The sequence below is a fragment of the Streptococcus sp. 27098_8_12 genome (genome assembly GCF_041432115.1).
In the GTDB taxonomy this organism is placed as follows: Bacteria; Bacillota; Bacilli; order Lactobacillales; family Streptococcaceae; genus Streptococcus; species Streptococcus parasanguinis_V.
The window spans coordinates 1-57,671 of sequence record NZ_JAPVZA010000016.1; the positions used below are offsets into that span (position 1 = coordinate 1).

55 protein-coding genes, 8 tRNA genes and 3 pseudogenes (1 of these 66 running past the window's edge) are annotated in these 57,671 nt (G+C 44.2%); 63 read left to right on the plus strand and 3 right to left on the minus strand.

Going from position 1 to position 57,671, the window contains the following annotated elements:
- Positions 1-3: 3 nt before the first annotated feature.
- The 26 genes from O3629_RS07510 (at position 4) to purH (ending at position 19,993) form a co-directional block, all read left to right on the plus strand.
- Positions 4-77, plus strand: a tRNA-Met gene (locus O3629_RS07510).
- A gap of 16 nt (positions 78-93) precedes the next feature.
- Positions 94-167: transfer RNA gene (locus O3629_RS07515), tRNA-Ile, on the plus strand.
- Positions 168-177: 10 nt separating this feature from the next.
- Positions 178-267, plus strand: a tRNA-Ser gene (locus tag O3629_RS07520).
- 9 nt (positions 268-276) lie between these two features.
- Positions 277-350 (plus strand) — tRNA-Met (locus O3629_RS07525).
- A 3-nt stretch (positions 351-353) separates the two neighbouring features.
- Positions 354-426, plus strand: a tRNA-Phe gene (locus tag O3629_RS07530).
- Positions 427-442: 16 nt separating this feature from the next.
- Positions 443-513, plus strand: a tRNA-Gly gene (locus O3629_RS07535).
- Between the two features lie 33 nt (positions 514-546).
- Positions 547-620 (plus strand) — tRNA-Ile (locus tag O3629_RS07540).
- A gap of 4 nt (positions 621-624) precedes the next feature.
- Positions 625-712, plus strand: a tRNA-Ser gene (locus O3629_RS07545).
- 62 nt (positions 713-774) lie between these two features.
- On the plus strand, positions 775-1,593 hold the full coding sequence (mreC, locus tag O3629_RS07550) for a rod shape-determining protein MreC (RefSeq protein ID WP_371469241.1): 819 nt from the start codon (positions 775-777) through the stop codon (positions 1,591-1,593).
- Position 1,594: 1 nt separating this feature from the next.
- Positions 1,595-2,095: a rod shape-determining protein MreD gene (gene mreD / locus O3629_RS07555; protein WP_371469239.1), complete on the plus strand. Its 501-nt coding sequence runs from the start codon at positions 1,595-1,597 to the stop codon at positions 2,093-2,095.
- A 93-nt stretch (positions 2,096-2,188) separates the two neighbouring features.
- The gene (gene pcsB, locus O3629_RS07560) at positions 2,189-3,439 is read left to right on the plus strand and encodes a peptidoglycan hydrolase PcsB (RefSeq protein WP_155200042.1); all 1,251 of its coding nucleotides are present in this window, start codon (positions 2,189-2,191) and stop codon (positions 3,437-3,439) included.
- A 178-nt stretch (positions 3,440-3,617) separates the two neighbouring features.
- Entirely contained in the window at positions 3,618-4,592 is a 975-nt protein-coding gene (locus tag O3629_RS07565; RefSeq protein ID WP_021154183.1) for a ribose-phosphate diphosphokinase, read from the plus strand.
- 49 nt (positions 4,593-4,641) lie between these two features.
- Entirely contained in the window at positions 4,642-4,782 is a 141-nt protein-coding gene (locus O3629_RS07570; RefSeq protein WP_173018797.1) for a hypothetical protein, read from the plus strand.
- A 222-nt stretch (positions 4,783-5,004) separates the two neighbouring features.
- A complete protein-coding gene (gene abpA, locus O3629_RS07575) occupies positions 5,005-5,625 on the plus strand; it encodes an amylase-binding adhesin AbpA (protein ID WP_371608977.1) in 621 nt (206 codons plus the stop codon).
- An 88-nt stretch (positions 5,626-5,713) separates the two neighbouring features.
- Positions 5,714-6,562 (plus strand): class B sortase, LPKTxAVK-specific, encoded by an 849-nt coding sequence (gene srtB, locus O3629_RS07580; RefSeq protein ID WP_155168302.1) that lies wholly within the window; start codon positions 5,714-5,716, stop codon positions 6,560-6,562.
- 154 nt (positions 6,563-6,716) lie between these two features.
- Positions 6,717-7,898 (plus strand): pyridoxal phosphate-dependent aminotransferase, encoded by a 1,182-nt coding sequence (locus O3629_RS07585; protein WP_371608978.1) that lies wholly within the window; start codon positions 6,717-6,719, stop codon positions 7,896-7,898.
- Positions 7,882-8,661, plus strand: a complete 780-nt coding sequence (gene recO / locus O3629_RS07590; RefSeq protein ID WP_371608979.1) for a DNA repair protein RecO — start codon at positions 7,882-7,884, stop codon at positions 8,659-8,661. Before O3629_RS07585 ends, recO begins: the two co-directional genes overlap by 17 nt.
- Positions 8,658-9,653, plus strand: a complete 996-nt coding sequence (gene plsX / locus O3629_RS07595) for a phosphate acyltransferase PlsX (RefSeq protein ID WP_371608980.1) — start codon at positions 8,658-8,660, stop codon at positions 9,651-9,653. Before recO ends, plsX begins: the two co-directional genes overlap by 4 nt.
- A 3-nt stretch (positions 9,654-9,656) precedes the next feature.
- Positions 9,657-9,905: an acyl carrier protein gene (locus O3629_RS07600; protein WP_024054589.1), complete on the plus strand. Its 249-nt coding sequence runs from the start codon at positions 9,657-9,659 to the stop codon at positions 9,903-9,905.
- 150 nt (positions 9,906-10,055) lie between these two features.
- The gene (gene purC, locus O3629_RS07605; RefSeq protein WP_003009285.1) at positions 10,056-10,763 is read left to right on the plus strand and encodes a phosphoribosylaminoimidazolesuccinocarboxamide synthase; all 708 of its coding nucleotides are present in this window, start codon (positions 10,056-10,058) and stop codon (positions 10,761-10,763) included.
- Between the two features lie 211 nt (positions 10,764-10,974).
- Entirely contained in the window at positions 10,975-14,700 is a 3,726-nt protein-coding gene (locus O3629_RS07610; protein WP_272145278.1) for a phosphoribosylformylglycinamidine synthase, read from the plus strand.
- A gap of 12 nt (positions 14,701-14,712) precedes the next feature.
- Positions 14,713-16,152: an amidophosphoribosyltransferase gene (gene purF, locus O3629_RS07615; protein ID WP_371608981.1), complete on the plus strand. Its 1,440-nt coding sequence runs from the start codon at positions 14,713-14,715 to the stop codon at positions 16,150-16,152.
- Between the two features lie 28 nt (positions 16,153-16,180).
- Complete coding sequence (purM, locus tag O3629_RS07620; RefSeq protein WP_371608982.1) at positions 16,181-17,203, plus strand: phosphoribosylformylglycinamidine cyclo-ligase; 1,023 nt, start codon at positions 16,181-16,183, stop codon at positions 17,201-17,203.
- Between the two features lie 184 nt (positions 17,204-17,387).
- A complete protein-coding gene (gene purN / locus O3629_RS07625) occupies positions 17,388-17,936 on the plus strand; it encodes a phosphoribosylglycinamide formyltransferase (protein ID WP_371608983.1) in 549 nt (182 codons plus the stop codon).
- 43 nt (positions 17,937-17,979) lie between these two features.
- Entirely contained in the window at positions 17,980-18,444 is a 465-nt protein-coding gene (locus O3629_RS07630) for a GNAT family N-acetyltransferase (RefSeq protein WP_070590619.1), read from the plus strand.
- A gap of 1 nt (position 18,445) precedes the next feature.
- Entirely contained in the window at positions 18,446-19,993 is a 1,548-nt protein-coding gene (gene purH / locus O3629_RS07635; protein WP_371608984.1) for a bifunctional phosphoribosylaminoimidazolecarboxamide formyltransferase/IMP cyclohydrolase, read from the plus strand.
- Positions 19,994-20,046: 53 nt separating this feature from the next.
- On the opposite strand, the gene O3629_RS07640 is transcribed toward purH, so the two are convergent.
- Positions 20,047-21,066 (minus strand): GBS Bsp-like repeat-containing protein, encoded by a 1,020-nt coding sequence (locus O3629_RS07640; protein WP_371608985.1) that lies wholly within the window; start codon positions 21,064-21,066, stop codon positions 20,047-20,049.
- Between the two features lie 182 nt (positions 21,067-21,248).
- On the opposite strand from O3629_RS07640, the gene purD reads away from it, so the two are divergent.
- The 7 genes from purD to purB all read left to right on the plus strand — a co-directional run bounded on the left by purD (position 21,249) and on the right by purB (position 27,061).
- Positions 21,249-22,514, plus strand: coding sequence for a phosphoribosylamine--glycine ligase (gene purD, locus O3629_RS07645; protein ID WP_254728427.1), 1,266 nt, complete (start codon positions 21,249-21,251; stop codon positions 22,512-22,514).
- A 76-nt stretch (positions 22,515-22,590) separates the two neighbouring features.
- Positions 22,591-23,079: a 5-(carboxyamino)imidazole ribonucleotide mutase gene (gene purE, locus O3629_RS07650; protein ID WP_003015335.1), complete on the plus strand. Its 489-nt coding sequence runs from the start codon at positions 22,591-22,593 to the stop codon at positions 23,077-23,079.
- Positions 23,066-24,157: a 5-(carboxyamino)imidazole ribonucleotide synthase gene (gene purK, locus O3629_RS07655; RefSeq protein WP_371608986.1), complete on the plus strand. Its 1,092-nt coding sequence runs from the start codon at positions 23,066-23,068 to the stop codon at positions 24,155-24,157. Before purE ends, purK begins: the two co-directional genes overlap by 14 nt.
- Before the next feature lies 1 nt (position 24,158).
- Positions 24,159-24,422: a hypothetical protein gene (locus tag O3629_RS07660; protein ID WP_070675972.1), complete on the plus strand. Its 264-nt coding sequence runs from the start codon at positions 24,159-24,161 to the stop codon at positions 24,420-24,422.
- A 98-nt stretch (positions 24,423-24,520) separates the two neighbouring features.
- Positions 24,521-25,471 (plus strand): ketopantoate reductase family protein, encoded by a 951-nt coding sequence (locus O3629_RS07665; RefSeq protein ID WP_272108639.1) that lies wholly within the window; start codon positions 24,521-24,523, stop codon positions 25,469-25,471.
- Positions 25,472-25,479: 8 nt separating this feature from the next.
- Entirely contained in the window at positions 25,480-25,707 is a 228-nt protein-coding gene (locus O3629_RS07670) for a hypothetical protein (RefSeq protein WP_009731968.1), read from the plus strand.
- A 55-nt stretch (positions 25,708-25,762) separates the two neighbouring features.
- Positions 25,763-27,061 carry an adenylosuccinate lyase gene (purB, locus tag O3629_RS07675; protein WP_371608987.1) on the plus strand — a complete coding sequence of 433 codons (1,299 nt, stop codon included), beginning with the start codon at positions 25,763-25,765 and terminating at the stop codon, positions 27,059-27,061.
- 338 nt (positions 27,062-27,399) lie between these two features.
- Here purB and O3629_RS07680 read toward each other — a convergent pair whose 3' ends face one another.
- Positions 27,400-28,116: a GntR family transcriptional regulator gene (locus O3629_RS07680; RefSeq protein WP_031572835.1), complete on the minus strand. Its 717-nt coding sequence runs from the start codon at positions 28,114-28,116 to the stop codon at positions 27,400-27,402.
- A 132-nt stretch (positions 28,117-28,248) separates the two neighbouring features.
- Between O3629_RS07680 and O3629_RS07685 the strand changes: the two genes are divergently transcribed.
- The 19 genes and pseudogenes from O3629_RS07685 (at position 28,249) to O3629_RS07775 (ending at position 46,270) form a co-directional block, all read left to right on the plus strand.
- Positions 28,249-30,036: a beta-galactosidase family protein gene (locus O3629_RS07685; RefSeq protein ID WP_371608988.1), complete on the plus strand. Its 1,788-nt coding sequence runs from the start codon at positions 28,249-28,251 to the stop codon at positions 30,034-30,036.
- Positions 30,033-30,509 (plus strand): PTS system mannose/fructose/N-acetylgalactosamine-transporter subunit IIB, encoded by a 477-nt coding sequence (locus O3629_RS07690; protein WP_003009322.1) that lies wholly within the window; start codon positions 30,033-30,035, stop codon positions 30,507-30,509. Before O3629_RS07685 ends, O3629_RS07690 begins: the two co-directional genes overlap by 4 nt.
- 26 nt (positions 30,510-30,535) lie before the next feature.
- Positions 30,536-31,450 carry a PTS mannose/fructose/sorbose/N-acetylgalactosamine transporter subunit IIC gene (locus O3629_RS07695; protein ID WP_049483971.1) on the plus strand — a complete coding sequence of 305 codons (915 nt, stop codon included), beginning with the start codon at positions 30,536-30,538 and terminating at the stop codon, positions 31,448-31,450.
- Positions 31,437-32,255 carry a PTS system mannose/fructose/sorbose family transporter subunit IID gene (locus O3629_RS07700; RefSeq protein WP_045760097.1) on the plus strand — a complete coding sequence of 273 codons (819 nt, stop codon included), beginning with the start codon at positions 31,437-31,439 and terminating at the stop codon, positions 32,253-32,255. Before O3629_RS07695 ends, O3629_RS07700 begins: the two co-directional genes overlap by 14 nt.
- Positions 32,256-32,266: 11 nt before the next feature.
- On the plus strand, positions 32,267-32,671 hold the full coding sequence (locus O3629_RS07705) for a PTS sugar transporter subunit IIA (protein WP_150905004.1): 405 nt from the start codon (positions 32,267-32,269) through the stop codon (positions 32,669-32,671).
- An 83-nt stretch (positions 32,672-32,754) separates the two neighbouring features.
- Positions 32,755-33,346, plus strand: a pseudogene (locus O3629_RS07710) (SIS domain-containing protein); the annotation flags it as partial.
- A gap of 65 nt (positions 33,347-33,411) precedes the next feature.
- Positions 33,412-33,924, plus strand: a pseudogene (locus tag O3629_RS07715) (SIS domain-containing protein); the annotation flags it as partial.
- Positions 33,925-34,005: 81 nt separating this feature from the next.
- Positions 34,006-35,046, plus strand: coding sequence for an aldose epimerase family protein (locus tag O3629_RS07720; RefSeq protein ID WP_371608989.1), 1,041 nt, complete (start codon positions 34,006-34,008; stop codon positions 35,044-35,046).
- A 565-nt stretch (positions 35,047-35,611) separates the two neighbouring features.
- Positions 35,612-36,610: a Holliday junction branch migration DNA helicase RuvB gene (ruvB, locus tag O3629_RS07725; protein WP_021154208.1), complete on the plus strand. Its 999-nt coding sequence runs from the start codon at positions 35,612-35,614 to the stop codon at positions 36,608-36,610.
- 6 nt (positions 36,611-36,616) lie between these two features.
- Positions 36,617-37,183 carry a nucleotidyltransferase family protein gene (locus tag O3629_RS07730; protein WP_371608990.1) on the plus strand — a complete coding sequence of 189 codons (567 nt, stop codon included), beginning with the start codon at positions 36,617-36,619 and terminating at the stop codon, positions 37,181-37,183.
- 173 nt (positions 37,184-37,356) lie between these two features.
- Complete coding sequence (locus tag O3629_RS07735; protein WP_070594674.1) at positions 37,357-37,782, plus strand: low molecular weight protein-tyrosine-phosphatase; 426 nt, start codon at positions 37,357-37,359, stop codon at positions 37,780-37,782.
- A 28-nt stretch (positions 37,783-37,810) separates the two neighbouring features.
- Positions 37,811-38,215 (plus strand): membrane protein, encoded by a 405-nt coding sequence (locus O3629_RS07740; protein WP_049483966.1) that lies wholly within the window; start codon positions 37,811-37,813, stop codon positions 38,213-38,215.
- Positions 38,205-40,007, plus strand: a complete 1,803-nt coding sequence (locus O3629_RS07745) for an acyltransferase family protein (protein WP_049472667.1) — start codon at positions 38,205-38,207, stop codon at positions 40,005-40,007. The genes O3629_RS07740 and O3629_RS07745 overlap by 11 nt, the downstream gene beginning before the upstream one ends.
- Before the next feature lie 402 nt (positions 40,008-40,409).
- Positions 40,410-43,061, plus strand: coding sequence for a bifunctional acetaldehyde-CoA/alcohol dehydrogenase (gene adhE, locus O3629_RS07750; protein ID WP_021154214.1), 2,652 nt, complete (start codon positions 40,410-40,412; stop codon positions 43,059-43,061).
- 251 nt (positions 43,062-43,312) lie between these two features.
- Positions 43,313-43,870, plus strand: a complete 558-nt coding sequence (locus O3629_RS07755) for a hypothetical protein (protein WP_298621131.1) — start codon at positions 43,313-43,315, stop codon at positions 43,868-43,870.
- Positions 43,871-43,883: 13 nt separating this feature from the next.
- Complete coding sequence (locus tag O3629_RS07760; protein WP_003002376.1) at positions 43,884-44,189, plus strand: hypothetical protein; 306 nt, start codon at positions 43,884-43,886, stop codon at positions 44,187-44,189.
- A complete protein-coding gene (locus tag O3629_RS07765; protein ID WP_298621128.1) occupies positions 44,189-44,512 on the plus strand; it encodes a hypothetical protein in 324 nt (107 codons plus the stop codon). The genes O3629_RS07760 and O3629_RS07765 overlap by 1 nt, the downstream gene beginning before the upstream one ends.
- Before the next feature lie 160 nt (positions 44,513-44,672).
- Positions 44,673-45,725 (plus strand): zinc-dependent alcohol dehydrogenase family protein, encoded by a 1,053-nt coding sequence (locus O3629_RS07770; protein ID WP_021154216.1) that lies wholly within the window; start codon positions 44,673-44,675, stop codon positions 45,723-45,725.
- Between the two features lie 158 nt (positions 45,726-45,883).
- A complete protein-coding gene (locus tag O3629_RS07775; RefSeq protein WP_042766440.1) occupies positions 45,884-46,270 on the plus strand; it encodes a hypothetical protein in 387 nt (128 codons plus the stop codon).
- Positions 46,271-46,385: 115 nt separating this feature from the next.
- Here the strand turns inward: O3629_RS07775 and O3629_RS07780 are convergent, their stop codons facing one another.
- Positions 46,386-47,225, minus strand: a complete 840-nt coding sequence (locus O3629_RS07780) for a MurR/RpiR family transcriptional regulator (RefSeq protein ID WP_227223471.1) — start codon at positions 47,223-47,225, stop codon at positions 46,386-46,388.
- A gap of 293 nt (positions 47,226-47,518) precedes the next feature.
- Between O3629_RS07780 and O3629_RS07785 the strand changes: the two genes are divergently transcribed.
- From O3629_RS07785 to O3629_RS07835, 11 genes and pseudogenes are all read left to right on the plus strand, one after another.
- The gene (locus tag O3629_RS07785; RefSeq protein ID WP_003009429.1) at positions 47,519-47,842 is read left to right on the plus strand and encodes a hypothetical protein; all 324 of its coding nucleotides are present in this window, start codon (positions 47,519-47,521) and stop codon (positions 47,840-47,842) included.
- On the plus strand, positions 47,832-49,793 hold the full coding sequence (locus O3629_RS07790; protein WP_371608991.1) for a V-type ATP synthase subunit I: 1,962 nt from the start codon (positions 47,832-47,834) through the stop codon (positions 49,791-49,793). The genes O3629_RS07785 and O3629_RS07790 overlap by 11 nt, the downstream gene beginning before the upstream one ends.
- Positions 49,794-49,823: 30 nt before the next feature.
- Entirely contained in the window at positions 49,824-50,303 is a 480-nt protein-coding gene (locus O3629_RS07795) for a V-type ATP synthase subunit K (RefSeq protein ID WP_003009435.1), read from the plus strand.
- 70 nt (positions 50,304-50,373) lie between these two features.
- Positions 50,374-50,964 (plus strand): ATP synthase subunit E, encoded by a 591-nt coding sequence (locus tag O3629_RS07800; protein WP_045760119.1) that lies wholly within the window; start codon positions 50,374-50,376, stop codon positions 50,962-50,964.
- A gap of 9 nt (positions 50,965-50,973) precedes the next feature.
- Positions 50,974-51,993 carry a V-type ATPase subunit gene (locus tag O3629_RS07805; RefSeq protein ID WP_371608992.1) on the plus strand — a complete coding sequence of 340 codons (1,020 nt, stop codon included), beginning with the start codon at positions 50,974-50,976 and terminating at the stop codon, positions 51,991-51,993.
- A complete protein-coding gene (locus O3629_RS07810; protein WP_003009443.1) occupies positions 51,974-52,294 on the plus strand; it encodes a V-type ATP synthase subunit F in 321 nt (106 codons plus the stop codon). The genes O3629_RS07805 and O3629_RS07810 overlap by 20 nt, the downstream gene beginning before the upstream one ends.
- Complete coding sequence (locus tag O3629_RS07815) at positions 52,291-52,995, plus strand: GNAT family N-acetyltransferase (RefSeq protein WP_156671608.1); 705 nt, start codon at positions 52,291-52,293, stop codon at positions 52,993-52,995. The genes O3629_RS07810 and O3629_RS07815 overlap by 4 nt, the downstream gene beginning before the upstream one ends.
- Positions 52,996-53,028: 33 nt before the next feature.
- Positions 53,029-54,819 carry a V-type ATP synthase subunit A gene (locus O3629_RS07820; RefSeq protein WP_371608993.1) on the plus strand — a complete coding sequence of 597 codons (1,791 nt, stop codon included), beginning with the start codon at positions 53,029-53,031 and terminating at the stop codon, positions 54,817-54,819.
- Positions 54,806-56,191, plus strand: a complete 1,386-nt coding sequence (locus O3629_RS07825) for a V-type ATP synthase subunit B (protein ID WP_061455899.1) — start codon at positions 54,806-54,808, stop codon at positions 56,189-56,191. Before O3629_RS07820 ends, O3629_RS07825 begins: the two co-directional genes overlap by 14 nt.
- A 3-nt stretch (positions 56,192-56,194) precedes the next feature.
- Entirely contained in the window at positions 56,195-56,818 is a 624-nt protein-coding gene (locus O3629_RS07830) for a V-type ATP synthase subunit D (RefSeq protein ID WP_371608994.1), read from the plus strand.
- Positions 56,819-57,292: 474 nt separating this feature from the next.
- Positions 57,293-57,671: pseudogene (locus O3629_RS07835) on the plus strand (LysM peptidoglycan-binding domain-containing protein); it runs 755 nt beyond the window's last position.

Genomic DNA, 57,671 nt, shown 5'->3' on the forward strand with positions numbered 1-57,671 from the left:
TATGGCGGTGTAGCTCAGCTGGCTAGAGCGTCCGGTTCATACCCGGGAGGTCGGGGGTTCGATCCCCTTCGCCGCTATATTGTTGATCTTGTTGGACCTTTAGCTCAGCTGGTTAGAGCTCTCGGCTCATAACCGAGTGGTCGTAGGTTCAAGTCCTACAAGGTCCATTATTATCTTGGAGGATTACCCAAGTCCGGCTGAAGGGAACGGTCTTGAAAACCGTCAGGCGTGTAAAAGCGTGCGTGGGTTCGAATCCCACATCCTCCTTAATATTAACGCGGGATGGAGCAGCTCGGTAGCTCGTCGGGCTCATAACCCGAAGGTCGTAGGTTCAAATCCTGCTCCCGCAATTTGGCTCGGTAGCTCAGTTGGTAGAGCAATGGATTGAAGCTCCATGTGTCGGCGGTTCGATTCCGTCTCGCGCCATTTCTTTTAATAATAAGCGGGTGTAGTTTAGTGGTAAAACTACAGCCTTCCAAGCTGTTGTCGCGAGTTCGATTCTCGTCACCCGCTTTGAACATAGGTTCATTACCAAGTTTTTAACTTGGGCGCGTAGCTCAGGTGGTTAGAGCGCACGCCTGATAAGCGTGAGGTCGGTGGTTCGAGTCCACTCGTGCCCATTTTGGAGAATTACTCAAGAGGCTGAAGAGGACGGTTTGCTAAATCGTTAGGTCGGGTAACTGGCGCGGGGGTTCGAATCCCCCATTCTCCGTATAATTTCGAAGTTTGAGATATCATCTCAAACTATTTTTTATATTTTTGAAGGTTTTGTCTATGTTCTTGAATCGATTCTTTAAAATTTTTAGTTTTGTGTTTGTTTTAACTGTTTCAGGAATTTTATTTCTTTTTCCATCTGTTAGAACTTCGATTGTTTTAAAATCTTCTGATCTATTAGCTATTGTTGATAAGGCAGTATCGGTACCATTTGTTGTTGTGGAATCTAAGGCAATGGATTTAAAGGATTTATCTGAATTAAATGATGAAAACCGTTCGTTAAAATCACGTCTTTATCAAAAGGATATAGACCAGTCAAAACTTAACCGTTTGGAATCAGAAAATAGAGAATTAAAGGATTTGATGTCAATCAAAAATTCTGTATCGGGTTCTAAACAAATCGTTAGTGAGATTATTGACCGTAATTATGGTTCTTGGGATCAGGAATTTGTTATTGATAAAGGTAGTTCAGATGGAATTTCTGAGTCCATGTTTGTTCTTTCATCTGGTGGTGTCATTGGTGTGGTAGAAAGTATAGAGAAAAATTCTAGTAAAGTAAAATTATTAGTCGAAGATACTATTTCTTCACAACACCTGACGTTTAAAATTGAGAGTCAAGGTCAATCTATTTTTGCCTTATTAAATGGTTATGATGAGAAGACGGGTGAGTTTCGGTTGTTGCAAATTGGAGATCCAGTTGAAATTAAAAAAGGATCTCTGGTTTCAACAAGTGGTTTAGGAAAATATAAGAGTAGTGACTTACCTCTTGGTACAGTGACTTCTACTCAAAAGGCATCTGATCAGTTAGGGCAAGAAATTCGTGTGAAACCAAAGGCTAATTTAGATGTCAATCGTTATGTACTATTGATCGGAGAGTAGTGTGAAAGTCATACGTAAGTACCATTTTTCCCCTTTAATCTTATTCTTATCTTTATTTGTTGACGGACAGATCTCTTTTCTTATTTCTCGTTTCTGTCCAAACTCTTTAGAACCTACTTCATTTTTATTTCTATATGGTTTTATGTTATTGAGTCTCTATTTCTCTGAGATAGCTAGTATTTGGTGGGGAGTCTTCTTTGGTTTTTGTTTTGATGTGTATTTTTTACACACTCTAGGAATTGCCTTCCTAGTATTTCCTTTACTTCAGGTGATTTTTTATCGGTGTAATCAGATTATTTTAGTCAATCGATTGACTCGTTTTTTTACATTTTTATTAACGATTCTATTATTTCAGATTTTAACAAACCTTCTTTTGGTTCTTTTTATCGGTATAAAATTTAACTGGATTACACTAATTATTTACCAAATTTCCCCAAGTTTAATTTTGAATGTACTTCTATTATTAGTATTACAGCCTTTACTTGAAAAGATTTATTTATAAACTCGCAATAAAAATGTAACAATAGCGTAATATAAAATTTCAAAAAATTTGTTATACTAGTTAGTGTCTTATTAGAAAGGGAAAATTTATCTAATGAAGAAAAAATTATTTGCCACAATCTTATTGAGTACAGTTGCTTTATCACAAGGTGCTGTCGTAGCTGGTGTATCAGCTGATTCAACAGATGATAAGATTGCTGCTCAAGATAACAAAATCAATAGTATTAATCAACAACAACAAAGTGCACAAGCTCAGGTAGATCAAATCCAAGGTCAAGTATCTGAAATTAAACAACAACAAGAAAATCTTCAAGCTGAAAATGACCGTTTGAATGAAGAATCTGAACGATTGTCAGCTGAGATCGATGAGTTGTCAAAAAATATTGTTGCTCGTCAAGAATCACTTGCAAATCAAGCACGTAGTGCTCAAACAACTGGAACTGCAACAAGCTATATTAATGCGATTGTTAGCTCTGGATCTTTGACAGAAGCTATCTCACGTATTTCTGCTATGAATGAAATTGCAGATGCTAACAACAAAATGTTGCAAGAGCAAAAACGTGATAAAGAAGATATTGCACAAAAACAAAAAGAAAACAACGACGCTATCAATACTGTTATTGCAAATAAACAGCAATTAGAAGATGATGCGCAAGCTTTGTCAACTAAAGAAGCTGAGTTGAAAGTGGCACAATTGAATTTGGCAGCTGAAAAATCATCTGCTGAAAACGAAAAGAACGCTTTGTTGCAACAAAAAGCTGAAGCTGAAAAAGCAGCGGCAGCAGCGGCAGCAGCTGAGGCAGCTTACCGTGCAAAACAAAAAGAACAACAAGCAGCTGTAAAAGCTTCTGCTAATACAACTCTTCAAGCACAAGTTCAGGCAGCAGCACAAACACCTGCTGCAACACCAGCGGCTGCACAAACTCAAGCAGCAGCTCAACCTGCTGTTCAAACTCAAGCAGCAGCAGCTCCAGCAGCTCCAGCAGCAACTGTTTCTCGTCCAACTTATAGTACATCTGCATCATCTTATCCAGTTGGTGAATGTACATGGGGTGCGAAGACATTGGCTCCATGGGCTGGTGATTACTGGGGTAATGGTGGACAATGGGCAGCAAGTGCAGCGGCAGCAGGATTCCGTACAGGATCTCAACCACAAGTTGGTGCCATTGCATGTTGGAATGATGGTGGATATGGACACGTAGCAGTTGTTACAGCCGTTCAATCTACAACGAGCATCCAAGTCTCTGAGTCTAACTATAATGGTATCCGTAGTATTGGGAACTACCGTGGTTGGTTTAACCCAACAACAGCACAAGGTACTGTTACTTATATCTATCCAAACTAAGAATTACACTGAAGCAGAACATTTGTTCTGCTTCTTTTTTGATAGAATTTAGGTAGTGATAGATTTTGTAGTTTCCATAAATTAATATTTGAATATTTGCTTAAAAAGCGATAAAATGGTTACAGGAGAAATTTGTGCTGACTGTACAATATGGTTTTAGATTTTACTGGAGGAAATCATGTCATTTTCTGATTTAATGCTCTTTGCTTTGTCGTCAAATCAAGAATTGGCTCAACGTGTGTCTCGAGAAATGGGACTACCACTTGGAAAGTCAACGGTTCGTCAATTTTCTGATGGAGAAATTCAGGTTAATATTGAAGAATCAATCCGTGGGAAAGATGTTTATATTTTGCAATCCACTAGCTCGCCGGTTAACGATAATCTAATGGAAATTTTGATTATGGTAGATGCGTTGAAACGGGCTAGTGCGCAATCCATTAATGTGGTGATGCCATATTACGGCTATGCTCGTCAAGACCGGAAAGCTCGAGCTCGTGAACCAATCACTTCTAAGTTGGTAGCCAATATGCTTGAGGTTGCTGGTGTTGATCGCCTCTTGACAATTGATTTGCACGCCGCTCAGATTCAAGGTTTCTTTGATATTCCTGTTGACCACTTGATGGGTGCGCCTTTGATCGCCGACTATTTTGAACGTCGTGGGATGATTGGGAAAGACTATGTTGTTGTCAGTCCAGACCATGGTGGTGTGACTCGTGCTCGAAAATTAGCTGAATTTTTGAAGACACCGATTGCGATTATTGATAAACGTCGAAGTGTCGATAAGATGAATACGAGTGAAGTGATGAATATCATTGGGAGTGTTGAAGGCAAGACTTGTATTTTGATTGATGATATGATTGATACAGCTGGTACAATCTGTCATGCCGCGGACGCCCTTGCAGAAGCAGGTGCTGTTGAAGTTTATGCGAGCTGTACTCACCCTGTTTTATCAGGACCAGCGATGGACAATATTCAAAAATCAGCCATTAAGAAGTTGGTGGTGTTGGATACGATTTATCTACCGGAAGATCGATTAATTGATAAGATTGAGCAAATTTCGATTGCGAAACTCCTTGCAGAGGCCATTGTTCGCATTCACGAAAATCGCCCTCTTTCTCCTCTATTTGAAATCGGAAATGCCAAAAAATGTTAACAATAAGGAGGCTGGGTAACTGGCCTCTTTTATTTAGGAGGATATACAAATGGAAATCAGAAAATGGTTGGAAAATCTAAAAAAAGAAAAGAAACGGAAAAAACTGGTTCAAGCAGCTAAAGAACTAGAAGCAAAGGCTGATCCTAGTTTGCCCAAGAAACGATTGCCAAAAAATGGGGTGGTGAAATAGGATAGAAAAGATTTCTATTTTTTAAATACATTTTTATATATGAATAGAGTATTTTTCCAAGATGGTTTTAAATTCGTAGTTCTATATCTCAAATGGATCAAAAGATTAAACTTTTTTTAAAAAATAATGGAAAAAGTCTTGACATAGGCAGAATATCCTAGTATACTAGTCATAGTTACGAAGTAACGAATAATTTTTGAAAAGAAAAAAGGAGATAAAACAATGAAAAAAGTTTTATTATCATCAGTAGCAGCTCTTGCAGTATTTGCTGCAGCAGCACCAGTTCTTGCCGAAGGTGGAGTCAACGGTGGAGCTAACAATCCTAGAGGACCTCAAGATACTGACGTCGCTTCAAAATACTATGATCAATCTGAATTTGTAAGTGCTCGTACAGTTGAAGAATACCTTAACGGTCACATGGACGAAATCAAAGCTGAAGCAGCGGCTGATCCAGCAGTAGTAGCAGCTAAAGCTGAATTTGATGCTGTTGAAGGTGGTTCACACCTTTACGGAGAAAAGAAAGCAGCTTATGAAGCAGCATTCAATACTGCATTCTTGAACGTACGTAAAAAATATGTACAACAATTCCAAACTGTTCAAAACACAGCTAAGAAAAAAGAAGGCCGTTACTATATCTTGAATGAAACTCCAGAACAAGCTAACGCTCGTTACTTGAAAGAACATGGAATTAATCCAGAACAAGCTAACGCAGACGCAGCTAAAGCAGACGCAGCTAAAGCAGACGCAGCTAAAGCAGAAGAAGCAGCTAAAAAAGCAGAAGCTGGTAAAGCTGGTTCAAAACAAGCTGGTAAAGCTCTTCCAAAAACAAGCGCAGTTAAATAATTTGATTATTAATTAGCTCGTAAAATATCACTGGACCTTCGGGTTCAGTGTTATTTTTTAGAAAAAATCATCAAGAGGAGATCAATCAATGAAAAGAGCTGGGGAAAAAAGTTCAAATAAATTGGGTCTTGTAATTGCTGCTCTTGTTGCAGTTGTTGTTCTTGTTGCTGGATTTATTTTCTTTAATCCATTTGGAGGAACTAAGTCATCTGGCACGGCTAAAAAAACAACTGGAACAAGCTCAACCAAGCAAGAAACTAAATATGAACCAAGCCAAGAAGAAAAAGATTACTTGAAAAATCGTTTTGCTCAGTTAACAGCTGTTAACCCTGAGGCAATTGCTTATGTCTATGCACCGGGTACTGAGTTGGATGAACCTGTTGTACAAACCACTGACAATGAAACTTATTTGAATAAGACGTTTGATGGTGGAAATGAACCATACATGGGGACAGTCTTCATGGATATGGACAACAAGAAAGACTTCAGTGATCGTTTGACTTGGTTGTTTGGTCATGCTCGTGGTAGTAAGGTCGGCGATCATCGCATGTTTAATGATGTCAACTACTATGACAAACAAGAGTATTTGGACCAACATCCGTATGTTGTGATTGAGACACCAGAGCGGAAATATTATTATGAAGTAATGGGATTGGTCATTGTCCCAGAGGACACCGCTTTCTACCGTACAAGCTTTACTGATGACAATGATTTTACGACACAATTGAAGAATATCTATGAGTCAGCTCGTACGAAGAATCCTAATATCAAGATCAAAGCATCTGATAAATACTTAGTATTGTCAACTTGTCGTGAAGAGGATGAAACCATTCGTTCTAACCTCTACCTTCGTCAAATTCCTGATTCAGAAATGAAGGATTTTGTGGCAAAACATGCGGATCAATTGAAATATGTGGCAACACGTGGTCAACAATAATGGCTTGAAAGACTTAGCATTGCTAAGTCTTTTTTTCATGGAAGGATTTTTGAAATGTCCTTTGGTGGTAAGCAAAAGGTGGGGATCTGGCTTGTTCTTTTGCGATGGGGTCCTATTTATAGTATAATGAATATAAGTGTTTTGGAGGTGTTCTATGGATTTAACGAAACGTTTTAATAAAAATCTGAATCGGATCGAAGTTTCTTTGATTCGTCAGTTCGATCAATCAATTTCTTCCATTCCTGGTGTCTTGCGTTTGACTTTGGGGGAACCGGATTTTACCACTCCTGAACATGTAAAAGAAGCAGGAAAGGCTGCCATTGATGCGAATTTTAGCCATTACACTGGGATGAGTGGTTTGCTGGCTTTGCGTGAGGCTGCGAGTCAGTTTGTGGCTGATAAATATGGTATTTACTACCGTCCTGAAGATGAGATATTAGTGACGATCGGTGCGACTGAAGCCCTATCTGCCACCTTGACAGCAATCTTGGAACCTGGAGATGTAGTACTTCTTCCAGCACCGGCCTACCCTGGTTATGAGCCGATTATAAATTTGGTGGGAGCAGATGTTGTCGAAATTGATACGACAGCAGATCGTTTTGTCTTGACTCCTGAAAAGTTGGAAAAGGCGATTCTAGAGCAGGGTGAAAAATTGAAGGCTGTTATTCTCAATTATCCAGCTAATCCAACGGGTGTTACTTATTCGCGCGAACAGATGGCAGAATTAGCTGCTGTCTTAAAAAATTATGCAGTCTTTGTGATTTGTGATGAAGTCTATTCAGAGTTGACTTATACTGGAGAAGCGCATGTCTCAATGGCCTCCTTCATTCCTGAACAGACCGTTGTTATTAATGGCTTATCTAAGTCTCATGCCATGACAGGCTGGCGGCTTGGTTTTATCTTTGCGCCTGCTGCATTGACAGCCCAACTCATCAAGAGCCATCAATATTTGGTTACGGCTGCTGGAACCATGAACCAGTATGCTGCGATCGAAGCTTTGACGGAAGGTCGGGATGATGCGGAGCCAATGAAGAAGGAATATGTGAAGCGTCGGGATTATATTATCGAACAGATGACCGCGCTTGGGTTTGAGATTATTAAGCCAGATGGAGCCTTTTATATTTTTGCTAAAATCCCAGCTGGTTATAATCAAGATTCTTTCGCTTTCTTGCAGGATTTTGCGCGTGAAAAAGCGGTTGCTTTCATTCCTGGTGCTGCTTTTGGTCAATATGGCGAAGGCTATGTGCGTTTGTCGTATGCAGCCAGCATGGAGGTTATCAAGGAAGCAATGAAACGCTTGAAGGAGTATATGGAAGAACATGCTGGAGTCAATTGAGACCCGGGGAATTGTCCTGTATAATCGGGAGTTTCGTGAGGATGACAAGCTGGTCAAAATCTTCACAGAGAAGTCAGGGAAGCGGATGTTTTTTGTGAAACATGCGGGAAAATCACGGTTGAATCCCATGTTGCAACCTTTGGTAACGGCAGATATGTTGTTAAAAATCAATGATGATGGGTTGAGTTATATTGATGATTTTCAAGATGTGCAGGTTTATAAGAAAATCAATGCAGATCTTTTTGCCCTTTCTTATGCGACCTATGTTCTGGCGCTTGCAGATGCAAGTATTCAGGATAATCAGGAGGATCCAGCCCTGTTTGCTTTTTTAGAAAAGACCTTGTCTTTGATGGAAGAGGGACTGGATTATGAGGTTTTAACCAATATTTTTGAGATTCAGATTCTATCACGATTTGGAGTTATCTTGAATCTGCATGAATGCTGTTTCTGTCATCGGGTTGGACTTCCTTTTGATTACTCTTTTCGGTATAGTGGGGTCCTTTGTCCGGATCATTATGATCGGGATGAGAGACGAGCTCACTGGCATCCGAATGTTCTCTATTTATTGGATCAGTTTCAAGCAGTACGATTCAGTGAGCTAGAGACCATTTCCCTACAAGCGGAGATGAAAGCAGCTCTGCGTCAGGCAATTGATCAGTTGTATGAGGAGTATGTAGGGATCCATTTAAAAGCTAAAAAGTTTATCGATTCCTTGAGTGATTGGGGAGCGATTATGAAAGATTCATCTGGAGGTGAAACATGAAAAAAATTGCAGTAGATGCAATGGGGGGCGATAATGCACCTCAAGCCTTGGTAGAAGGTGTGAATCAAGCCATTCGTGATTTTGATGATATTGAGATTGTCTTATATGGCGATGAGGCAAAAATCAAAGACTATTTAACCGCAACAGAACGTGTATCGATTGTGCATACGGAAGAAAAAATCGATTCAGATGATGAGCCAACGCGGGCCATTCGTCGGAAAAAACAGGCTTCGATGGTCTTAGCTGCCAAGGATGTGAAGGATGGTAAGGTCGATGCTATGCTATCTGCGGGAAATACAGGTGCGCTATTGGCGGCTGGTTTCTTTATCGTTGGCCGCATCAAAGGGGTGGAACGACCTGGCTTGATGTCAACACTTCCAACGGTTGATGGTCGTGGCTATGATATGCTAGACTTAGGGGCCAATGCGGAAAATACACCGGAGCACTTGCATCAGTATGCTGTGATGGGATCCTATTATGCTGAAAATGTTCGTGGGATTCAAAAACCGCGCGTGGGTCTATTGAACAATGGGACAGAAGCTAGTAAGGGAGATTCTTTGCGCAAGGAAACCTACCAATTGTTATCTGAGGATGAGTCGATTCATTTTGTTGGAAACGTGGAAGCGCGTGACTTGATGGATGGCGTTGCTGATGTCGTTGTGGCGGATGGTTTCACGGGAAACGCTGTCTTGAAAACGATGGAAGGAACGGCTTTTGGAATCTTGAAGCAATTGAAACAAGCGATTGCCACTGGAAACTGGAAGGCGAAATTGGGAGCTTTTCTGCTCAAGGACCGTTTGAAATCATTGAAGCAAACCTTGGATTTCTCAGATGTTGGAGGAGCGGTCTTGTTTGGTCTTCAAGCACCTGTTGTTAAAACGCATGGTTCGAGTGATGCCAAAGCTGTCTATAGCACGATTCGTCAGATTCGGACTATGTTAGAGACAGATGTTGTTGGAAAATCAGTGAAGGAATTATCGAAGGAAGGGTAATGTATGAGTAAACAAAACGAAATTTTAGCTACTATTGAGGAATTTCTCAAAGACCGCAAGGGACCAGATTTTCAAGTATCTTTGGAATCTGACTTACGTAAGGATTTACAGGCGGATTCTGTTGAATTGATGGAATTTATTATCAATCTTGAGGATGAATACCAAATTGAGATTCCGGACAAGGCTATTGATGAATTTAACACAGTAGGGGATGTTGTCGACTATATCGAAAAACGAACTGCTGGTCACTAATGAAAAAGGGATCGTTCAGAGATTATTCTGGATGATCTTTTTTTCTGTCCTTTTTATTCGGATTCTGCTTATATTGTACGGAATTTTATTGAAAATACACTTTGTATGTGATAGAATGAAGGTGATAAAATACGAAAGGCGAACAAAGTCATGACCAATCAACTGATTTATACTGGAAAAGCTAAGGATATCTATACTACTGAGGACGAACATGTGATTAAGTCGGTCTATAAGGACCAAGCCACTATGCTGAATGGGGCTCGTAAGGAGACTATTAAGGGAAAAGGTGTGCTAAATAATCAGATTTCGTCTCTTATTTTTGAAAAATTGAATGCTGCGGGTGTAGCTACTCACTTTATAAAACGTATTTCTGATACCGAACAACTCAACAAGAAAGTAAAAATTATTCCTTTGGAGGTGGTTCTTCGTAATGTGACTGCGGGTTCTTTCTCTAAACGTTTTGGCGTTGAAGAAGGTTTGGACTTGAAAACTCCAATCGTTGAATTTTACTACAAGAACGATGAGTTGGACGATCCATTCATCAATGATGAGCATGTCAAGTTTTTGGATATTGCCAATGATGAACAAATTGCTTATATCAAGGAAGAAACGCGTCGTATCAATGAATTGCTGAAGGATTGGTTTGCACAAATTGGTCTTCGCTTGATTGACTTCAAATTGGAATTTGGTTTTGATAAGGATGGCAAGATTATCTTGGCAGATGAATTCTCTCCAGATAACTGCCGCCTTTGGGATGCGGAAGGGCACCATATGGACAAGGATGTTTTCCGTAGGGACTTGGGCAGTTTAACGGATGTATATCAGGTTGTATTGGAGAAATTACAGGGCTTGAAGTAATCTTTTTGAAACGGAAAACCTTCGTCTTTCAAGTAAAAGGACTCAGGCTGAAAAGGTCTACTAGACCTTTTCACTCCGTCGTGATCTTGGTAGCTTGACAGATGTTTATGAAGTTGTATTAGAAAAATTGCAAGGATTGAAGTAGCCTTTTACAAATAGAATACTTGGTCTTCACTACAATCTTTAAGTAGAAATAGATAAAGGAAATAAAATGGATAAACGTATTTTCGTTGAGAAAAAAGCTGATTTTCGTGTGAAATCGGACTCTTTAGTAAAAGAATTACAGCATAATCTTCAGTTGAAAACCTTGAAGGATCTTCGGATTGTTCAGGTTTACGATGTTTTTGGTTTGGCAGAGGACTTGTTTGCGCGTGCGGAAAAACATATCTTCTCTGAGCAAGTGACCGATACTGTTTTGGATGAAGCTGCGGTTCAGGCTGATCTTGAAAAGCATGCTTTCTTTGCGATCGAAAGTTTGCCTGGTCAATTTGACCAACGTGCGGCATCTTCACAAGAAGCTTTGCTTTTGCTTGGTAGTTCAAATGATGTAACAGTGAATACAGCGCAACTTTACTTGGTCAACAAGGATATTGATGCGAATGAGTTGGAAGCGGTCAAAAACTACCTCTTGAACCCAGTGGATTCTCGTTTCAAAGACATCACTGTTGGCATTGCTAAACAGGATTTCTCTGAGTCTGACAAGACCATTCCAAGCTTGGATTTCTTTGAAAGCTATACGGCAGAAGATTTTGCACAGTATAAGGCAGAGCAAGGATTGGCCATGGAAGTGGATGACCTTCTCTTCATTCAAGATTACTTCAAGTCTATTGGACGTGTGCCAACTGAGACTGAGTTGAAGGTGTTGGATACTTACTGGTCTGACCACTGTCGTCACACAACTTTCGAGACTGAGTTGAAAAATATCGACTTCTCAGCTTCTAAATTTGAAAAACAATTGCAAGCGACTTATGACAAGTATATTGCCATGCGTGATGAGTTGGGACGTACAGAAAAACCTCAAACCTTGATGGATATGGCGACTATTTTTGGTCGTTATGAGCGTGCCAATGGCCGTTTGGATGACATGGAAGTATCTGATGAAATCAATGCCTGCTCTGTTGAAATTGAAGTGGATGTCAATGGTGTGAAAGAGCCATGGCTTCTCATGTTTAAGAACGAAACTCACAACCACCCAACGGAAATCGAACCATTTGGTGGAGCGGCTACTTGTATCGGTGGTGCCATTCGTGACCCATTGTCAGGGCGTTCCTACGTTTACCAAGCCATGCGTATTTCAGGTGCTGGCGATATTACAGCTCCAATTTCAGAAACTCGCGCTGGGAAATTGCCACAACAAGTGATTTCTAAAACAGCAGCTCACGGTTATTCTTCATACGGTAACCAAATTGGTCTTGCCACAACTTATGTTCGTGAATACTTCCACCCAGGTTTCGTTGCTAAGCGTATGGAGCTAGGTGCGGTTGTCGGTGCGGCTCCTAAGGAAAATGTTGTCCGTGAAAAACCTGAAGCTGGTGATGTGATTATCTTGCTCGGTGGTAAGACTGGACGTGACGGTGTCGGTGGTGCGACAGGTTCTTCTAAAGTTCAAACGGTTGAATCTGTTGAAACAGCTGGTGCTGAAGTTCAAAAAGGGAATGCCATCGAAGAACGTAAGATTCAACGTCTTTTCCGTAATGGGGAAGTGACCCGTTTGATCAAGAAATCAAATGACTTTGGTGCTGGTGGTGTCTGCGTGGCTATCGGTGAATTGGCAGATGGTCTTGAAATTGATCTAGACAAAGTGCCATTGAAATACCAAGGTTTGAACGGTACAGAAATTGCCATTTCTGAGTCTCAAGAACGGATGGCTGTGGTGGTTCGTCCAGAAGATGTAGACGCCTTCGTTGCAGCATGTAACAAAGAAAATATTGATGCTGTGGTTGTTGCGACAGTGACTGAAAAACCAAATCTAGTCATGCACTGGAATGGTGAAACCATCGTTGATTTGGAACGTCGTTTCCTTGATACAAACGGTGTACGTGTGGTTGTAGATGCTAAGGTGGTTGACAAGGATGTCAAGCTTCCAGAAGAACGTCAAACATCTGCTGAAACCCTTGAAGCGGATACTCTTGAGGTCTTGGCTGACTTGAACCATGCCAGTCAAAAAGGGTTACAAACCATCTTTGATAGCTCAGTTGGTCGTTCAACAGTCAATCACCCACTTGGTGGTCGCTACCAAATCACACCAACGGAAGCTTCTGTACAGAAATTACCAGTCCAACATGGCGTGACAACCACCGCTTCTGTTATGGCGCAAGGATTCAACCCTTATGTAGCAGAATGGTCTCCATATCATGGTGCTGCCTATGCGGTCATCGAAGCAACCGCTCGTTTGGTTGCTGCTGGTGCAAACTGGTCTAAGGCTCGTTTCTCTTATCAAGAATACTTCGAGCGGATGGATAAACAAGCAGAGCGTTTTGGTCAACCAGTAGCAGCTCTTCTTGGATCCATTGAAGCTCAGATTCAACTTGGTTTGCCATCTATCGGTGGGAAAGACTCTATGTCTGGTACCTTTGAAGAATTGACAGTACCACCAACCTTGGTTGCTTTTGGGGTGACAACTACAGATAGCCGTAAGGTCCTTTCTCCAGAATTTAAAGCTACTGGTGAAAATATCTATTACATCCCAGGTCAAGCTTTGGCACAAGAAATTGACTTTGATCTTATCAAGTCTAACTTTGCTCAATTTGAAGCCATCCAAGCAACTCACAAAGTCACATCTGCATCCGCTGTCAAATACGGTGGTGTCCTTGAAGCTCTTGCCCTTGCAACCTTTGGGAACCATATTGGTGCAAACGTCGAATTAGCTGACCTTGACACTAGCTTGACAGCCCAATTGGGTGGATTCATCTTCACATCGCCTGAAGAAATTGCAGGTGTTGCCAAGATTGGACAAACAGCAGATGACTTTACACTTACTGTCAATGGTGTAACGCTTGATGGACACAAACTTGACAGTGCCTTCCAAGGTAAATTGGAAGAGGTTTACCCAACGGAATTTGCACAAGCAACTGAGCTGGAAGAAGTACCTGCGTTGGCATCAGATACTGTTATCAAAGCTAAAGAAACAGTTGAGGCACCAGTGGTTTACATCCCAGTATTCCCAGGTACTAACTCGGAATATGACTCCGCTAAGGCCTTTGAAAAAGAAGGTGCAAAAGTCAACTTGGTACCATTTGTCACACTGAATGAAGAAGCTATTGTCAAGTCTGTTGACACCATGGTTGACAACATTGAAAAAGCGAATATTATCTTCTTTGCAGGTGGCTTCTCAGCAGCAGATGAACCAGATGGATCCGCTAAATTTATCGTGAACATCTTGCTTAACGAAAAAGTGCGTGCAGCCATTGATCACTTCATCGAACGTGGTGGTTTGATCATCGGTATCTGTAATGGGTTCCAGGCCCTCGTCAAATCAGGCCTTCTTCCATATGGTAACTTTGAAGATGCGAGCAGCACGAGTCCAACCCTCTTCTACAATGATGCCAACCAACACGTGGCTAAGATGGTTGAAACACGGATTGCCAACACGAACTCACCATGGCTTGCAGGCGTGAAAGTTGGTGACATCCATGCCATCCCAGTATCACACGGTGAAGGGAAGTTTGTCGTGACAGCTGAAGAATTTGCAGAGCTTCGTGACAATGGTCAAATCTTTACCCAATATGTTGACTTCGAAGGTAAACCAAGCATGGATTCTAAATACAATCCTAACGGATCTGTTAATGCTATTGAAGGTATCACAAGTAAGAACGGTCAAATCATCGGGAAGATGGGACACTCAGAACGTTTCGAAGACGGTCTCTTCCAAAATATTCCAGGAAATAAAGATCAACATCTCTTTGCGTCAGCGGTTAAATACTTTACTGGAAAATAAAAGGTATACAAAATGACATACGAAGTTAAATCTCTTAATGAAGAATGTGGTATTTTTGGGATCTGGGGACACCCAGATGCTGCAAAACTGACTTATTTCGGATTACACAGTCTTCAACACCGTGGTCAAGAAGGGGCGGGGATCCTTTCAAATGATGCGGGTCAATTAAAACGGTATCGTGATACAGGTCTTCTCTCAGAAGTGTTTCGGAATCCTGCTAACTTGGATAAGTTAACAGGGACGGGAGCGATTGGTCATGTTCGCTATGCGACAGCTGGGGAAGCTTCGGTGGATAACATCCAGCCCTTCCTCTTTCGCTTTCATGATACCCAGTTTGGACTGGCCCACAACGGGAATTTGACCAATGCCAAGTCCCTCAAACGGGAGTTGGAAAATAACGGAGCGATCTTTAGCTCAACTTCTGATTCAGAAATCTTGGCGCACTTGATTCGTCGGAGCCACAACCCATCCTTCATGGGTAAGGTGAAAGAAGCCTTGAATACGGTGAAAGGTGGATTTGCTTACCTTCTCATGCTGGAAGATAAGCTGATTGCGGCCTTGGATCCAAATGGTTTTCGTCCTCTTTCGATTGGCAAAATGACCAATGGCGCTATCGTAGTTTCCTCTGAAACCTGTGCCTTTGAAGTGGTTGGAGCAGAGTGGATTCGGGATGTAAATCCGGGTGAAGTCGTGATCATCGATGATAACGGCATCACTTACGATAACTATACAACGGACACCCAATTGGCTGTTTGCTCAATGGAGTATATTTACTTTGCCCGTCCTGACTCCAATATCCAAGGCGTGAATGTCCATACAGCCCGTAAACGTATGGGGGCTCAATTGGCACGTGAATTTAAACATGAAGCAGATATTGTGGTCGGTGTACCTAACTCTTCACTTAGCGCAGCCATGGGATTTGCAGAAGAATCAGGCTTACCAAATGAAATGGGCTTGATTAAAAACCAATACACCCAACGTACTTTTATCCAACCAACACAAGAATTGCGTGAGCAAGGGGTTCGTATGAAGCTCTCTGCCGTATCCGGTGTCGTGAAAGGCAAACGGGTTGTCATGATCGATGATTCTATCGTACGTGGGACAACCTCACGTCGGATTGTGAAGTTATTGAAAGAAGCAGGGGCTACAGAAGTCCATGTGGCAATTGCAAGTCCAGCTCTGGCTTATCCATGTTTCTACGGGATTGATATTCAAACGCGTAAGGAATTGATTGCTGCCAATCATACAGTAGAGGAAACACGCGATATCATTGGTGCAGATAGCTTGACGTATTTATCAATCGATGGCTTGATTGATTCTATTGGAATCGATACAGATGCCCCAAATGGCGGTCTTTGTGTGGCTTACTTTGATGGTAAATATCCAACACCTTTGTATGACTACGAAGAACGCTATGTGGAAAGTTTGAAAGAACATACTTCTTTCTATTAAGAGCAGTGTAAAAGAAAAGGATTAAAAAATGACAAATAAAAATGCTTATGCCCAATCTGGTGTAGATGTTGAAGCGGGTTATGAAGTTGTTGAACGGATCAAGAAACACGTTGCTCGTACGGAGCGTGCGGGTGTCATGGGAGCTCTTGGTGGTTTTGGTGGCATGTTCGACCTTTCAAAAACAGGTGTTAAAGAACCTGTTTTGATCTCAGGGACGGACGGTGTCGGTACCAAACTCATGCTGGCTATCAAGTATAACAAGCATGACACGATTGGGCAGGACTGTGTGGCTATGTGTGTTAACGATATCATCGCTGCAGGTGCTGAGCCCCTTTACTTCCTAGACTATATCGCAACTGGTAAAAATGAACCAGCTAAACTAGAACAAGTCGTTGCTGGTGTGGCTGAAGGTTGTGTACAAGCCGGTGCAGCCCTTATCGGTGGTGAAACGGCTGAAATGCCCGGTATGTATGGTGAGGACGACTATGATTTGGCTGGGTTTGCTGTCGGTGTTGCAGAAAAATCTCAAATCATCGACGGTTCAAAAGTGGCAGCAGGGGATGTGATTCTGGGGCTTGCTTCAAGCGGTATCCACTCAAATGGTTACTCACTTGTTCGTCGTGTCTTTGCGGATTACACAGGTGAAGAAGTTCTCCCAGAATTGGAAGGAAAAAAACTGAAAGACGTTCTTTTGGAGCCAACTCGTATCTACGTCAAAGCGGCTTTGCCACTCATCAAAGAAGAATTGGTGAATGGAATTGCCCACATCACAGGTGGTGGTTTCATCGAAAATGTACCTCGTATGTTCGCAGATGACTTGGCTGCTGAAATTGATGAAAGCAAAGTGCCAGTCCTTCCAATTTTTAAAGCTCTTGAAAAATATGGCCAAATCAAACACGAAGAAATGTTTGAAATCTTCAACATGGGTATTGGTCTCATGCTTGCGGTTAAACCAGAACATGTGGAACGTGTCAAAGAACTTCTTGACGAACCTGTTTATGAAATCGGTCGTATTATGAAGAAAGATGGCGCAAGTGTGGTGATTAAATAATGGTGCTATCACCATTTTATACGGAGAAATTGTAGAAAGGAATGTTTAGTTAGCAAGCCTAACTGAACACGGGACTCATTTTCTAGGAAAAAAGAGAAATCATTTTGTGTGCAAGCACCCAGCAATGATTTCCTATTTTTCTACGAAACTGTTCGGCTAGCCGAAACGTCCCTTTGTATCGAATATGAAAATTGCTGTTTTTGCCTCTGGCAACGGCTCAAACTTTCAGGTGATTGCGGAACAATTTCCGGTAGAATTTGTCTTTTCAGATCATCGGGATGCCTATGTCTTAGAACGTGCTAAAAACCTTGGCGTGGTGAGCCATGCCTTTGAACTCAAGGAATTTGACAATAAAGTAGCTTATGAAGAAGCTATCGTCAAACTCTTGGATGAACACCAGATTGATTTGGTTTGTTTGGCCGGTTATATGAAAATCGTTGGCCCCACCTTGCTAGCAGCTTATGAAGGCCGTATCATCAATATTCACCCAGCTTATCTCCCTGAATTTCCAGGTGCTCATGGTATTGAGGATGCTTGGAATGCAGGCGTTGCTGAGAGCGGTGTGACTATCCATTGGGTGGATTCTGGCGTTGATACCGGTAAGGTTATTCAGCAAGTGCGCGTGCCGCGCCTTGAAGGGGATACCCTTGATACTTTCGAAACTCGCATCCATGAAACAGAGTACAAGCTCTATCCAGAAGTCTTGGAACGTTTGGGAGTGGAGAGGAAGTAAGAAGGAAATCAAGTTTTGATTGTGTAATCTTGGTAGGAGAAAAATGATTAATCTAAAATTAGTAGATGAGAGCAGTTTTCAGACAGTGCTGGATTTGAAAATATCTGAAGCTGATGAACGAGCACGTTTTGTAGCTCCCAATGTTCGTTCTTTAGCTGACGCATGGCTCTACCGAGAGAATGGGGATGTGTTTCCAATGGCAATCTATTGGAATGAGCTAGTAGTTGGTTTTCTACTGTTGGAAATAGATAAGGATGAAGCAGAATACTTTATCTGGCGGATAATGATTGGCCAGCAGTACCAAGGAAAAGGTTATGGACGAAAAGCCTTGGAAGTTCTGATCAAAGAGGCTCAGATGGATAGAGATTGCAACCATATTATCGCAGATTATGTAGTTGGAAATGAAAAAATGAAGTACCTGCTGACTAGTTTGGGTTTTCAGGAAACAGGATTTATAGAAGAAAATAACGAAGTCGCTATGCGCTTGGATCTAAAGAAAGAGGAATAGAATGACTAAACGCGCACTAATTAGTGTTTCAGACAAAGCGGGTATTGTTGAATTTGCCCAAGAACTTAAAAAACTTGGTTGGGACATTATCTCAACTGGTGGTACTAAAGTTGCCCTTGACAATGCTGGGGTGGATACCATTGCCATCGATGATGTGACTGGTTTCCCAGAAATGATGGATGGTCGTGTGAAGACTCTTCATCCAAATATCCACGGAGGTCTTCTTGCTCGTCGTGACCTCGATAGCCACCTTCAAGCGGCTAAGGACAATAAGATCGAATTGATCGACCTTGTTGTGGTCAACCTTTATCCGTTCAAGGAAACTATTCTCAAACCAGACGTAACTTACGCTGACGCGGTTGAAAACATCGATATCGGTGGACCATCCATGCTTCGTTCAGCAGCGAAGAACCATGCTAGCGTAACAGTTGTGGTAGACCCAGCTGACTATGCTGTGGTGCTTGACGAATTGGCAGCCAAGGGCGAAACAAGTTACGAAACTCGCCAACGTTTGGCAGCGAAAGTCTTCCGCCATACGGCAGCCTATGATGCTTTGATCGCAGAATATTTCACTTCTCAAGTGGGTGAAGAAAAACCTGAAAAACTCACTTTGACTTATGATCTCAAGCAACCAATGCGTTATGGTGAAAACCCTCAACAAGACGCAGACTTCTACCAAAAGGCCTTGCCAACGGATTACTCCATTGCTTCCGCTAAACAGTTGAATGGGAAAGAATTATCCTTCAACAATATCCGTGACGCTGATGCCGCTATCCGGATCATCCGTGATTTCAAAGACCGTCCAACTGTTGTGGCCCTCAAACACATGAACCCATGTGGGATCGGTCAAGCTGACGACATCGAAACTGCTTGGGACTACGCTTATGAGTCTGACCCAGTATCCATCTTCGGTGGTATTGTCGTTCTCAACCGTGAGGTGGACGCTGCGACAGCTAAGAAAATGCACGGTGTCTTCCTTGAAATCATCATTGCACCAAGCTACACAGACGAAGCGCTTGAAATCTTGACAACTAAGAAGAAAAACTTGCGGATCCTTGAGCTGCCATTTGACGCTCAAGATGCTAGTGAAGTGGAAGCAGAATACACTGGTGTTGTTGGTGGTCTCCTCGTTCAAAACCAAGACGTGGTGAAAGAAAGTCCAGCTGACTGGCAAGTGGTGACGAAACGCCAACCAACTGAGACAGAAGCGACAGCTCTTGAGTTTGCTTGGAAGGCGATCAAGTACGTCAAATCAAATGGGATCATCGTGACCAATGACCACATGACCCTTGGGGTTGGCCCAGGTCAAACCAATCGTGTGGCATCTGTCCGCATCGCTATTGACCAAGCCAAAGACCGTCTTGATGGTGCTGTTCTTGCTTCAGATGCCTTCTTCCCATTTGCAGATAATGTGGAAGAAATCGCTAAAGCAGGGATTAATGCGATCATCCAGCCAGGTGGATCAGTTCGTGACCAAGAGTCAATCGAAGCGGCTGATAAATACGGCTTGACCATGATCTTCACAGGAGTGAGACATTTTAGACATTAATCAAAAAAGGCACGCATCAATGGATGGTGCCTTTTTTGTTGGTTAAGAAGACCTTAATCTGGGTAGATGTAGGTGACGGTTCCCCAGATAGGGTTGGTCGGATCGAACCAACCGCGGAAGTTGTCGATATAGCGATGGCCGTTGTAGTTAGCCTCTTGGATCTGAATTTTTTGGTCATGTTCGACGTCCGTAACCAAGGCGACATGGCCATATCCTCCATTGTCCCAACAGGCGATAGCGCCGACCTCTGGAGTGTCTCCTGTCCGGAATCCAGCAGCGCGTGCACTAGTTGCCCACATGCCACCGTCTCCCCACCAGTTGTGGGCCCAAGGGGCTAATTCTTTGGCTCCCCAGGTGCACTCACCAATGGGATAGGTGTTTCCCGGATGTGTTGCGAGTGGAGTGAGCTTTAGCTTTGCCTTTTCTACTTGAAATGTAGTGGGGAATAGCCCCTTTAATTGTCCCTGGCTTTTCTGGTATACGTGGAGATGAAATAGACCACTTCCCTTGTGTTTTTGAGCCTGAAAGCGAAGTTGGAAATGTCCAGGTGCAATCTTCTTTGCGGTATACCAGACCAGATCATCCTGCCCATTTTCTTCAGACCAGATGGGGAAGACAATTTCGTCAACGTCTTCGAATAACTTCAGGTCTACCTCAAATTCTTGTGAGGAGATGGGTGTAATCGTGATTTTGGGCTGGGAAGAAGCCAGGTCTTTTTGCTGGACGCTGGTCGTGAGAGGGTAAAGACCGGTTAACTGTTCATTTGCCTCCACCCCATAGACATGGACATGATAAAGTCCGGCTTGATCAGAATGGTTGGTCAATGGCACTTGTAGGTCAAATCCCTTGTCACTGCGTTGCACAGGATACCAAATCAGGTCATCTTGACCATTTTGGTCAGACCAGACGGGAACTTGGATCTTTTGATATTTATCCGGGACGTTTCCAAGATGAATCATCAGCTGCCCTTTTTCGGCATAGATAGCATTGGTCGCTTGATCTGCATGAGCAATAGAGGCTTGCATCCCCCATGTCGCACAAGTCAGTACGACAAATTTTTTGATTGTTTGCATAATACTCCTTTTCGTCAATTAGTAGGTCTCACCTATACTATTCGGAAAAAAATGAGAAATAGGAGAAAATAGCAAAAAATGTTTGGATTCTACTGAAAATAGGAGACTTTTGCTGAAATCATTAGAATAAAACGAACGATTATGATATAATTTAATAAAATAATTCGCAAAAGAGGTTCGAGATGAAACTTTTGGTTGTTGGATCTGGCGGTCGTGAGCATGCGATTGCTAAGAAATTGTTGGAGTCTACAGACGTTGAGCAGGTTTTTGTGGCTCCTGGTAATGACGGGATGCGATTAGATGGTCTGGATTTGATCAATATCGGAATTTCCGAACATTCTAAGCTGATTGACTTCGCAAAAGTCAACGATATTGCTTGGACCTTTATCGGTCCAGATGATGCCCTTGCGGCGGGGATCGTGGATGACTTCAATGCAGCTGGTCTCAAGGCTTTTGGTCCGACCAAGGCTGCAGCTGAGCTGGAGTGGTCTAAGGATTTTGCTAAGGAAATCATGGTCAAATATGACGTTCCGACAGCAGCCTATGGAACCTTTTCAGATTTCGAGGAAGCCAAGGCCTACATCGAGGGAAAAGGTGCTCCAATCGTCGTCAAGGCAGACGGCTTGGCCCTTGGGAAAGGTGTCGTCGTTGCGGAGACAGTTGAGCAAGCAGTTGAAGCTGCTCACGAGATGCTTTTGGACAATAAATTCGGTGATTCAGGTGCGCGTGTGGTCATCGAGGAATTCCTTGACGGGGAAGAGTTCTCTCTCTTTGCCTTTGTTAATGGGGACAAGTTCTACATCATGCCAACGGCTCAGGACCACAAACGTGCCTACGATGGTGACAAGGGTCCTAACACTGGTGGGATGGGTGCCTATGCGCCAGTTCCTCACTTACCACAGAGCGTGGTTGACACAGCGGTTGACACCATTGTCAAGCCAGTTCTTGAAGGCATGATTAAAGAAGGTCGTCCGTACCTTGGTGTCCTTTACGCGGGACTTATCTTGACAGCTGACGGCCCTAAAGTCATCGAGTTCAACTCACGTTTTGGCGATCCTGAAACGCAAATCATCTTGCCTCGTTTGACATCTGACTTTGCGCAAAACATCACTGACATTTTGGATGGCAAAGAGCCAGCCATCACTTGGACGGACAAGGGTGTGACATTGGGCGTAGTTGTAGCCTCAAACGGTTACCCACTGGCTTATGAGAAGGGTGTCAAACTTCCAGCCAAGACAGAGGGCGACATCATCACTTACTATGCTGGTGCTAAATTCGCTGAAAATGGCCAAGACCTCCTCTCAAACGGCGGACGTGTCTACATGCTGGTTACCACAGCAGACACCGTCAAAGACGGCCAAAACATTATCTACAAGGAACTCGATAAACAAAACACAGAAGGCCTGTTCTATCGTACGGATATCGGTAGCAAGGCGATAAAAGATTAACAGATACTAACTTTGTCATGGCGAGCGAAAGCGAGCCGAACTAAGACCATTATCAAAAAAAGAAAAAGGATTAAAAATGAAACCAGTAATTTCCATAATCATGGGCTCAAAATCCGACTGGGCAACCATGCAAAAAGCAGCTGAAGTCCTCGACAACTTCGGTGTCGCTTATGAAAAGAAAGTTGTTTCCGCCCATCGGACGCCCGACCTCATGTTCAAACATGCCGAAGAAGCACGTAGCCGTGGCATCAAGGTCATCATCGCGGGTGCAGGTGGCGCAGCTCACTTGCCAGGGATGGTTGCTGCTAAAACAACCCTTCCAGTTATCGGCGTACCCGTCAAATCACGTGCTCTTAGCGGTGTAGATTCGCTCTATTCCATCGTTCAGATGCCAGGTGGGGTACCTGTTGCAACCATGGCAATCGGTGAAGCTGGTGCGACCAACGCGGCCCTCTTTGCCCTTCGTCTTCTTTCAGTAGAGGATCAGGCTATTGCGACAGCGTTAGCAGATTTCGCAGAAGAACAAGGAAAAATCGCAGAGGAGTCTACAAATGAGCTCAACTAAAACCATTGGCATCATCGGTGGTGGCCAGCTCGGTCAGATGATGGCAATCTCAGCTATCTACATGGGCCACAAGGTTATCGCCTTGGATCCAGCAGCGGATTGCCCAGCCTCTCGTGTGGCGGAAATCATCGTGGCCCCTTACGACGACGTAGACGCCCTTCGTCAGTTGGCTGATCGCTGTGATGTTCTCACTTATGAATTTGAAAATGTCGATGCTGACGGTTTGGACGCTGTTATCAAAGAAGGACAGCTCCCACAAGGAACTGACCTGCTTCGCATCTCCCAAAATCGCATTTTTGAGAAGGACTTTCTTTCCAACAAAGCACAAATCACTGTGGCCCCTTACAAGGTCGTAACTTCTAGCAAAGACTTGGCAGATATCGACCTCTCGAAAAATTATGTCCTTAAGACAGCGACCGGTGGTTACGATGGCCATGGTCAGAAGGTCATTCGCTCAGAAGCAGACTTGGAAGAAGCATACACTTTAGCGGACTCAGCAGACTGCGTTTTAGAAGAGTTCGTCAACTTTGACCTTGAAATTTCGGTCATCGTGTCTGGAAATGGCAAGGACGTGACGGTTTTCCCCGTTCAGGAAAATATCCACCGCAACAACATTCTTTCAAAAACCATTGTACCCGCTCGCATTTCAGAAAGTCTAGCTGAAAAAGCCAAGGCCATGGCAGTGCGAATCGCAGAACAACTGAACTTGTCTGGTACACTTTGTGTAGAAATGTTTGCGACAGCTGATGATATCATCGTCAACGAAATCGCGCCACGCCCACATAATTCAGGGCACTACTCAATCGAAGCTTGCGACTTTTCACAGTTTGATACCCATATTCTAGGAGTTCTCGGAGCACCACTTCCTGCTATTCACCTCCATGCGCCTGCTGTCATGCTCAATGTACTCGGCCAACACGTCGAGGCTGCTGAAACATATGTGACAGAAAATCCAAGCGCTCACCTCCACTTATATGGTAAACTAGAAGCAAAGCACAACCGAAAAATGGGACATGTGACCTTGTTTAGTGATGAACCAGATAAGGTTGAAGAGTTTGGAAAAGGGATTGATTTTTGAAATGACAGAAGAATTTGATGAATTGCTGGATGATGAAATAACGACCGTAACACTGACTTATACGGACGATTTGATTGTTCCAGAGATTGCGGATAGAGAGGGGATTCATATTTTAGACAGAGCTGGCAATCAGCTAGTCTTAGAATATTCTTGTTCCGTGAAGGAAGTTAAGGATTATCTGAGTAGTTACGGTCTGCCTAGACATCCTGAGAGAATTTCATTTGAATTTTCTATACATGAAGACTCAGAAAATGATAATCTTTAAAGCTAAATGGAGACCAGTTTATGATTCAAATTATTGTCAACGCTTTTGTTAAACAAGAGAAGCCAGACAACTACTGAAGGAAAGGGATTGATTTTTAAGTGAAAATCGCGATTCTAGGACTTGGAGTCATCGGGACCACTTATGCCTACGCCTTTCAAAAAGCAGGCCATCAAGTAGAGCACGTACTGAAAGATAGTAAGAAAAGCACTGCTCCGAAGGAGTTGTCGGTTGATCTACTAGATGGTCGCTATCATTCCAAGGGTGAAAACAAGCATGATACCTATGAGGTTCATGTGGCGGAAGCTGATTCGGAATATGATTTTATTTTTCTGAGTGTGCGCCATGGGCTTGTCAAAGAAGCTGTGGAGACCTTGCGAAAAAATAATATCAAAGGCACTCTCGTTTTCTTCTGCAATTTCTGGAATACACGAAAAGATGTCCAAGAGTGGGCAGGAGATTATGACTATATTCTGGCCTTTCCGACAGCGGGAGGTCACATGCAAGAGGATCATTTGGATGGTGTCTTGTTTGACCATTTAATGCTAGAAGGTGAGCAAAAAGCACACATTTCTAACTATGCTGATTTGACGACTTTGCTGACTTCTGCAGATTTGAAGTGGGAAGTACCTCATGATATGGTCGAGTGGATTTGGATTCATATGGCGATTAATGCGGGTGTTACTTCGACAGCTGCTCGTTCAGGGAATCTGGAAAATCCAGAAGAATTGGCTCTGAACTTGATGAATAGTTCTTCGGAATTATCATTAGCTATCAAGGCCATTCGAGAAGCTTTGAAAGTTGTAGAAGCGCGTGGTGTGAATTTGAAACTTTATAAGGCAGAACTCTTACCCTACAAAATTCCGGCTTGGATAGCCGGCAAAGCCATGAAAGTTATGTTTGCGAAAAATGAGCTAACCCGAAAAATCATGACCTTACACAATGATAAACAGGACATCTTCTATTGTTGTCAAAGTGTTTATCAGACTGGTCAGGAGTTAGGTGTGAAGATGCCTATTCTGGAAGCAAACATGAAGGGCATTTCGATTTAGGAGGTTTTATGATTCAACTCATTGTCAACGCATTTGTTGAAAAAGAAAAGACGGGAGCAGTCGTCGAAGTCTTGTATGCTAGTAGCGATCACGAAAAAGTGAAAGCTAAGTATGAAGAGCTGACTGCTCAATATCCTGAAAACTATTTAGCAATCTATGATCTGCCGCTGGATACGGATTTGAATACACTGGATCATTATCCGTCAGTGTGGATTGGGAAAGAAGAATTTGAATAAAGTGATTGCCAGTTGCTAACTGATGTGAAACATCAAAAGAAAGGAAAATAAAAACATGATCGAACGTTACTCTCGCCCAGAAATGGCGAACATTTGGACTGAAGAAAATAAATACCGTGCTTGGCTTGAGGTGGAAATCTTGGCTGACAAAGCATGGGCTGAATTGGGAGAAATCCCTAAGGAAGATGTGGCTTTGATTCGCGAAAAAGCGGACTTTGACATCGACCGTATTCTTGAAATCGAGCAGCAAACACGTCACGATGTGGTGGCCTTCACACGTGCGGTTTCTGAAACGCTTGGTGAAGAGCGTAAGTGGGTTCACTATGGTTTGACATCTACTGACGTGGTCGATACGGCCTATGGTTACCTCTACAAACAAGCCAACGATATCATCCGCAAGGATCTTGAAAACTTCCTCAACATCATCGCTGACAAAGCGAAAGAACACAAGTTCACTATCATGATGGGTCGTACCCACGGTGTGCACGCTGAGCCGACAACATTTGGTTTGAAATTGGCGACTTGGTACAGCGAAATGAAGCGCAACATCGAGCGTTTCGAGCATGCGGCTGCTGGCGTGGAAGCTGGTAAGATTTCTGGTGCGGTTGGTAACTTTGCCAACATCCCACCATTTGTTGAAAAATACGTCTGCGACAAATTGGGTATCCGTGCTCAAGAAATCTCTACACAGGTCCTTCCTCGTGACCTTCACGCTGAGTACTTTGCAGTTCTTGCGAGCATCGCAACTTCTATCGAGCGGATGGCGACTGAAATCCGTGGTCTTCAAAAATCTGAACAACGTGAAGTGGAAGAGTTCTTTGCCAAAGGTCAAAAAGGATCTTCAGCAATGCCACACAAACGGAACCCGATTGGTTCTGAAAACATGACAGGTCTTGCGCGTGTGATCCGTGGTCACATGGTCACAGCTTATGAAAACGTAGCCCTTTGGCACGAGCGTGATATCTCTCACTCATCAGCTGAGCGCATCATCGCACCAGATACAACTATCTTGATTGACTACATGCTCAACCGTTTCGGAAACATCGTTAAGAACTTGACAGTCTTCCCAGAAAACATGATTCGCAACATGAACTCTACATTTGGTTTGATCTTCAGCCAACGTGCCATGTTGACTTTGATTGAAAAAGGGATGACACGTGAGCAAGCTTACGACCTTGTTCAACCGAAGACTGCCCAATCATGGGATAACCAAGTAGACTTCAAACCACTTCTTGAAGCAGATCCAGAAGTAACTTCACGTCTCACTCAAGAAGAAATCGACGAAATCTTCAACCCAACTTACTACACCAAACGGGTGGATGAAATCTTCGAACGCATCGGTTTGGGTGACTAATCGCAACGAAAAAGGGAATTTGAAAAATAGACGAAAGAGGCTGGGCAAAAACTGTCCAGCCTTTGATGTTTGATAAGACTAACTGCAAGACGCAGTGGTTGATTGGTCTCTACTACGCTGATTTCATCAGCTTTTACAGCCCTACTCAACTGTGCGGAGGTGGGACGACGAAATCGAATTCTAACGAATTACCGATTTCTGTCCCACTCTCTTTTTAAACTTTTTATAGCTAAACTATCACTAATTATATATATTTTTAAAGAGGTCTTTAGAAATCGTTTTCAACATGCTATACTGGAGCTATAAAAAAGACCGAGATGTCTCAGTCTTTTTGGTTCTTAGTGATCGCGGTCACAGGAGATGAACTTGATCTTGTAGTAGTCACCGCGTTTATAGGTTTCCGTGTATTCAAGGATTTGGCCAGTAGCTTCTAACTTGGTCGTCTTCACTTGTTTGACCGTTGGGAAATTTTCGTCGATCTTCAATACTTTAGCAACCTTGCTTGGTGTAGGAAAGACGATTTCGTTGACTTCTTCGAAGTGCTCATCATTCATATGAATGTGATAGTCTTCTTTGAAGCGATCATAGATAGAGCTGTAGTATTCCAAATTTGGATAGTTTGGATTGATGTATTGTTCAGGAATATAGGTTTGGTGGAAGATATAGGTATCATCCCCTGTCTGGCGAGTCCGTTCGATCTTATAGTAGAACTGCGTTGGGTTGAGGCCTAGTTTGTCTAGGATGCTCAAGGTATTTCCACGTTTAATAGAGAGAACTTTGACTTTGGCCTTTTGGATTGGGAAGGTTTCAACATCTGAAAATTCTACCAGTTTGTGTTTTCGAGCACGAGAAACAAAGGTTCCCTTTCCTTGCTGACGGACAATGTAGCCATCGGCGGCGAGGTCGTTCAAAGCACGGACAACGGTGATAGAGCTGACATCATAAATTTTGATGAGTTCAGCTTCCGTATAAAATTTATCTCCATTTTCAAATTTTCCGGAGATAATTTGCTGCTTCAATTCATCTTTGATGTGTTGGTACTTTGGAATTGCCATAGTGCTACCTCTCTTTAGATTTCTCTTATTTAACCCTATTTTAACATATTTTTTATAAAAGTGTTGACATTTTTTAAATAATTTATTATATTAATAAATGAAAAGGGTTACATATAAGAAAGGGGGGCGTTTATGGGAGTTTTTGAGATTCGCGATGCTTTCTATTTAAAAGGTCAACCCTTCAAGATTTTGTCCGGAGCGATCCATTATTTCCGAATTGACCCAGCAGACTGGTATCATTCCTTGTATAATCTAAAGGCTTTGGGGTTTAACACGGTTGAGACCTATGTCCCTTGGAATGCGCATGAACCCCGCAAAGGGCAGTTTGACTTTAGTGGTCGATTGGATCTAGAGCGTTTCATTCAAACCGCCCAATCCCTTGGACTTTACATGATTGTAAGGCCGTCGCCCTTTATCTGTGCAGAGTGGGAATTTGGTGGATTACCAGCCTGGCTCTTAGAAGAAGACCTGCGAATCCGCTCATCAGACCCAGCCTTTATCGAAGCAGTGGATCGTTATTATGATCGCTTGCTTGGCTTGTTGACACCCTACCAAGTGGATCAGGGTGGTCCAATCCTCATGATGCAGGTGGAAAATGAGTACGGCTCTTATGGAGAGGATAAGGATTATCTTCGTGCCATTCGGGATTTGATGAAGGAAAAAGGCGTGACCTGTCCTCTCTTTACATCAGATGGACCATGGCGAGCAACGCTAAGAACAGGAACCTTGATCGAAGAAGACCTCTTTGTGACGGGAAACTTCGGTTCCAAAGCAGCCTATAACTTCGGTCAGATGAAAGAATTCTTTGACGAATACGGCAAGAAATGGCCCTTGATGTGTATGGAATTCTGGGATGGCTGGTTTACCCGCTGGAAGGAACCCGTGATTCAAAGGGACCCAGAGGAGTTGGCAGAAGCTGTCCATGAGGTCTTGGAGCTTGGTTCCATCAACCTCTATATGTTTCATGGCGGAACCAATTTCGGCTTCATGAATGGTTGCTCAGCTCGGGGAACGCTCGACTTGCCACAGGTGACGTCCTATGACTATGGGGCTTTGCTCAATGAGCAGGGAAATCCGACGGAGAAGTATTATGCTATTCAAAAAATGATGGCGACCTATTATCCGGAATACCCACAGCAGGAACCGCTCATCAAAGAGAGTTTGCCAGAACAAACCTTGCAACTGGCAGCCAAGACTAGTCTTTTTGGAAATCTGGACAATCTGGCTCAGGTTGAGACCAGCCTTTATCCTGAAAAGATGGAAGAGTTGGGGCAAACCACAGGTTATCTCCTATATGAGACAGACCTTGAGTTGGATGCGGAAGAAGAAAGACTGCGCATCATTGATGGTCGGGATCGGGTACAGATTTACCTGGATGATCAACATGTAGCAACGCAATACCAAACAGAGATCGGTGAAGATCTTTTTATCAAAGGAAAAAAGAAAGCGGTTACGAATTTAAAAATCTTGCTTGAGAATATGGGACGTGTCAACTACGGGCACAAGCTCTTAGCTGATAGCCAGCACAAGGGCATTCGCACAGGTGTCTGTGTAGATTTGCACTTCCATCTTCATTGGAAGCAGTACCCACTGGATTTACAAGATCTCAGTCAGCTCGATTTTTCAAAGGAATGGCAGGCAGGTGCTCCAGCATTTTACCGATATGATTTTCAGCTGGACCACACCCTTGATACTTATCTGGATATGACAGAATTTGGGAAAGGGGTCGTCTTTGTCAATGGCCATAACCTTGGCCGCTTCTGGGAGGTCGGACCGACCACTTCACTTTACGTGCCTCATGGTTTCCTCAAAGAAGGAGCCAATAGCCTGATCGTCTTTGAGACAGAAGGGCGTTACCAAGAGACACTTCAACTTGTTCAACAACCTACATTCAAAGAAGTAAAGGGGGAAAACTTATGACTATTGTAGGATGCCGTATCGATGGACGTTTGATCCACGGGCAGGTAGCCAATCTTTGGACTACCAAACTAAATGTTTCACGTATCATGGTGATCGATGATGAAGTCGCTCAAAATGATATTGAAAAAAGTGGCTTGAAACTAGCGACACCACCTGGTGTTAAGCTCAGTATCTTGCCAGTCGCAAAGGCTGCGGAAAATATCTTGGCTGGAAAATATGATAGCCAACGACTCTTTATCGTAGCTCGCAAACCTGATCGTTTCCTTCGTTTGATCGAAGCAGGCGTTCAGCTTGAAACGCTGAATGTCGGCAATATGTCTCAATCTGATGAGACACGTGCGATTACCCGCTCGATCAATGTGGTGGACGCGGACGTGGAAGACTTCAACAAGATCCACGAAAAAGGTGTAAAGATTACGTCTCAGATGGTGCCAAACGACACTGCAGAAGACTTTATGAAGTTATTAAAGTAAAAGAAAATTTTTAGGAGGAAATTGTCATGATACAATGGTGGCAAATTTTACTACTTACTTTGTACTCAGCTTATCAAATCTGTGATGAGTTGACGATTGTTTCATCAGCAGGATCACCAGTCTTTGCTGGTTTCATTACAGGACTTGTCATGGGGGATTTAAAGACAGGTCTATTTATCGGAGCTTCTCTTCAATTGACAGTGCTCGGTGTAGGTACTTTCGGTGGAGCTTCTCGTATTGACGCAACATCTGGTGCCGTTCTTGCGACTGCCTTCTCAGTAGCAAAAGGGATTGATCCAGAGATTGCTATTGCTACAATCGCTGTGCCGGTAGCAACTTTGTTGACCTACTTTGATATTCTTGGTCGTATGACTACAACTTACTTCGCTCACCGTGTAGATGCTGCGATCGAACGTTACGACTATAAAGGAATTGAACGCAACTACCTTCTTGGTGCTGTTCCTTGGGCTCTTTCTCGTGCCCTTCCAGTCTTCTTCGCGCTTGCCTTTGGTGGTTCTTTCGTAGAAACTGTTGTTACAGGTCTTGCTAATGTACAATGGTTGGCAAACGGTCTGAAACTTGCAGGTCAAATGCTTCCAGGTCTTGGATTTGCGATCTTGCTTCGTTACCTTCCTGTTCGTCGTAACCTTCACTATTTAGCACTTGGCTTTGGCTTAACAGCAATGTTGACAGTGCTTTATAGCAATGTTCAAAGCCTTGGTGCTGCAGTGTCTAGCATTGTTGGTTCTGATGTGTTCGCTAAACTTCCAAAAGAACAAGCTATTACTTTTGTTAACAACTTCAAGAGTGTATCTATGATTGGTATTGCCATCATCGGTATCTTCCTTGCAGTACAACACTTCAAAAACAGCCAACGTACAGTTGTAGCTGCTCCAGCAAGCAATGTAGAAAGCGGGGAAATTGAAGATGACGAATTCTAATTACAAACTAACAAAAGAAGATTTTAAACAAATTAACAAACGTAGCCTCTTCACCTTCCAATTGGGTTGGAACTACGAACGGATGCAGGCTTCTGGTTACCTTTACATGCTTCTTCCACAATTGCGGAAAATGTATGGAGACGGCACACCTGAATTGAAAGAAATGATGAAATTGCATACGCAATTCTTCAATACTTCTCCATTCTTCCACACTATTATCACTGGTTTTGACCTTGCTTTGGAAGAAAAAGATGGTGTCAAATCAAAAGATGCGGTGAACGGGATCAAGACAGGTCTCATGGGACCATTTGCCCCTCTTGGAGACTCTATCTTTGGATCTTTGGTACCAGCTATTATGGGTTCAATCGCAGCAACTTTGGCTGTTGCAGGAAACCCAGCCGGTATCTTCTTGTGGATCGCTGTGGCAGTTGCTTATGACATTTTCCGTTGGAAACAATTGGAATTTGCCTATAAAGAAGGGGTTAACCTCATCAACAACATGCAAAGTACCTTGACAGCTTTGATCGACGCAGCTGCCGTTCTGGGTATCTTCATGGTTGGTGCCTTGATTGCCAGCATGATTGGTGTTGAAGTTTCTTGGACTCCACACATTGGGGACAAAGCGATTGAAATTCAAGATATGCTCAATTTGATCTTCCCACGCTTGGTTCCAGCTATCATTACAGGTGTAATCTACTGGTTGCTTGGACGTAAGGGTATGAACTCTACAAAAGCTATCTTGCTCATCATCCTTGCAGCAATCGCATTCTCAGCATTTGGCCACTTCTTCTTTGGAATGGCATAATGGAGTAAGGTATGGCAAAACAGTTAGTATTGGTCAGTCATGGTCGCTTCTGTGAAGAGCTTAAAGCGAGCACAGAGATGATTATGGGACCACAAGAATCCATCCATACGGTTGCACTCTTACCAGAAGAAGGACCAGAAGACTTTACTGCTAAATTTGAAGCAACAGTCCAAGGTCTAGAAGACTATATTGTATTTGCAGATCTCTTGGGAGGAACTCCTTGCAACACTGTGAGCCGCTTGATCCTTGAGGGACGTGCGATTGACTTATACGCAGGGATGAATCTTCCGATGGTCATCGAATTCATCAATAGCAGCCTGACTGGTAATGAAGGGGACTACCCTGAACGTGCAAAAGAAAGTATTGTCAAGGTCAATGACCTCTTGTCAAACCTTGATGATGATGAAGATGAGTAGGTTGGTATGGGAGTCTGGGAGCATCATCTCAGGCTCCTTTCCCATTTATCAACGTTAGATTGTAGAAAGGAACAACAGTTTCTATGTTAGACTATACAAAAGAAGACTTGCAGGAGCTAGGAGCAGAGATCACAACACGTGAGATCTACCAACAACCAAGTGTTTGGAAAGAAACGGCTCGCTTGTACCAAGAAAGAAAAGCGGAAATAAAAGCTTTCTTAGAAAAAGTTGGGCAAGAGCATGACTATATCAAGGTCATCTTGACAGGGGCAGGGACCTCAGCCTATGTGGGCGATACCTTGGTTCCTTACTTGCAGGAAGTCCACGATGAACGCCACTGGAATTTCCAATCCATTGCGACGACGGATATCGTAGCTCATCCTCAAACCTATTTGAAAAAAGAGGTTCCAACGGTTTTAGTATCTTTTGCCCGGAGTGGCAATTCGCCAGAAAGTGTCGCCACCGTGCAGTTGGCTCAAGACTTGGTTGATGAGCTCTATCAGATCACCATTACCTGTGCCGAAGAAGGGAAACTGGCCCAGCAGGCCCACGGAGATGAGCGCAATCTCTTGCTTCTCCAACCTAAAGAAACCAATGATGCCGGCTTTGCCATGACCTCTAGCTTCACCTCCATGCTCTTGACAGCTCTCTTGGTCTTTGATCCAAGCGAGGAAGAAATCAAGGAAAAACGAGTAGCAGAGATGGTTCATCTGTCTGAGCAAATCTTGGAGCAGGACCGTGAGGTCAAAGAAGTGGTCGATCTAGACTTTGAGCGCGTGATCTATCTGGGAGCAGGACCTTTCTTTGGCCTAGCCCATGAAGCTCAGCTCAAGATTTTGGAATTAACAGCAGGCAAAATCGCAACCATGTATGAGAGTCCTGTCGGTTTCCGTCACGGTCCGAAATCCCTCATCAATGCCCAGACCCTCGTTTTGGTCTTTGGATCCATTGATCCTTATACCCGTCAGTATGATCTGGACTTAGTTCGCGAAGTTGCAGGGGATCAGATTGCCCGTCAGGTCGTCCTCTTGACGAATCAAGCTGCAGGGATCGAGCATGTACGGGAAGTGTTGGTGAAAGCATCAGCAGACTCCCTAGATATCTACCGTGCCTTCCCTTACATTATCTATGGTCAATTGATTTCTCTCTTAACCTCACTCAAGGTGCAAAATCGCCCAGATACGCCTTCACCAACTGGTACCGTCAATCGGGTTGTGCAAGGGGTGATCATTCATCCATTTCATAAAGAATAGCCACTAATTTTCTATAAAAAGTGGAGTGTTTCTTCTTGTGAAACTGATACAATGGAGAAAAACAGTGAGAGGAGAAGGTTTGTGAAACAGTATCAAGAAAGCGTGTTTGGGGAATGGCAGAATCAAGAGGTTCGGGCTTATCGCCTCGAAAATGATAAGGGCTACCAATTATCTGTCATGACCTATGGGGCGACGATCTTAGAATATGTGACGCCAGATAAAGAAGATCGGTTTACGAATATTATTCTAGGCTTTGATCGCTTTGAGGACTATGTGGGTAATAGCCCTAAATATGGGGCTAGTATTGGCCCGGTAGCAGGCCGGATTGCAGGGGCAAGTTTTGAACTCAATGGTCAAACCTATCACTTGGAAGCCAATAACGGTGCCAACTGCAACCACAGTGGACCAACGGGTTGGGATAGCGCTTTGTTTAGCGTGGAGTCGGTAACGGATCAGGAAATCACTCTCTATACAGAACGGGCGGATGGTACCGGCGGTTTCCCTGGAAATCTCAAGGTCTGGCTAACCTATGGTTTGACGGAAGATGGTGAACTCGAGATTGCTTATCGGGTAGAAACAGATCAAGACACCTTGGTCAATCCGACCAACCATAGCTATTTCAACCTATCTGGGGACTTCACCCAACCGATCAATGACCATGTCTTTCAGATCAACCATCAAGGGCTTTACCCTATCCATCCAGACGGTGTTCCTCTTCAGACCGTGGATAGAGAAAGTCCGGTTGTTCAGCATCTCTACCAAGCTATGCTCTTGGAGGATCTTTTTAAGGACTCTGATCCGCAAATCCGTCTGGTAGAAGGATTAGACCATCCATTTGCTCTTCCAGAAGGGCATGAAAATGCTGGCTTTCTTTACCATCAGCCATCTGGACGTTTCTTGACCTTCAAGTCAGAAGCCCCAGCCTTGGTGGTATATTCAGCCAATTTCGTAGACGAAACTGTTCATCTGCAAGGCCAACCAATGGTTCAGCACAATGGCTTGGCTCTAGAATTCCAAACAGTGCCAGATGCCATTCACAGTGACCAGGCTGAAAAGGTCATCTTGAGAGCAGGTCAAGTCTTCACCAGCAAGACTAGCTACCATGCCATCGCTAAGAAATAGATAAGAAAGAGAAGGTGACAAACAAGGATGGGAAATCTTTGCTTGGAACCTCCTCTTTTTTAGAAAAAAATTTTTTAAAAATGACTATAAGGAAACTTTAAGCTTCCCGTCGTATACTAATACCATCATCAAAGACCTCCTAACTTTGAATGATAAAACTCCTAAAACTTTTTCATAATAATCTCCCTATAAGAGCCACCAAAACCGGTGGCTTTTTTCTGGGAGTGAGACAGAACAATTTTTTAAAATTGTTCGTTGTCTCACCCCCGCACAGTTGATTAGGTAATCTTTGGAGCTATAAGAGCGAACAAAGATACCAATCAACCACTGCGTTATGTAATTATTACTAAACCTATTTCATCTAACCAAGCCTGATAGGGACGTAGACGAGCTTAGGTACATTGATGCAGTTTGAGCGGAGCGAAAACTACGTTCCTTATTCTTTACGAGCATTAGCGAGCTTAGGTACGTTGACGTAGTTCGAACGCTAGTGAGAACCAGGATCTTTAAAAAACACATTCTATTTATGGTACCGAAGGTATCATTTTTTGCTATAATAGACTGTATGAGTAGAATTTTAGACAATGAAATCATGGGCGATGAAGAGGCCGTTGAACGGACGTTGCGCCCGCAATATTTACATGAATATATTGGTCAAGATAAGGTCAAGGACCAGCTGAAAATCTTTATTGAGGCGGCTAAGCTTCGGGATGAAGCACTGGATCATGTCCTTCTTTTTGGTCCTCCGGGACTGGGGAAAACCACCATGGCATTTGTCATTGCCAATGAACTGGGTGTCAATCTCAAGCAGACTTCTGGTCCTGTCATTGAAAAGGCTGGTGACTTGGTAGCCATCCTCAATGATCTAGAGCCGGGCGATGTCCTCTTTATCGATGAGATCCACCGTCTTCCTATGTCAGTCGAAGAAGTGCTTTACAGCGCCATGGAAGATTTTTACATCGACATCATGATTGGCGCTGGGGAGAGCAGCCGGAGTGTCCATTTGGACCTTCCTCCTTTCACCTTGATTGGGGCGACGACCCGAGCTGGTATGCTGTCCAATCCCTTGCGTGCTCGCTTTGGGATTACGGGGCACATGGAATACTATGAGCAAGATGATTTGACAGAGATTGTCGAGCGGACCGCCGAGATCTTTGAGATGGAAATTACCCACGAGGCTGCCGAAGAGCTTTCTCTTCGTAGTCGGGGGACCCCTCGGATTGCCAACCGTTTGCTCAAACGGGTGCGCGATTTTGCTCAGATCATGGGCGATGGCTTGATTGACGATACCATCACGGACAAGGCTCTCTCTATGCTAGATGTGGACCATGAAGGGCTGGACTATGTCGATCAAAAGATCCTGCGCACCATGATTGAGATGTACGGCGGTGGCCCGGTCGGGCTTGGGACTCTATCGGTCAATATTGCTGAAGAGCGAGAGACCGTTGAGGACATGTATGAGCCTTACTTGATTCAAAAAGGCTTTATCATGCGGACCCGGACAGGGCGCGTGGCGACCCGCAAAGCTTATGAACACCTGGGTTATCCCTACAATGGAGACTAGAAGAAGATGCTGACGGAAGAAGCAATAGTAGAACAAATCCAAGCGGATCCGGAGATGATGACTGTTTTGGCTATCATTCGGGATCTCAACTTGGCAGATGCCTGGTTAGCGGCGGGCGCGGTGCGCAATTTCATCTGGAACCAGCTCTCTGGAAGACCAGGGTTTGATGCGACAACCGATATGGATCTGGTCTTTTATGACCCTGCGATCAGTTATGAGGAGACTCTGCAGATCGAGCAGGAATTAAAGAAGACCTATCCCCAGTACGCTTGGGAAGTGAAAAATCAAGTCTACATGCACCAGCATAGCCCGGGGACAGCTCCATATCGCAGTGCCTGTGATGCGGTTTCCAAATACCCCGAGCAGTGTACGGCACTTGCAGTTCGCCTAAGGAAAGATGGTCAGCTAGAGCTCTTTCTCCCTTATGGGACAAAGGATATCGAAGACTTCATCGTTCAGCCGACTCCACATTTTTTAGCCAGCCCAGAGCGTTTAGCGGTTTATACAGAGCGGATGAAAAAGAAGGATTGGCAGAGTAAATGGCCTCCATTAGAGGTTCGTTTTCCAAAATAGAAAAACAGATCAGATTTGAAAAAGGAATCTGATTTTTCTTTAAAATGATGGAGCCACTTTGTCATCTTTCTGTCACATTTTTGTTATAATAGTAATAGTATGCTGGTTTTCCATAGTGGAAAGCCAAGAGCTCAGCTAGGTTGGGCAGTCCGAACAAGGAGTTAGGTGGAATCATGAAAAAAATCGTATTTGTGTGTTTAGGAAATATTTGTCGGAGCCCCATGGCAGAGTTTGTCATGAAGGATTTGACCAACCAGTATGAGATTGAGAGCCGTGCCACTTCTAACTGGGAGCACGGGAACCCTATTCACCAAGGGACTCAAAAGATTTTTCGCAGTCATGGCGTACCCTATGATGTGTCTAAAACATCCCTTCAAATCAGTGACCAAGATTTTCATACCTTTGACCTGATCTTAGGGATGGATGAAAACAATGTGGCTGACCTCAAACGAATGGCACCGCCTGGAACAGAGCACAAGATTCATCTCTTTGCAGGAGAAAGTGTTCCAGATCCATGGTACACAGGAGATTTCGAAGAGACCTATTCCAGAGTCCTGAGCGGCTGTAAGGCTTGGTTAGATCAGTTAGCAACTTCCTAAGAGTTTGATATGTGAGAGAATACAGAATATGAAAGAATTTTATGAGACCTATAAGGTCTATCTGACGCGAAAAAATTTAGAAATAGCAGCAGTAGTCGTGATTATTCTATCTGCTTTGATGGTTTTCCTTTCAGCCATTCCAGGTCAGGGCGTCTTGACCTTGGACAAGGGTGCGATCCGTTACGACGGAAGTTTGGTCCGTGGCAAGATGAATGGCAAGGGAACCGTCACCTTTAAAAATGGGGATACCTATACAGGTAACCTCGTCAACGGCTCTTTTAGCGGCTATGGTAAGTTTAAGTCCAAGGATGGTTGGACCTATGAAGGGCAGTTTGTTAACGGCCAGCCGGAGGGCAAAGGCACCTTAACCACAGAAGCCAACGTCGTATACAAAGGAACATTCAAGCAGGGGATTTATCAAAATGCGCATTAAATGGTTTTCACTAGTCCGTGTTACAGGACTCTTATTGGTATTGCTTTACCATTTCTTCCAAAAAGCCTTTCCTGGAGGCTTTATTGGGGTAGATATTTTCTTCACCTTCTCAGGATTTTTGATTACAGCGCTCTTGATCGATGAATTTGCGCGCAAGCAAGGAATCGACTACCTGGCATTCTTGAAACGGCGCTTTTACCGGATCGTACCACCCCTTGTCTTTATGGTCTTGGTCGTGATGCCCTTTACCTTTATGGTCCAACGGGACTACGTGGCTGGTATTGGGACTCAGATTGCGGCGGTCTTCGGTTTTGTGACCAATTTCTTTGAGATGGCAACGGGTGGTAGTTACGAAAGCAACTTCATTCCGCACCTCTTCCTTCATACCTGGAGTTTGGCCCTAGAAGTGCATTACTATGTGCTCTGGGCACTTTTGGCATGGTTCTTGGCTAAGCGAGCTAAGACTGTTGGGAAATACCGAGGCATGCTCTTCCTGGCATCCAGCGGGCTCTTTCTCTTCACCTTCTTGTCCATGTTCATCCGCGCCTTTCTGACAGCTAATTTCTCTACTATCTATTTTTCTAGCTTCACTCACATCTTCCCCTTCTTTGCGGGATCATGTCTAGCAACGGTGACAGGGATTGCCAATGTCAGCCCGAACTTTACAAAATTGGTGCAGTCTTGGAGTATGAAAAAGACCTTGTCAGTCTTGGGTGGAAGCTTTGCCTTCTTGTTTGTGCTCAGTCTTTTCTTGCCATTTGATAGCTTGTGGACCTATCTGTTTGGCTTTTTAGCAGCGACAATCGCAGCTTGTGCCATGATTCTGTCGGCCCGCATTCTCCATGAAAAGACTCCAGATAAAAAAGAACCAGCTATCCTCAATTTCTTGGCAGATACCAGTTATGGTGTCTATCTTTTCCACTGGCCTTTCTTTATCATCTTCTCTCAACATTTGGGAAATATGATGGCAGCCCTTGTGACGACGATCGTTTCCTTGATTCTAACGGCTCTGTCCTTCTATATTTTGGAGCCAACCATTGCAGGCAAGGAGCCTCGTGTCTTTGGCATGAAGATGGATCTCAGCTTTTTGACCAAACCGATCTTTTACCTCATGATTCCACTGGCTCTCTTGATGGTTGGAATCTCCGCCTTTGCACCAACCGTTGGAGCTTTTGATGAGAGTTTGGTAGTGAGTGGGCTCAATCAAGCAGACAGCAAAATGCAGGTCACACGGACGCAGGTGGATAATGCGACTGCAACAGACTATAACGTCTCAAATGGTGTGACCATGATCGGTGATTCGGTTAACTTGCGAGCGCAGGACTACCTGACTAAAGCCATCCCTGGCATCCAGATTGATGCAGTGGTGAGCCGTCAGTTGGAAAATGGAATGAAGGTCTTTGAGACTGACATCTCCAATAAAGTTCTCCTAAAAAATGTGGTCATTGCCCTAGGAACCAATACTGTAAGCAACTACAAAGAATTGCTGGATCAGTATGTTGAGAAACTTCCAAAAGGCCGTCGCTTGATCCTTGTGACACCATATGATGGTCGCTATGCCAACGATCAGTCCAGTGAATCGGTTCAAACGCGTCTTTATGAGTTGGAACTAGCCAAGAAATACGACTTTATCACCATTGCGGACTGGTACCAAGTAGCAATTGAAAATCCAAATATTTGGGTGGGAACAGACTCTGTTCACTTCAATATGGAAACCAATGGTGGAGAACTCTATGCTCAAACAGTCAAAGAAGCCCTTGATAAGGCCGAAAAGGGTCCGGTCAAGAAGTAAAAATGCTTCTCTGAAACTGAAACAAAACAAATCCTAACAAAATAAAACAAAAAGCAACTTTTTACTTGTAAAAAGCTGCTTTTTTTAGTAAGATTAAGAAAACGCTTACAAAAATCAATTGAAAATATCACTTTGTGAAGAAAAAATTTTTTTAATTATTTTTTCACAATTTTGTTAAATAATTGCTTTCACAGCAATAGGATTGATAAAGTTTTCACAAACTTCAAAAAATTCTTTGTGAAAGTTGCTTGGAAGTGTTTACAAAAATCTCAAAATAGAGTACAATTATATTGTGAAATAATTAACAAATCGAAATTTCTTACACTATTCTTGAAAATTTCCGAAAACATGAAAAAGTTCTAGAAAAGGATAAGGGTTTCAAACATTGGAGGAAAGCATCAAATGGCTGATAAAAAAACTCTCTCACCTGAAGAAAAGAAACTCGCTGCTGAAAAACACGTAGACGAGTTGGTGCAAAAAGCGCTGGTGGCGCTTGAAGAGATGCGCAAATTGAATCAGGAGCAAGTGGACTACATTGTGGCGAAAGCATCTGTAGCGGCTCTTGACGCTCACGGTGAGCTCGCTCTTCATGCTTATGAAGAAACTGGTCGTGGAGTCTTTGAAGACAAGGCGACGAAGAACTTGTTCGCTTGTGAACACGTAGTAAATAACATGCGTCACACCAAGACAGTTGGGGTCATTTCAGAAGATGACGTCACTGGTTTGACCCTTATTGCTGAGCCAGTCGGTGTTGTCTGCGGGATCACACCTACAACCAACCCTACTTCAACAGCAATCTTTAAAGCATTGATTTCCTTGAAGACACGGAACCCTATCGTCTTTGCCTTCCACCCATCTGCTCAAGAATCATCAGCTCATGCGGCACAAATCGTACGCGATGCGGCAATTGCAGCTGGAGCACCTGAGAACTGTGTGCAATGGATTACCCAACCTTCTATGGAAGCAACTAGTGCCCTGATGAACCATGAAGGAGTTGCGACGATCCTTGCGACCGGTGGTAACGCCATGGTGAAAGCGGCTTATTCTTGTGGAAAACCAGCTCTTGGGGTAGGTGCCGGAAACGTACCTGCTTATGTTGAAAAATCAGCTAATATCCGCCAAGCAGCACACGATATCGTCATGTCTAAATCATTTGACAACGGAATGGTTTGTGCGTCTGAACAAGCGGTCATCATCGATAAAGAAATCTACGATGAGTTTGTTGAAGAATTCAAATCTTACCACACTTACTTTGTCAACAAAAAAGAAAAAGCCCTTCTTGAAGAGTTCTGCTTCGGTGTGAAAGCGAACAGCAAAAACTGTGCGGGTGCGAAATTGAATGCGGACATCGTTGGGAAACCAGCAGCATGGATCGCTGAACAAGCTGGCTTCTCTGTACCAGAAGGAACCAATATCCTTGCGGCAGAATGTAAAGAAGTTGGCGAAAAAGAACCGTTGACTCGTGAAAAATTGTCACCAGTCATCGCTGTCTTGAAATCTGAAAGCCGTGAAGACGGAATTAACAAAGCTCGCCAAATGGTTGAATTCAACGGTCTTGGTCACTCAGCAGCCATCCATACAGCTGATGAAGAATTGACCAAAGAATTTGGTAAAGCAGTTAAAGCCATTCGTGTGATCTGCAACTCTCCTTCGACTTTCGGTGGTATCGGGGATGTTTACAATGCCTTCTTGCCATCATTGACACTTGGATGTGGTTCTTACGGACGCAACTCTGTTGGGGACAACGTTAGTGCCATCAACCTCTTGAATATCAAAAAAGTCGGACGCCGGAGAAATAACATGCAATGGATGAAACTTCCTTCAAAAACATACTTTGAACGTGATTCAATTGAATACCTACAAAAATGTCGTGACGTCGAACGTGTCATGATCGTTACAGACCACGCTATGGTAGAGCTTGGTTTCCTTGATCGTATCATCGAACAGCTTGACCTTCGTCGCAACAAGGTGGTTTACCAAATCTTTGCAGACGTAGAACCAGATCCAGATATCACAACTGTTGAACGTGGTACAGAGATCATGCGTGCCTTCAAACCAGATACCATCATTGCTCTTGGTGGTGGATCACCAATGGATGCGGCCAAAGTTATGTGGCTCTTCTACGAACAACCAGAAGTGGACTTCCGTGACTTGGTACAAAAATTCATGGATATCCGTAAACGTGCCTTCAAGTTCCCATTGCTTGGTAAGAAGACTAAATTTATTGCGATCCCAACAACATCTGGTACAGGATCTGAAGTAACTCCATTTGCCGTTATCTCTGATAAAGCAAACAACCGTAAATACCCAATCGCAGACTACTCATTGACTCCAACAGTTGCCATCGTAGACCCTGCCTTGGTATTGACAGTTCCAGGATCTGTTGCAGCAGACACTGGTATGGACGTCTTGACGCACGCGACAGAAGCTTACGTATCACAAATGGCTAGCGACTTCACAGATGGTCTTGCTCTTCAAGCTATTAAACTTGTCTTTGAAAACTTGGAAAGCTCAGTCAAGAATGCGGACTTCCATTCACGCGAAAAGATGCACAATGCGTCAACCATCGCAGGTATGGCCTTCGCCAATGCCTTCCTCGGTATTTCTCACTCCATGGCCCACAAGATCGGTGCGCAATTCCACACCATCCACGGACGGACCAATGCCATCTTGCTTCCATACGTTATCCGCTACAACGGTACACGCCCAGCTAAGACAGCTACATGGCCTAAGTACAACTACTACCGTGCAGATGAAAAATACCAAGATATCGCTCGTATGCTAGGACTTCCATGCTCTACTCCAGAAGAAGCCGTTGAAGCTTACGCAAAAGCTGTATACGAACTCGGTGAACGCTGTGGTATCGAAATGAACTTCAAAGCACAAGGAATCGATGAAAAAGAATGGAAGAAACATTCTCGTGAATTGGCCTTCCTTGCTTATGAAGATCAATGTTCACCAGCTAACCCACGTCTTCCAATGGTAGACCATATGCAAGAAATCATCGAAGATGCTTACTATGGTTACAAGGAACGTCCAGGACGTCGTAAATAAGACGCCAAGGAACAACTGATGTTTATCAGCTACCCCCACTCGAAAGAGCGGGGGATTTTTGCTATTTGGGTCCAAAACTCGTTTTTTCATAAAAAATTAGACTTTTTTTCAGAAATTGTGTTATTTTTATAGCATTCCGAGCTATTTTATGTTACCCTATAGTGTGTGAATCTGCCTGTAGCTGAAGGGTTATGATCCTTTTTCAGTTATAGGAAACGAAAAAATAAATCCAAGAAAGGAGGCCATCTCAAATGGAGTTAGAAGGTGACGTGCAAGGAAGACAAGATCAGGCACAGAAAATTATTGAAATGCCCCAACGAGATCGGGAAACTTCCACTTCAGAAAATCAGCCATCATCTGCTTCGGTGGTCTCCATGTATGGGCAGGAAAGGCCAAGTATTTCTAGCCTCCATCAGCAACTGGCAGGCGCGTCTGGGACCCAGACCATTCAATTGCGGGAGGAATTGGTGCTGGCGGTAGCGCAGAATGCTTCAGCGAAAGCAACTGCCTTTGAGGCAGAAGTCAAGGATAAACTGGAAGAGGCTAAGGAGACGGTTTCCCATAAGGTCGCTGAGGTGTCTCAAATGGCCCACAGCATGGCCCAATTTTTAACAGATGCAGAGGTGGAGCAACTATTAGGAGAGTTCTCCATGGATACTTGTTGGGACCAAGCGGTAGAGGCGGAGAATCTCGCCCAAGCAAAGGCCTATTCCACTCGCTTGTCAGATTTGGCAGGTCAGCTGGAGGCTGCATCAGCTCAATTGGTGGACTTGGACAAGGGACAAGCGACGGCCTTTGATTTTTCATAAGTAGGAGAAAAAGATGTTAGAGATCCTGGGAGAGGACAGAGAACGAATTGAGGAGCTCCATCGAGAGATTAAAAAGGAGCAAGAGCGGATTGCGATCAGAAGTTTAATTGCAACGCAGAAAGCCTTGATGATGTTGGAAGGGATGAGTTTGCAGGTAACCTTGGGCGGTCAATCCGAAAAGATGCGCTCTTTTGCTACAACGACCCTAGTTAGTGATTTGAAAGATGGATTTACAGGAGGAGCAGCGGACGCGGTAGAAACAGCACTGAAATCAGTGAAGAAGCCGATTTTATTGAGTCCGATTAAAGGAGGTATGTGATGTACCATTCAGGAAATAGTGAATTAGAACAACTAGAAGATCGACATTACCGCTTCAACCAGAAACTTAGTGAGTTGGAGTGGGATTATGCGGATATGCGTATGGATGTCCGCCAACATACAGAAAATTTAGTAGACTGGTTGAGTGCCATTCATTTTCAAGCGCCAAGTGCGGAGGCTCAAAGTGGCTTGGAGCGTTTATTTGCCTTGCAAGAAGAATTTGAGGCAGAACTCAAGCGCTATGAAGAGCGTTTAGAAGAAGAACGCGAGCGCGAGCAGCAAGAGTACTATAAGCAGCGCCAACAATTAGAACAAGGTGATTGAAACATTCCTCTGGTAGAGATAAGAGGAATGTTTTTGTTTGCTCAAAAACTTTTAAAAATGTGCTCATAAATTCTTGCAAGCGCTTACTTAGTATGTTATAATATTCACAAAGAAACGAAAATAAAATGGTTTTATCAAACCAACAAAAAAGGAGTCGCTTATGAAAGCTGCAACTTATGTATCTGCAGGCAATCTGCAACTGCTGGATCAACCAAAACCAGTGATCAAAAATCCAACGGATGCCATTGTGCGTGTCTTGAAGACAACCATCTGTGGGACAGACCTTCACATCCTAGGAGGAGATGTGCCAGCTTGTAAAGAAGGCACGATTTTAGGCCACGAAGGAATCGGGATCGTCGAAGAAGTCGGCGATGCAGTGAATAACTTCAAGGTAGGCGACAAGGTCATCATCTCTTGTGTCACAGCTTGTAATACCTGCTACTACTGTAAACGTAGTTTGCCTTCTCACTGTGAAGATGGTGGTTGGATTTTGGGTCACTTGATCAACGGAACCCAAGCAGAGTATGTCCACATTCCACATGCGGATGGTAGTCTTTATCATGCGCCTGAAACTGTGGATGACGAAGCCTTGGTCATGCTCTCAGATATTCTCCCAACCTCTTATGAAATCGGGGTCCTCCCATCTCATGTAAAACCTGGGGACAATGTCTGTATCGTTGGAGCTGGTCCGATCGGTCTTGCAGCTCTCTTGACTGTGCAGTTCTTCTCACCAGCTACGATTATCATGGTGGACTTGTCTGAATCTCGTCTTGAAGCGGCTAAGAAATTTGGAGCAACTCACACCATCTGCTCCAGCGATATCGCTGAAATCAAGGCCTTTATCAATGAAGTGACCGAAGGTCGTGGTGTCGATATCTCCATGGAATGTGTGGGCTATCCTGCTACCTTTGATGTCTGCCAAAACGTCATCTCTGTCGGTGGTCACATCGCCAATGTCGGTGTCCACGGAAAACCAGTTAGCTTCAATTTGGACGAATTGTGGATCAAGAACATTACCCTCAACACTGGTCTTGTCAATGCCAATACCACTGAAATGTTGCTCAATGTCTTGAAATCAGGCAAGATCGATGCGACCAAGCTTATCACCCATCACTTCAAACTCTCAGAAGTTGAAAAAGCCTATGATGTCTTTAAACATGCGGGTGAAAACCATGCACTCAAGGTGATTATCGAAAACGATATCAGTGAATGAAGTGGCAACTAATATTTGTTCATAGTTTTTTTAGACGGACCAGAGATATTCTGGTCCTATTTTCAATCCAAAATAGCAGATGATTCCTTGCAAAATAAATTCATTATCTTATAATAGAAGTGCAGAAAACGATTACATAAAGAGAAAGGTGTGATCTTATGAAACGGTTTTGTTATCATCGTGAATTCTGGATGGACTTCCATTTCTGGATCTTGGTCTTGCTTTTAGCGGCTGTAGCTTTGACGATGCGGGCTCCGCTTTCGGTAGTTAGCCTAGCTTATCTTGCTTTTGTTGGGATTTTGATCCTTCTTCAGGTCTTTCAACCACCTGTATCGCCACGTCAGTATCCAGAAGGTAGCTACCATTTCAATTGGACCTTCTATCGCGATACCCGACTGTATATCGATCTCTTTTTACTAGCAGGTCTCTTGGCAGGACCAATTGCTTCATCGGATATGGTCTATTGGATCTTGCTTGGAGCCGTCGTCGGCTCTATCGGCTTTGTATTTGTCGTAAAGGAAAAAGCAACTCAAAAGATGGCCTAGGTAGATGATATGGTTTCAGTATTATAGAGTAAAAATACTTCTTTAGAATAATCAAAAAACCAAGAAGGATGAGATAAAACTCATCCTTCTTGGTTTTTTAAATAGGGAGACCATATTAAGATTTTCGAGAACGTTGATTAGAAAGTTTTTTGTTTTCCCAGTAGCTATTAAAGACAATTTCCTTTTGTTCTCGACTTTTATTAAGGAAATGAGCATAGATCAAATCGACCACAATGAGGAGTGGTAAAATGGCGGAGATTCGATCGATATAGGTACTACTAGGAAGAGGTGCGGCCGGTAACACTTCTGTGAATCCTTGGTGGATGGCGGCCGGGTTAGCCGTCACAAGAACCGTTTTAGCCCCTTTTTCTTTGGCGTCCAGGAGACTGTCTGTAATGGAGTTGGTGCCTCCTGACAATGAGAAACCGATGACTAAACAAGAGGAATCGAGAATACTGGTCGTCCAAGCAAAGCCATCTTGATCAGTCAAGGCTTCACAAACGACGCCCAGTCGCATAAAGCGCAATTTCATTTCTCGAGCAACTAAACCGGAACTACCGATCCCGAAGAAATAGACTCGGTCTACTTGATCGATTAGTTCAGCTACCCGATCTAATTGGGAATCTTTTACCAGACTTTCAGTGACGTTACTGATATGGTGGTAGCGTTGCAAGACGCTCAGCGTCAGCTCGTCATGCTCTTGCACCTGTTTTTGATTTTTGGTTTCTTCGTTAAAGTGATAGACAAATTCCCGATAGCCGGAAAAACCACATTTTTGAGAGAAACGCGTTAAAGCTGCCTTTGAAACATGGAGTAACTCCGTTACACGAGAAGAGGACAGGGAGTGCTGTCGTGCTTCGGATGATAAAAAATATTGGGCAATGTCGCGTTCCATATCTGTTAACTCAGCTTCATGGCTGGCGATAATGGCGCGTAAATCTTGATCTTGTTTCACAGCAATCCTCCTTTCTCACAGGATGAAATAACAGGATGCTCCTATAATATATTACACATTATAACATGGGTAACCGCTTTATTCAAGTAAAAGAAATCAAGAAATACTGAAACTAGGAACAGGATATGCGAAAAGAAGAGAACGCTACCAATCTTGGCAGTAGGGGCTTGCTGGCTGTCCAAAATTTTCTGAAAATTCCCGGTTGGGCCTGAACAAACGATATGAATTGTGGTATAATTTAAGATAATTGTACTGTTGTTGGAAGAACAATGGTTGAATAAGGAGGTGTGACGATGTCGAATGCAACACTCGAGATGATGCAAGAGATCGAGCAAGCTGCTCAGGGCGTGATCGTAGGCTATGAAGCTCAAGTTGAACAAATCCGAACGGATTCGCGCGATCGCCTTGCAACAGTGGCACAGCATTACGATGAGGAAACCAAGCAATTGGTCACAGAGGCAGAAAAAAACGCCCAGGAAAGACTCGTCCGTTTAACGAAAGATCTGGAAGAAACGGTTGCGCGCAATGATGCTAAAGTACAGCAAGCGATGACCGATAAGCGAGCTGGGTTAGTTGAAGCCATTGTAGAAAAGGTGGTAGCAAGCTATGGCCGTTAGTCAGATGCAAAAACTATCCCTCATCTTGCCCAAAGATGACTTGGACAGTCTCCTACTAGCGCTACAGTCTGAGGCAAAAATCCATATTTATGACCTCAGTGAACAGGAAGAATGGCAGGCTGCCTTTGAGGCAAATACCTTGTCTCAACCCTTGACAGAGGACAATCGTCAAGCCTTGGTAGAGCTGCAAAAACGTCAAGAACAAGTTGAAAAAATGATTCAGACTCTGGAGCCCTACATGCCTGAGAAAAAGGCCCTGCAAGCTCTAAAGGAAGAACCCTTAAGTTTGTCTTTTGATGACTTGCAGGCCCACGGGATGATTCGAGATGAGGCTCTTCTATTGACCAAGTTGAAACGCCAATTGCGCGTGTTAGACAAGGCTCGTCAGAAGATTGCGGATGCAAAGGGAGAGATAGAGCGCTTAGAAAAATGGCGACCGTTAGAGGTGACGCCAGCTGCTCTCGCTAATTTTCACTATGTGCATGGCTTGATCGGGACGATTCCGAATAGTGATACAGACGCTGTTCGTTCTTCCTTAAAAGCTCATCCAGAGCTGGAGTTAGAAGAAGTCTTTACGTCTGAAACCGAACACGGCTATGTCATCTTGTATCGTTCGGGAGATCGTGTAGCTGTTCAGGAGCTTCTAGAAGATCATGGGTTCAAAGAATTGGACTATGAAGAAGAGCAGGTCCCGGCCGCCTACTTGGATCGCCTAGAAGGAGAAATTAAGGAGCAAGAAGCTGTAGTTGCAGCAACCCTAGCCGAGTTGCAAAACTCCCAGAAGGAGTTGGACCAGCTCAAGTACCAGATGGATTACTTGCTGAGTTCGGGAGCTCGTGAGGAAGCCAAGTCGCTTCTTGCCAGCACGCAAAGCTTGGTAGCCCTAGAGGGTTGGATTGAAACCTCCCAAGTGGCCTCATTGCGAGACTTCTTGCAAGAAGGTTTTGGTTCTCGGGTCTTACTAGAGACGCGCGATGTGACGGAAAAAGATTGGGATGACGTTCCGATCCAGTTGCGAAATAATGCCTTGGTAGAGCCCTTTGAATTAGTCACAGAGATGTACGCCCTGCCTAAGTATTACGAGAAAGATCCGACACCGATCGTTTCTCTCTTCTACTTTGTTTTCTTTGGCATGATGGTCGCAGATATCGGTTATGGACTGTTGCTAACGGTAGCGACAGGCTTTGCCCTTAAAGCCTTCAAGCTCAAGCCTGGTACAGCCAAGAACCTTCGTTTCTTCAGTCTCCTCGGGGTTTCAGTTGCCCTTTGGGGGGTGGTCTATGGCTCTTTCTTTGGATTTGAGATGCCTTTTGCCCTGATCAGTACGACCAGCAACGCTATGACCATCCTGATCCTCTCAGTGGTCTTTGGTTTTGTCACTGTCTTAGTGGGACTGTTCCTAGGGGGGATGAAAAATGTCCGCCTCAAAGACTACACGGAAGCCTATAATGCGGGCTTTGCTTGGGTTTTGATCCTACTTGGCTTAATGCTTCTAGCAGTAGGCAATATCTTACCAGGGATGAGCGTCCTAGTTCCGATTGGTAAGTGGCTAGCTATTTTGAATGCCATTGGGATCTTGATTGTTTCCATTGTCAGTGCCAAGAAGCTGTCCGGTTTAGCGTCTGGTCTCTTTAACCTCTACAATGTCAGTGGCTATGTCGGAGACTTGGTCAGCTTCACCCGTTTGATGGCTTTGGGATTGTCTGGAGCGAGTATCGGTTCAGCCTTTAACCTGATTGTCAATCTCTTCCCACCGCTTGGACGGTTTACGGTAGGGCTTGTGCTCTTTATCGTCCTACATGCCATTAACATGTTCCTGTCCTTCTTGTCAGGATATGTGCATGGAGCCCGTTTAATCTTTGTGGAGTTCTTCGGTAAGTTCTACGAAGGAGGAGGCAAGCCATTTCGTCCTCTTAAACCTTCTGAACGCTATATTAAAACAAAAAAATAAGTATTATCTTAAAAAAATAGGAGTATATTCATGGAATCTTTAGCATCATATTTTTCAGCCCATGGGGGCGCCTTCTTTGCAGCATTTGGTGTGGCGATCGCAGTCGCACTTAGTGGGATGGGATCTGCCCTTGGGGTTGGTAAAACGGGTCAAGCAGCAGCAGCCCTCTTGAAAGAACAACCCGAAAAATTTGCCCAAGCCCTGATTTTACAATTGTTGCCAGGTACACAAGGTTTGTACGGTTTCGTTATCGGGATCTTGATCTGGTTGCAAATTAAGCCAGATATGCCACTTGAAACAGGGGTTGCTTACTTCTTTACAGCTCTTCCAGTTGCGATCGTTGGTTATTTCTCAGCAAAACACCAAGGAAATGTTGCGACAGCAGGGATGCAAATCTTGGCAAAACGTCCTGAGGACATGATGAAAGGGGTTATCCTTGCGGCCATGGTTGAAACCTATGCCATCTTGGCCTTCGTTGTGTCCTTCCTATTGACCCTACGCGTCGGCTAAGAGCTAGCTTTGATGGATTCGCCTTACGAGGCGAAAAACACAAGACGCATGCAATAGGAGAAAAAACGATATGGATGAACAAACCCAATTAAAGGATTCGATCTTGGCCCAAGCCCATGAAAAAGGGCGTAAACTCTTAGAAGAGGCCAAGGAAACCATCCTAAAAGAAGAGACTGCACAAGAAGAGCGTTTGATTCAAGACAAACTCAATCAACGCTCCGAGCAGCTCAAGCGGATTCAACGTCAATTGCAACGTGAAACCCAACAAATCGAAAATAAAAAACGCCAATCAACCCTTGTCACCAAGCAACGAGTCTTAAAGGATCTCTTTGCGGATGCTTATGAAGCAATGGCGGCTTGGCCCCTTGAAAAGGAAATGCAGTTTGTAGATGCGATTTTAGACCGCTATCAAGGGCAAGTTGTGACTCTGACCTTTGGGGTGGTGAGTGCTAGCAAATTTGATCCAGCAGCTCTCGATAGATTGAAGCAGACTCATCAGAATGTGACAGTTGCGGATGCGACAATCCCAGCTCAGGCAGGCTTTGTCTTGTCGGTTGGGAAGATTGATGACAACTATCTCTACCGTGATTTGGTGGATTCTATTTGGGAGCAAGAAAGCTACCAGATGGCAGCCAGCATTTTCACCGACGAAGAGAACTAGGAGGTTGCAATGAGCGAACGGACCTATTCTCAAGTTAATACAGGAATCAGCGTACGTGAGGCTAGTTTTGTCAGTCCCAGTCAGTTCGAGCAGTTGCTTGCAAGTCCCTCCAGTGAGAGCCGAGAAGGCTTGCTACAAGGGACATCTTATGCTTTAGACAGCCACGAGATCAAGGATTTAGCAGCCCTTGAAGAGCGTCTGATGGCAGCCTTGTTGGCGGAATACCAATGGGCTTTTGAGGTAAGCCCTCAGTCAGACCTGGTTAGCCTGTTTACCTTGAAGTACACCTATCATAATCTCAAGGTTTATCTAAAACACAAGGCGACAGAGCGCAAGTTGGGGCATTTATTGATCCCCGTCGGTCCTTATTCTCTTGATGTGCTCGAGCATTTGGTGGCGACCTTTTCTGCGGAGCATTGTCCGGCCTTTATGGCGGAAGAAGTGGCTGCAACTTGGCAAGAATTCCAAGACTATCAGGACTTGCGGGTCCTCGAAATCGGGATGGACTTAGCTTATTTTAAACACCTGAGATGCTTAGGGGACAGCCTAGATCATCCGATTCTGAAGCAGTTGGTGGACGTGACCATTGACTTTTACAATGCGATTACAGTTAAGCGGGCCTTGGATCAGCAAAAACCGCATAGCTTTATGCACCAATTACTTTCAGATGAAGGGAGCCTCAGTGCCCATCAGGTGATCGACCTGCTAGAATCCGGTCAGTGGTTGACCTGGTTTTATCAAGTCAATCCGCTGGAGTACGATCTCGCCTTAGAGACTTATGAAGAAAAGATGCGCACCGGTCAACTAAAGACCGTAGAGTTGGAGTATTTAGAAAGCTTGGTGAAATTCAGTCTTCTAGACGCTGGCCGTTTTGAAGTCGATGGACCACTCCCTCTTGTTCGTTATCTTTACGGGAAAGAGTTAGAGGTGACCAACCTTCGTTTGGTCCTCTCTGGTTTGGACAATGGTTTTCCGCTAGCAGACATCAAAGAAAGGATGAGACCGATTTATGGACAAACAGACCTATAAGATCGCAGTTGTGGGCAATCGGGACGCCATCCTTCCTTTTCGCCTGATTGGCTTTCAAACCTATCCGGTCACAGAGCCACAAGAAGCGATCAATACCCTGCGAAAACTCAGTCGGGAAAACTTCGGGATTATCTACCTGACAGAGGATATTGCTCAGGCTATTCCAGATACAGTGGCTTTTTACGACCAGCAGCTGACTCCGGCTCTGATCCTTATCCCGACCCATAGAGGAACTACGGGACTGGGCCAACAGCGGATTCGTGATAATGTCGAAAAAGCAGTAGGACAGGATATTTTATGAGAACAAATGAATTTGGCCAAGCGATTGGCGATGCACTGCCGGATTTTACACCGGGGCGTCTGCCAGCTATTGAGCGGATCGAAGGTCGCTATACCGTGATCGAGCGCCTCTCAAAAGAAAAACATGGAGCAGATCTTTATCAGGTCTACGGGCCGGACTCTCCAGCAGCGATGTGGACCTTTCTGTTCAAAGGCCCTGCCCGCAATGAAGAGGAGTGGGACCACTTATTAGATGATCTCATGACAGCCCAAGGTCGCTTTTACTATGCGATTGTAGACAAAGATTCAGGCAAGGCTTTGGGAACTTTCTCTCTCATGCGGATCGATCAAGCTAATCGGGTGATCGAAGTCGGAGCAGTGACCTACTCACCAGCGCTCCAAAAAACACGCATGGCTACGGAAGCCCAGTATCTCTTAGCGCGCTACGTGTTTGAAGATTTAGGCTACCGCCGCTATGAGTGGAAATGCGATGCCTTAAACCAAGCATCTCGCAAAGCAGCTGAGCGCTTAGGGTTCACCTATGAAGGCTGTTTCCGTCAGGCTGTTGTTTATAAAGGTCGGACCCGTGATACAGACTGGTTGTCCATCATTGACCAAGAATGGCCAGCTATCAAACAGCAGCTAGAAACTTGGTTGGATCCAAGCAATTTCGACGCCAATGGCCAACAAAAGAAAGCTCTAAGAGAGATAGCACAAAAGTAAAACAAAGAAACAAAGGATTCCCAGGAGGAATACATGACTCAAGGAAAAATTATCAAAGTTTCCGGTCCCTTGGTGGTTGCATCAGGGATGCAGGAGGCCAATATCCAAGACATTTGCCGGGTCGGCGATCTTGGTTTGATTGGCGAAATTATTGAGATGCGGCGGGACGAAGCCTCTATCCAAGTATATGAAGAAACGTCTGGAGTTGGTCCAGGAGAACCAGTTGTAACAACCGGAGCTCCCCTTTCTGTTGAATTGGGACCAGGCTTGATCTCTCAGATGTTTGACGGGATCCAACGCCCCTTGGAACGCTTCCAAGAAGTTACTGCCAGTGACTTTTTGGTTCGTGGGGTGCAAGTTCCAAATCTAGATCGTGACACCAAATGGGCCTTCGAACCAAGTGTGACAGAAGGGACAGAGGTGGTCGCTGGAGACATCGTCGGTACCGTTCAAGAGACCAATATGGTGGAACACCGCATCATGGTGCCTTTTGGTATGAGTGGACGTGTGACCAAGATCGCAGCAGGTTCTTACACAGTGGAAGAGCCGGTCTATGAGATCGAGCAGGCAGATGGTAGCCTCTTTACTGGAACCTTGATGCAAAAATGGCCGGTTCGTCGAGGCCGTCCCTTTGCACAAAAACTGATTCCAGTGGAACCTTTGGTCACCGGTCAACGGGTCATCGATACCTTCTTCCCTGTTACTAAAGGTGGAGCTGCAGCAGTTCCTGGTCCTTTTGGAGCTGGAAAAACAGTTGTGCAACACCAGGTGGCTAAGTTTGCCAATGTAGACATCGTAATTTACGTTGGTTGTGGGGAACGCGGAAATGAAATGACGGACGTTCTGAATGAATTTCCAGAATTGATCGATCCAACGACCGGTCAATCCATCATGCAACGGACCGTTCTGATCGCCAACACTTCGAACATGCCAGTAGCTGCGCGGGAAGCTTCCATCTACACAGGGATTACCATTGCCGAATACTTCCGCGATATGGGCTACTCCGTTGCCATCATGGCCGATTCGACATCGCGCTGGGCGGAAGCTCTTCGTGAAATGTCTGGTCGTCTAGAAGAAATGCCAGGGGATGAAGGCTACCCAGCCTACCTTGGTAGCCGGATCGCCGAATACTACGAGCGTGCAGGTCGGGTCAAGACACTCGGGACCACTGCGCGTGAAGGTTCGATTACCGCCATCGGTGCTGTTTCTCCTCCGGGTGGAGACATTTCAGAGCCGGTCACGCAAAATACCTTGCGGATTGTCAAGGTCTTCTGGGGATTAGATGCTCAGTTGGCGCAACGTCGTCACTTCCCAGCCATCAACTGGTTGAGTTCTTATTCTCTTTACCAAGATGAAGTTGGTCGCTATATCGATCTACATGAACAAATCAGTTGGTCTGAAAAAGTGACCCGCGCTATGAATTTACTTCAAAAGGAAAGTGAATTGCAAGAAATCGTCCGCTTGGTTGGTCTAGATTCCTTGTCTGAAAAAGACCGCTTGACCATGAATGCGGCTAAGATGATCCGTGAAGACTACCTGCAACAAAATGCCTTTGATGAGGTCGATACCTATACCTCTTTCAGCAAGCAGGTGGCCTTGTTGACAAACATTTTAACCTTTGACCAAGAAAGTCAAAAAGCATTAGAATTAGGGGCTTACTTCACAGAAATCATGGAAGGAACCGTGGCTCTTCGAGACCGCATTGCCCGGAGCAAGTTCATCCATGAGGATCAGTTGGCAACCATTCAAGCCCTGAAAGAAGAAATCGTAGAAACCCTACACCAAATCGTCGCAAAAGGAGGAGTAGACAATGAGCGTGATTAAAGAATACCGTACTGTCAGCGAAGTTGTTGGCCCCTTGATGATTGTCGATCAGGTCGAAGGGGTTCACTACAATGAACTAGTAGAAATCAAACTCCATGACGGAACGACCCGTCAGGGACAAGTCCTCGAAGTCCAAGAAGACAAGGCCATGGTCCAGCTCTTTGAAGGATCTAGCGGGATCAACTTGGAAAAAGCCAAAGTCCGCTTTACCGGACGTCCCCTAGAACTCCCTGTGTCTGAAGACATGGTCGGACGCATCTTTAACGGGATGGGCAAACCTATCGATGGCGGTCCGGAGATTATCCCAGAGAAATACTTGGACATTGATGGACAAGCCATCAACCCTGTTTCACGGGACTATCCAGATGAATTTATCCAGACAGGGATCTCAGCCATTGACCATTTGAATACCTTGGTTCGGGGCCAAAAACTCCCAGTATTCTCAGGTTCTGGTCTTCCTCACAAGGAGTTGGCGGCTCAGATTGCTCGTCAAGCAACGGTTCTTAATTCTGAAGAAAACTTCGCCGTGGTCTTTGCGGCCATGGGGATTACCTTTGAAGAAGCCGAGTTCTTTATGAACGACCTTCGGGAAACTGGGGCCATTGACCGCTCGGTCCTCTTTATCAACCTAGCCAATGACCCAGCTATCGAGCGGATTGCGACTCCCCGGATCGCCTTGACAGCTGCCGAATATTTGGCTTATGAAAAAGACATGCACGTCTTGGTTATCATGACCGACATGACCAACTACTGTGAAGCCCTTCGGGAAGTATCTGCTGCCCGCCGGGAAGTTCCAGGTCGTCGGGGTTATCCAGGTTACCTCTATACCAACCTCTCAACCCTCTACGAACGTGCAGGACGCTTGGTTGGAAAGAAAGGATCTGTGACCCAGATTCCAATCCTCTCTATGCCAGAAGATGACATCACCCACCCCATCCCTGACTTGACAGGCTACATCACCGAAGGTCAGATTATCTTGTCCCGTGATCTCTACAATAGTGGTTACCGCCCACCGATCAATGTTCTTCCATCCCTTTCTCGTTTGAAGGACAAGGGTTCTGGTGAAGGCAAGACTCGGGAAGACCATGCGGCGACCATGAACCAGCTCTTTGCGGCCTATGCCCAAGGAAAACAAGCCAAAGAATTGGCCGTAGTGCTTGGGGAGTCTGCCTTGTCAGATACCGACAAGCTCTATGTTAAATTTACGGACCGCTTTGAGCAGGAATACATCAATCAAGGTTTCACTACCAATCGGACGATTGAGGAAAGTTTGGATCTCGGTTGGGAACTCTTATCCATCCTTCCAAGAACAGAGCTTAAACGGATCAAGGATGAGATGATTGACAAGTATCTGCCAAACAAAGAGGGTTAGCCTATGGCACGATTAAATGTAAAACCAACTCGGATGGAGCTTAATATTCTCAAAGAGCGCCTCAAGACAGCAACCCGAGGGCACAAGTTGCTCAAGGATAAGCGGGATGAACTCATGCGCCGTTTTATTGAAGCTGTGCGTGAGAATAATCGCCTGCGCCAAAAGGTGGAGGCAGCGCTGGTGGGCAATATGCAAGATTTCGTGATGGCCAAGTCCTTAGAGAGCGACCTCATGGTGGAAGAAATCTTTGCCGTTCCTACGCGAGAAGTGATGCTCCATATCGAGGAAGAAAATGTCATGAGTGTGCGCGTGCCCAAGCTCCATGCCCGTATCGATAATCCATACGGAGATGATGAAGGGGACGTGGTTTATAGCTACCTCGCCTCCAACAGTCAAATGGATAGCACGATCCAAGAAATGGGGGCTCTACTCCCAGATTTGCTCAAGTTAGCGGAAATCGAAAAAAGCTGCCAACTCATGGCAGATGAAATCGAGAAAACCCGCCGTCGAGTGAACGGACTCGAGTATGCGACTATCCCAGACCTCAAAGAGACCATCTACTATATCGAAATGAAACTCGAAGAAGCCGAACGCGCCAACCTCGTCAGAATCATGAAGGTAAAATAAGATACAAAGCCGTTAAGCAACTCAAAGGAAAATAGGGAGCAGGACAGAAGCACTGTTGTATAGAATGCTTCGTTGTCCTGCCCCCACAAGGCTGATTAGGATTTTTCCGAGCTCTTAAAGCGAGAGAAAAATCCAATCAGCTACTGTGCCTTTGAAGTTAGTACTATTACAGTTTGCGTTTTTCACACAACTTTTCAGCCGGCCTCAATTGCTTTAAAAATACAAGAACCTCATCAAGAAACCATTCCTAGATGAGGTTCTTTTGCACCCTCGTACTCTTCTTCCACTACCCTATTTTTATGTTACTAGTTTGTAACAATGTGACAAGAAAGACGAAATATTACAAGAAAAATACAGTTTTGTTAAATAGACAAAAAGACCTTTTATTATTTTTAAATTGTGATAAGATAGAGTAGTAGTTCATTTGTTCAAGAAAATATTGAGCAAAAAAACAATGAAAAAAGAGGATAAAAGATGAAATTAAAAGTTAATACGAAAGCCTTGATCGCTTCAACAGTAGCTCTTGCAGTGATTCCATTTACAAAAGCCACTGCAGAAACACTTGAAGATTGGGTAGCTCGCTCAGTAGATGAAATCAAACATGATATCCAACAAAGCGGTGAAAACCAACAAACTTATACCATCAAATATGGTGATACATTGAGTTCGATCGCAGAAGCGCTTGGAATCGATGTACATGTGTTGGCAAACTTGAACAACATCAGCAACATGGATTTGATCTACCCAGGTACTGTTTTGAAAACAACAGTAAATGATCAAAAAGAAGTAACTTCAGTTGAAATCCAAACTCCTCAAGCAGGTGCGACAGATACAACCGTTGCAAGTGCTGACT

What these genes read in the sequence shown, in the direction of transcription:
- mreC (WP_371469241.1), top strand. Translation starts at nt 775, where the DNA reads ATGTTCTTGAATCGATTCTTTAAAATTTTTAGTTTTGTGTTTGTTTTA.
- pcsB (WP_155200042.1), top strand. Translation starts at nt 2,189, where the DNA reads ATGAAGAAAAAATTATTTGCCACAATCTTATTGAGTACAGTTGCTTTA.
- O3629_RS07565 (WP_021154183.1), top strand. Translation starts at nt 3,618, where the DNA reads ATGTCATTTTCTGATTTAATGCTCTTTGCTTTGTCGTCAAATCAAGAA.
- O3629_RS07570 (WP_173018797.1), top strand. Translation starts at nt 4,642, where the DNA reads ATGGAAATCAGAAAATGGTTGGAAAATCTAAAAAAAGAAAAGAAACGG.
- abpA (WP_371608977.1), top strand. Translation starts at nt 5,005, where the DNA reads ATGAAAAAAGTTTTATTATCATCAGTAGCAGCTCTTGCAGTATTTGCT.
- srtB (WP_155168302.1), top strand. Translation starts at nt 5,714, where the DNA reads ATGAAAAGAGCTGGGGAAAAAAGTTCAAATAAATTGGGTCTTGTAATT.
- O3629_RS07585 (WP_371608978.1), top strand. Translation starts at nt 6,717, where the DNA reads ATGGATTTAACGAAACGTTTTAATAAAAATCTGAATCGGATCGAAGTT.
- recO (WP_371608979.1), top strand. Translation starts at nt 7,882, where the DNA reads ATGCTGGAGTCAATTGAGACCCGGGGAATTGTCCTGTATAATCGGGAG.
- plsX (WP_371608980.1), top strand. Translation starts at nt 8,658, where the DNA reads ATGAAAAAAATTGCAGTAGATGCAATGGGGGGCGATAATGCACCTCAA.
- O3629_RS07600 (WP_024054589.1), top strand. Translation starts at nt 9,657, where the DNA reads ATGAGTAAACAAAACGAAATTTTAGCTACTATTGAGGAATTTCTCAAA.
- purC (WP_003009285.1), top strand. Translation starts at nt 10,056, where the DNA reads ATGACCAATCAACTGATTTATACTGGAAAAGCTAAGGATATCTATACT.
- O3629_RS07610 (WP_272145278.1), top strand. Translation starts at nt 10,975, where the DNA reads ATGGATAAACGTATTTTCGTTGAGAAAAAAGCTGATTTTCGTGTGAAA.
- purF (WP_371608981.1), top strand. Translation starts at nt 14,713, where the DNA reads ATGACATACGAAGTTAAATCTCTTAATGAAGAATGTGGTATTTTTGGG.
- purM (WP_371608982.1), top strand. Translation starts at nt 16,181, where the DNA reads ATGACAAATAAAAATGCTTATGCCCAATCTGGTGTAGATGTTGAAGCG.
- purN (WP_371608983.1), top strand. Translation starts at nt 17,388, where the DNA reads ATGAAAATTGCTGTTTTTGCCTCTGGCAACGGCTCAAACTTTCAGGTG.
- O3629_RS07630 (WP_070590619.1), top strand. Translation starts at nt 17,980, where the DNA reads ATGATTAATCTAAAATTAGTAGATGAGAGCAGTTTTCAGACAGTGCTG.
- purH (WP_371608984.1), top strand. Translation starts at nt 18,446, where the DNA reads ATGACTAAACGCGCACTAATTAGTGTTTCAGACAAAGCGGGTATTGTT.
- O3629_RS07640 (WP_371608985.1), bottom strand. Translation starts at nt 21,066, where the DNA reads ATGCAAACAATCAAAAAATTTGTCGTACTGACTTGTGCGACATGGGGG.
- purD (WP_254728427.1), top strand. Translation starts at nt 21,249, where the DNA reads ATGAAACTTTTGGTTGTTGGATCTGGCGGTCGTGAGCATGCGATTGCT.
- purE (WP_003015335.1), top strand. Translation starts at nt 22,591, where the DNA reads ATGAAACCAGTAATTTCCATAATCATGGGCTCAAAATCCGACTGGGCA.
- purK (WP_371608986.1), top strand. Translation starts at nt 23,066, where the DNA reads ATGAGCTCAACTAAAACCATTGGCATCATCGGTGGTGGCCAGCTCGGT.
- O3629_RS07660 (WP_070675972.1), top strand. Translation starts at nt 24,159, where the DNA reads ATGACAGAAGAATTTGATGAATTGCTGGATGATGAAATAACGACCGTA.
- O3629_RS07670 (WP_009731968.1), top strand. Translation starts at nt 25,480, where the DNA reads ATGATTCAACTCATTGTCAACGCATTTGTTGAAAAAGAAAAGACGGGA.
- purB (WP_371608987.1), top strand. Translation starts at nt 25,763, where the DNA reads ATGATCGAACGTTACTCTCGCCCAGAAATGGCGAACATTTGGACTGAA.
- O3629_RS07680 (WP_031572835.1), bottom strand. Translation starts at nt 28,116, where the DNA reads ATGGCAATTCCAAAGTACCAACACATCAAAGATGAATTGAAGCAGCAA.
- O3629_RS07685 (WP_371608988.1), top strand. Translation starts at nt 28,249, where the DNA reads ATGGGAGTTTTTGAGATTCGCGATGCTTTCTATTTAAAAGGTCAACCC.
- O3629_RS07690 (WP_003009322.1), top strand. Translation starts at nt 30,033, where the DNA reads ATGACTATTGTAGGATGCCGTATCGATGGACGTTTGATCCACGGGCAG.
- O3629_RS07695 (WP_049483971.1), top strand. Translation starts at nt 30,536, where the DNA reads ATGATACAATGGTGGCAAATTTTACTACTTACTTTGTACTCAGCTTAT.
- O3629_RS07700 (WP_045760097.1), top strand. Translation starts at nt 31,437, where the DNA reads ATGACGAATTCTAATTACAAACTAACAAAAGAAGATTTTAAACAAATT.
- O3629_RS07705 (WP_150905004.1), top strand. Translation starts at nt 32,267, where the DNA reads ATGGCAAAACAGTTAGTATTGGTCAGTCATGGTCGCTTCTGTGAAGAG.
- ruvB (WP_021154208.1), top strand. Translation starts at nt 35,612, where the DNA reads ATGAGTAGAATTTTAGACAATGAAATCATGGGCGATGAAGAGGCCGTT.
- O3629_RS07730 (WP_371608990.1), top strand. Translation starts at nt 36,617, where the DNA reads ATGCTGACGGAAGAAGCAATAGTAGAACAAATCCAAGCGGATCCGGAG.
- O3629_RS07735 (WP_070594674.1), top strand. Translation starts at nt 37,357, where the DNA reads ATGAAAAAAATCGTATTTGTGTGTTTAGGAAATATTTGTCGGAGCCCC.
- O3629_RS07740 (WP_049483966.1), top strand. Translation starts at nt 37,811, where the DNA reads ATGAAAGAATTTTATGAGACCTATAAGGTCTATCTGACGCGAAAAAAT.
- O3629_RS07745 (WP_049472667.1), top strand. Translation starts at nt 38,205, where the DNA reads ATGCGCATTAAATGGTTTTCACTAGTCCGTGTTACAGGACTCTTATTG.
- adhE (WP_021154214.1), top strand. Translation starts at nt 40,410, where the DNA reads ATGGCTGATAAAAAAACTCTCTCACCTGAAGAAAAGAAACTCGCTGCT.
- O3629_RS07755 (WP_298621131.1), top strand. Translation starts at nt 43,313, where the DNA reads ATGGAGTTAGAAGGTGACGTGCAAGGAAGACAAGATCAGGCACAGAAA.
- O3629_RS07760 (WP_003002376.1), top strand. Translation starts at nt 43,884, where the DNA reads ATGTTAGAGATCCTGGGAGAGGACAGAGAACGAATTGAGGAGCTCCAT.
- O3629_RS07765 (WP_298621128.1), top strand. Translation starts at nt 44,189, where the DNA reads ATGTACCATTCAGGAAATAGTGAATTAGAACAACTAGAAGATCGACAT.
- O3629_RS07770 (WP_021154216.1), top strand. Translation starts at nt 44,673, where the DNA reads ATGAAAGCTGCAACTTATGTATCTGCAGGCAATCTGCAACTGCTGGAT.
- O3629_RS07775 (WP_042766440.1), top strand. Translation starts at nt 45,884, where the DNA reads ATGAAACGGTTTTGTTATCATCGTGAATTCTGGATGGACTTCCATTTC.
- O3629_RS07785 (WP_003009429.1), top strand. Translation starts at nt 47,519, where the DNA reads ATGTCGAATGCAACACTCGAGATGATGCAAGAGATCGAGCAAGCTGCT.
- O3629_RS07790 (WP_371608991.1), top strand. Translation starts at nt 47,832, where the DNA reads ATGGCCGTTAGTCAGATGCAAAAACTATCCCTCATCTTGCCCAAAGAT.
- O3629_RS07795 (WP_003009435.1), top strand. Translation starts at nt 49,824, where the DNA reads ATGGAATCTTTAGCATCATATTTTTCAGCCCATGGGGGCGCCTTCTTT.
- O3629_RS07800 (WP_045760119.1), top strand. Translation starts at nt 50,374, where the DNA reads ATGGATGAACAAACCCAATTAAAGGATTCGATCTTGGCCCAAGCCCAT.
- O3629_RS07805 (WP_371608992.1), top strand. Translation starts at nt 50,974, where the DNA reads ATGAGCGAACGGACCTATTCTCAAGTTAATACAGGAATCAGCGTACGT.
- O3629_RS07810 (WP_003009443.1), top strand. Translation starts at nt 51,974, where the DNA reads ATGGACAAACAGACCTATAAGATCGCAGTTGTGGGCAATCGGGACGCC.
- O3629_RS07815 (WP_156671608.1), top strand. Translation starts at nt 52,291, where the DNA reads ATGAGAACAAATGAATTTGGCCAAGCGATTGGCGATGCACTGCCGGAT.
- O3629_RS07820 (WP_371608993.1), top strand. Translation starts at nt 53,029, where the DNA reads ATGACTCAAGGAAAAATTATCAAAGTTTCCGGTCCCTTGGTGGTTGCA.
- O3629_RS07825 (WP_061455899.1), top strand. Translation starts at nt 54,806, where the DNA reads ATGAGCGTGATTAAAGAATACCGTACTGTCAGCGAAGTTGTTGGCCCC.
- O3629_RS07830 (WP_371608994.1), top strand. Translation starts at nt 56,195, where the DNA reads ATGGCACGATTAAATGTAAAACCAACTCGGATGGAGCTTAATATTCTC.